Origin of the sequence: Promicromonospora sp. Marseille-Q5078, from assembly GCF_050315395.1 — a bacterium.
Lineage (GTDB): Bacteria > Actinomycetota > Actinomycetes > Actinomycetales > Cellulomonadaceae > Isoptericola.
The window spans coordinates 54533-107791 of the sequence record NZ_JBNPQG010000002.1 but is presented as its reverse complement, the minus strand read 5'-3'; the positions used below and the strand labels follow the sequence as shown (position 1 = coordinate 107791).

The following is a 53259-nucleotide window of genomic DNA, read 5'->3' as shown; positions in this document are numbered from 1 at the left end:
GGGTGCCCGGGCCAGGGGGTGTCGCCGTCCGTGAGGACGATGACGACGTGCGGGGCGGGGGTGGCGTCTTCGGCGGCGGTGATGCCCACGCGCATGTCGGTGCCGCCGCCGCCGCTGAGGCGGACGCTGGTGGCGGACCGCACGCGCTGGGCGGTGCCGGTGGCGGCGTCGCAGGACAGCAGGCGCAGGTGCTCGCGCGCGACGCCGGAGGATCGCAGCACGCCGGTCACCTCGCTCATGGCGGCGTCGAGGTCGGACTGGCTCATGGAGCCGGAGGTGTCCACGACGATGGACACGATGACCGAGGGGGCGCGCATGGCGGGCTTGATGATGCCGGGCACGGTGCGGCGCGAGGGGCGGGCGTAGGTGTAGTCGGCCCGGCCCGCACGGTCGGCCACGGCGCGGCGCACGGCGGCGCGCAGCAGGCGGTCCCATGCGACGGTGGGCGGGGCGAGGACGTCGGCAGCCCACCGGGTGAGTCCGGCAGGGACAGAGCCGCGTCCCTTGGCGTGCTGGGCTTCCTGCACGGCTTGGGCGACGCGGCGGCGCACGAGGTCGCCTTCGGCGGGGGTCAGGGGCGTGCCGGTGTCGTCGTCCAGTGCGACGTTCGCGGGCAGTTCGCCGGGCGCGGCCGGGCTCCCGGAGCCGGAGCCGCACCCGGGCGAGCCGTCGTCGGGCAGGTCGGGCGCGTTGCCGTCCGGGGGCACGAGGTGGGCGTAGTACGTCTCCGCGAGGTCGCCGTCCTGGCAGCCCAGCGCGCTCGGGGTGACGACCCCTTCGGGCAGCGGGACACCAGCGGCGAGCAGGTCGTCGTTGATTTCGGCGTCCCCGGCGAGGTTCCACGCGAGGTGGTTGCGGGGCGTGGCCAGGGTCTCGGCGCGCCCGGCGTGGTCGCGCAGCAGGTGGCCCGCTTCGTGCAGCAGCACCGCGCCCACCGTGGTGGAGTCCCACCGGTTCGGGCCGGTCAGCAGGTCGGGGTCCATGTACAGCCGCCAGGTTCCGTCCACGGCGAACGTGCCCAGCCCTGGTGCGGCGACCGGAGCGACGGCGAACAGCGCGTGCATGAAGTACGGGGCGTTCTCGGCGGCGACGAGGCGTCCGAGCCGGAAGGCTTCGAACTCGTCGCCGTCCAGGGGGCGGACCGGGGTGCTCATGCCGCCGCGCTCCCGGTCAGGCCTGCCGCCGCGAGCACGGGGGCGAACTTGTCCCGCACGGCGGCTGGGACGCGCGCGCTGGCCGGGCGGCAGGCGGCGAGCGGGCGGGCGGCGGCAGCGGAGACGTCGGGTGCGCCCGCCTCGGCTGCGGCGAGCAGCGGCCCCCATGCCTTGCGCCAGGCGTCCACGGACCCGGCGCTGGCAGCCCACCCGACGACGGCGGACAGCACGGCCCACACGCGGTCCGGGCGTCCGGTCCAGTCCACGATCGCCGGGTCCTCGATGACGGCGGCGGGGTCGGGCAAGTCGGCCTGGTCTACCCAGGTCAGGAACTCGACCCCGACGCCCTCCCCCACGAGACCGAACGCGAGCGCCTGCCGGGCGGCGGCGTCGTCGTCGCGCACGTTCGCCAGCGCCGTGGCCAGCATCGCCCACACGCGCCGCGAGGGCCACGGGCCGCCCGTGCTCGCGGCCGAGCGGGGGAAGGTGTGCAGGTGCTCAGGCTTGTGCCGGATGAAGCCGGTCACGAGCGCCTTGACGGTCTCCACACGGGTCGGGTCGGCGGTGATCGCCCGGGACGCCGGGGGCGCGGCCCAGCCGGTCGTCATGCCGTCGAGCCAGTCGTCCACCGAGGGGCGGAACTCGACGTGGCAGAACCGGTTGGCCAGCGGCGGGCTCATCTCCCACCCGTCAGCGGCCCGGTCGGGCGGGTTCGCCCCGGCGACCACCCGCACCCCGGTAGGCAGGGTCAGGTCCCCCACGGTCCGGTCGAGCGCGACGGCCAGCATCGCGGCCTGCACGGCGGGCGGGCACGTCGTCAGCTCGTCCAGGAACAGGTACCCGGCACCGGCAGCGGCCAGGTGCTGAGCCCACGCGGGCGGGGACAGCACCACGCCGCCATCCGACACAACCGGCAGCCCGGCGACGTCGGCGGGCTCGCGGATCGAACCGAGCACCGTCTCGCACGGCACACCTTCGGCGGCGGCCAGGCCCCGCACGAGGCTGGACTTACCCATGCCCGGGTCCGACAACAGCAGCACGGGCACAGCGGCACGCCCGCAGGCGTCGATCACGGTCACGGTCGTCGCGAGGTCGCTCATGGGTCTTGCTCCGCATCATCGAAAGGCGGCTGGTCAGGCCACCGGGTGGTTGGTACTGCCCACCGTTTCGCGTCAGATGGCTCGTAGCAAGGCCGCTCGACCCTCCCGAGGCACCCCATGCCGACCGTCCCGGCGTCGTGCTAGGCGCGTGAGGTTGGGCGGGGAGATCTGGAGGATCGCCTCGAAGAGGCGTTGGCCGGCAGCGGACATAGCCGAGGCCGTGGCCTGAGCGTGCCGGACGGCTTGCGCGCCCCTGGGTGCGGGAACGCCCCGCCCCCGGTGGTCGGGGTGGCGGGGCGCTCGACCGCCTTGGGGCATCGTGCGTGCCCGCCCGGGCGTCTCAGAGTTGCCGCTTGAGTACCTCGATCTTCTTCTCGATCAGCTCCACCTCTTCCAGGCTGGTCGCTATGGTCAGCTGCTTGAGCTGGTGCGCGATGTGGGATTCGACCTGCTCGTTGATCGCCATGCGTTTCTCCTGTCTCGTGGTCGACCAGGTGTCGACCGCAACCCCCCGACGCGGGGCCTACATGTACGGGTCCCAGCCTGTGTACGTGTCTCCGAGTGCGGACCACGCGTTCTCGAGGTCCGTCGCCTGCCAGCAGTCGCTGCCCTGGAAGCACGCCGTGTCCACCTCGCCACCGATGCCAGACACCTCGTCCGCGGCGGCCGCGGTCTCCTGCACGAGGTCGGCGATCTCCGCAGGGGGCTCCCCCATGTACGAGTCTGCTTCGGGCAGGGTCGCGTCCCAGAACGTCACCGACGCCACGTTCCCCAGGATGCCCATGCTGAACAGCAGGGTCTGGCAGGCGACGTCGCCACCGGTCGCGGTGTCGGCCGTGCAGTCGCCGTCATCCCACAGGGCCTGCATCTCGTCGTAGGCGTCGCTCTGCTTCTTGACGAGGGCCGCCCACGCTTCGGTCGTCGCCGCCGGGGTCGCGGTGACGGTCACGGTCGGGGCCGGTGCGGCGGCCTCCCCCGCACCAGAGCATGCGGTCAGAGCCAGGGCCAGGGGGGCGACTACCAGGGCCGCGCGTGTCCGACGGTTCACCTGCGCATCCTCGCGGCTCACGACCTCTCACCTCCACGCTCACGCGGGTGAAGTCCGGCGGCCGGGCCCGGAGTGCGTCCGTTCGTCGTTGGTCGTAGTGCACGAGGATCGGTGGTCCTATGCGTGCCGCACGAACCGCTTGAAGGTCCAGCGGCCGAGCATGCCTCCGACGAGCAGAGACCAGAAGCCGCGCCACACGACGTGGCCCCAGTCGGTGCGCTCTGGTGCTCGGATGCCTTCCACGGCGGGGATCTGCTGCGTCTGGTAGATCGGTTCGCCGCCCACGACGCCGCCGTGGTGGGAGCACGCCCCACGCTTGCCGATCGACGGAGACGGCCAGCCGTCCGCGCAGTGCCGCGGTTCGAAACCGACGAACGTCCGGACCAAGGTCGCAGCCTGAGGCTCCACGGTCCACTCGTTGTCGATCGTCGAACCATGCGCGGAAAAGAACAACGAGAAGGCGACGACGACCGTCGCGATGATGACTGCCCACACCCTTTCGCGGATCCTGCGCGCCTTCGGTGGGATGACAGGTGCGGCGTCCTCGGAGAACCAGATTGGCTCTGGTGGCGGCTTGAAGGGCCTCCTTCGTGCTGGCCGCGTATCGCTTGCCGGTGACGAGGAAGGCCGGGTGGGCAGTCGTTGCGACGGGCCGCTCGCCGTTGTCGGGGCGCAGGAGGTACATCGCACGCGGTGCAGGCCGGGGTCCCACATGGCCAGCGTGCCGATGGGCAGGATGCGCCCACACACGCGGCACGAGCCTGCGTACCGGAGCCGGATTCGCCGCTCCGTGGTCATCCGCTCGCGCATTGCTGGCCCGGAGTCGTGGTCGTTCATCTCCGGGCCGAGCGTAGTGAGTACGGGCGGCAGCGTTTGCACTGGTGAGGGGGTGAAATTCGCGCGATAGGCGGGCGCACAAAGGCCCCAGGGCGGTGATCTCCCCCGAGCCTTGGAGCGTGTGCTGGAGATCAGTCCTCGCCGCCGGCCATCTCCGTGCCGAGGGGCCCATCGGCGCTGACGCGGAGGCTGTCGGCGATGGTGGCGATGGCGGCCGGGACAATGCTGCGCGGCAGAGCGATGCTCAGCGCGTTCCACTCAACGTCGGTGAGCTCGCGCCGGGCCCAGGTGTCGGCCTGCTCGCGCGAGACGAGGCCGGCGCCGACATCGCGGCCGGGGTCGCCGTCGTAGACCGGTGCGTCGTTGAGGTTGATCCGCACGCGGCTTCCGTTGGGCGCGTCGACCTGCACGACGGGGACGCGGTCGCTCTCGCCGTGGAAGGCCATGACCTCGACCTGGTCGATCGCAATGGTCACGGAGATCTCGTGCACCTCGAGCTGCACGGTCAAGCCCTGGGCCTGGGCGGCGCTGACGACGTCGGGCTCTTCAGGGTCGATGTCGTATGCCTCGCGCAACGCGACCAGCGCGGCCTCGTGTGAGTCGTGGAGGGTGGTCGCGAGGTCGTTGTCGGGGTCACGGGTGGTCAGGGTCGTCAGCTGCATGGGTCGTCTCCGCGTCGTCTCGTGTTCGGTGGCCGGCCAGGCGCCGGAGGGCGCCGCGAGCGCCGTGGTGGGCTCGCGGCGCCGGCGGGTCAGGCGGCCTCGCGGACGGGGACGATGAGGGCGCGGAAACGGTCGCCGATGTGGGCGCGCACGGGGAGCGTGGGGTCCTGGAACTCGAACCGCACGGTGGCATCGTGGCGCTGGAGAACGGTGGCGCGCTTGCCGAGCTCGCCGTCCTTGTACGGGACCACCTTCGCCAGGCGGGCCAGAAGTGCGGGGTTGAACAGGACGTGGTCGACCTCGCCGGAAGCCTCGGCCCGGTCCCACAGGCGCGAGACCGCGGGGTACTCCCCCGCCACGCTCACGAACGTCCAGCTGCCGCCGTCGGGGTAGGTGAGCGTGACCTTCTCGTCCTCGACGCGCACTGCGGTGGGGTCACCGTTTTTGACGAGGGTCGCGACGTCGTCTCGACCCACCAGGAAGACGCTCCAGCCCTCGGGGTCGGGCGGCGTATCGCCTCCGAACGTCTGCTCCCCGATCATGAAGCGGTCCGTCGCGGTCGCGATGTTCACGTTCCGCTCCGAGTCCCACCGCACCTGCACTGCCTTGATCACGTCCCCGTCCAGCTTGGCGCGGGACATGAACAGCGCCGCCGACTGCACCGCGTGCGCGAAACCCTGCCACTGCGAGCTCATAAGTCCTCCCGGACCGGACTCTCGAGGCGGATGGTCAGTCCGCCGGTTGGTTGGTGCCTTCGACACTACCCACGGCCACCGACTTCCGGCAGAGGTCCAGGCCCCGTGACGGGCGGCATGGGGTGCCCGTCACGGGGCGGTGACGGGCTCTGTGCGGCGCGGGGGGTGCCCGCTAATCTCGGGCGATGAGGTACGAGACGAACGTCCCCGAGGGGCTCCACCTCGGGGACTCGGACACGGACCCTGGCGCGAAGTCGGGGCTGTTGTTCGACGCGAGCAACCGGCTGGTCGGGCAGGCGACGTGGCGACCCGTCGAGGACCCACCGCCGGTCGATGAGCCGTGGGCAGACTCGTTCGGGAACGCCCACGACACCCGCACACAGGAGCAGCGCGAAGCCGATGCGGAGCTAGCCGGCTGGATCGCCGAAATGGTGGTCACGCTGGCCATCACGGGAGCGATCGTTGCGGCTCCGCGCGTGAAGCGGTTCTGGAGCACGACCCTTGGTCCGAGGCTCAAGGCGCTGCGGGAGCGGTTGTCGTCGATCCGGCTGCCGCGGTTCACGGCCGAGGCGACGAGCACGAGCATCGCCCGGCAGTTGGAGGCTGTAGGCAAGGTCGTGAGCGACCAGCTCGCGGTCGTGGAGCCCGAACCTGCCCTGGCGATGACGAAGGCCGAGTGGGACGCGCGGGTGACGGCGATGCTCGCGGCGGAGGCGTTCCGCGACGAGCAGTTCGACATCCTGCGACGGGCCACCGTCGTCGACCCGAGGCTGATCGTCGTCGGCGATGACCCCAACGAGAGGCTGACACCTCGCGAATTCGCTGCCCACATGCAGCGCGCGCTGGACGCCACCCCCGCGGCTCTGCACGACAGCCTGTACATGGCCTTGCTCGACGCGGTCCACCAGGACGAGCCGACCAGCGAGCCGGCGAAGCGGATCGGTCCCGCAGAGCGCTAGTCGACGATGTGCCCGCCACGAGCCCCCGGGTCTTTGACGACCGGGGGCTCGTGGCGGGCACGGTTCACGCCCCTTGGCCGGGCTCGTAGGCGGCGCTCCAGAGGTGGTCGCTGCGCTCGCGCTGCGGGTCCCATTCGTTGACGTCGATCAGCAGGCGGCGTGGTCTGCAGTTGCCGTCTGCTGGTGTCGACAGGTCGTCCCTCAGCATGTCGGTGGCGTGGATGAACCGCGCCAGGAAGTCCGGGCTGTCGGTGTCGATGGTGATCTCGTAGGTTCGCAGCTCGCGGGCGGGCTCGTCGGCCCCATCCTTGCGGCGGGTAGCGATGACGCGTTCGAGCACGACGGCGCGGGCCCGGTCCAGCAGCGCAAGCAGCTCGGTGTTCGATCCTTCGATCACGACGTGCTGGCAGTTGCCCGGGTGCGTCAGGGTCAACGAAGCATCGTGGTCGACTGGGTCGACCCCGATCTCCTCATCAGTGCGGAACGCGACGGCGGTCTCCGCGGCTCCGATGCCGCAAACGCTGAAGGTCATCAGGGGTCACTCCCCTGCCCGCTGCGCGCCGACAGCACGGGCGATGTGCGGGTACTTGATCCGTTCGTCGACGGTCGAGTCCCAGGGCAGGTTGCCCCCGGCGGCACGGGCGTCCGTGCGGGCGATGACCGCACCGGCGATCGCTCGGGTGAGCGCGCCCTCCGCGGCGCGGTGGTCGGCCACTGCGCGATCGAGGTCTGCCCCGTCCTTGATCGCGCGACGACGGGCTGATCGCGCCTCCCGTGCGGCACCAACCGCGTCCCACATGGCTCGGGTGGCCTCGTCCGCGGCGGCGATGAGCTCCGCGATGGCGGGCGGCTCCCACGACTGGCCTGGTCTCAGGGCCGGGACGAGGCGAGTGCTGGTACGCGTCATGACGGAACGCTCCGCTCGGGTGATACCGAGAATCCGCTGGCCTGCACCTACGGGCGGAACCTGGGGGGCGCCGGGCACAGCTCGGGAGATCCACCAAGCACACCCTCCCGAGGGCCTTCTCCGGTCGTGTCGAACAAGGTCAGCCGCCTTCGGGTGAATGACGGTGTCCGCCTGACCCCACACAGGCAGAGCGGTCGTCGTCACGTCCGTGCGCTGTGGTTCGATCAGAACGTGACCGACATCGACCTCAGCCACCTGCCTACCGGCGCCCGCGGCTGGGCGGCGCTCGTCGCCTGGGTCACCACATCCGATGACCGCCTCGAGCGGTACTTCCTCGAGCTGAAGTCCGACGTCGACCTCACCACGAAGCGCGGTCGGCACAAGGTCGCGAAGTTCATCCTCGGCGCAGCGAACCGCGACCCAGCGAAGGCCGACTTCGGCGGCCACGCTGTCCTCTTGCTCGGCGTCGGTAACGGAACCGCGACCGGCATCGGACCGTTCGAGGCCCAGGACCTCGAACGCGAGGTGCAGAAGTTCACCGGCGCCAACGGCCCCGGCTGGGACTACGAGCACATCCCCGTCAACTCGGGCCGCGACGTCATCGCGATCGTCGTCGATCCTCCCACCGGACGGATCTGGCCGTGCCTGGCGGACGGCGAGGGCATGACGAACGGCGACATCTACCTCCGCGGCGATGGGAAGACCGAGAAGGCCACCGGCGCCGAAGTCCAGGCCATGTTCACACGCGCCGGCACGACCACCACCGCCAGCCTGCCGGACATCGCCGTCGAGTTCCTCGGCGAAGCGCTTGCTATCCGGGTGGACCGTGACCGGATCACCCGATGGGTGGAGGACACCGCCCAGGACTACCTCGACGACATGGACCCGCCCGCCCCGTCCTCCGGTTTCCCACTCGCGGGGCTTGCGGCTCCTGCCATCGTGGAGCGCCGCTCAAAGGGCGAGTTCCGCCGGGAGGTGCAACGCTGGCGCGAGTCCGCGCTCAGCGACCCAACGACCGGCGTCTATCAGATCGCCGCGCGCCAGGCTGTCGGACTCCGCCTGCGCGTCAAAAACCCGGTCAAGAGGCCGCTGCGCGACGTGCGCATCGACGTCGAGCTCGACGACCCCGCCCGCGCCCTCGACTGGGAGGCCCCCGACGAGGACAAGCCCTTGACTTTGTTCCCCGGTCGACCCGTCGACTGGGGACGTGACAGCTTCGCCTCCATCATCAGCGCGGGTATCGGCGACCGTTTCCTGCCCGTGCGCGACCGCCACGGCATCCTCCGCGTCACCCAGACCTCGCCCGCAAAGCTGTCGCTCTCGCTGGACCTTCTCCACGCGGAGGAGACCTTCCTGAGCGACGAGGATGAAGTCGTCCTCGTCGCCTACGTCGACGCCGAGACCGATCAGCCGATCACCGGTCGGTGGCGCCTGACCGCCGGTGACGTCCACGACGTGCTCAACGGCACTCTCAGCATCCCGGTCGACTACCGCGACTGGACCAAGGCGATTGCTCACCTCGCCGGCGACGCACCGCCTGACAGCTAGCGTCTACTCGTGAGTTCCCAAGGGAAGGCGTCGCGCATGTCCACCGTCGCGCGGAAGCCTCTGGCTCGATCCAGCAAGCCCGTGTTCTACGGTTCGCTGCGTCTCTCTCGATGGCCCTCGGGGCACGATCGAGCCCCGCGATCGCGCTGACTACGACCGGGATGTCAAAGATCTCATCGGGCCTGTCTGCCGAATCGGTACTCGCGCCTGGGTTCACTACGTCGTGTGCTTTAGGTCCATGCCGGCCCTTCCTTCGTCGTCAGCACCACGCGCGCGACGCGGACGACGTCGAGCGCCGCGACGGTGATGCCGTCGGGCACGGCGCGCACGGACGGGTCCACCCAGACGCCGGTGTCACGGCGCCAGGGCAGCAACTCGAGGGTCACGCCGTCGCGGGCGGCGTCGTCGCGCCAGGGCGTGAGGTCGACGTCCCAGTCGCGGCCGTGCCAGAAGTGGTCGCTGACGACCTCGTGGCGCCCGGCGTGGTTCACGAGGGCGCGGCCGACGTCGCCGGTCCAGGTGACGCGCAGGAGGGCGCGGTCGATGCCGGCGAGGGCGTCGGCGGGCACGTCGAGGTGCACGCGCGCGGCGCCGGAGAAGTCCGTCGGCGCGCTGAGCCGGCCCATCGGGCCGCCCGTGGTGGGCTCCGGCGGGGCTGGGGCCGTCGGGTGCAGGTCGGTCGCGACGCGGCGGGCCCCGGCGCCCGGGACGGACAACGTCCACGAGGCCCAGAGCGCGCCCTCGGCCAGGCCGGGCACGACGTCAGCGCCGTCGCCCGACGCTGTCAGGGCCGCCGGCGCGGGCAGCAGCGACACCGTGGCCGTCGGGTGCTCCGTGTGCACGACGATCGCGCCGCCCGCCGCGTGGACCGGGACGTCCGAGAGCACCAGACGCTCGCGCCCGAAGACGTCGAGCCGGTACAGGCGGTTCGCGGACGCCTCGTCGAGCACGAGGACGTCGACCTCCCCGGACGACCCGCGCAGGCCCACGACCGTGCCGGGCCCGGGCTGCGCGGTCAGGTCGAGGACGGTCGCGCTGTCCTCGGCGCGCGCCTCCACCGGGCCGATCGCGGCGACGTCGCCCTCCAGCACGAGCTCGACTGGCACGCCGTCGGTCGCAACGAGCACGACGACCTCGCGGCCGGTCCCGCCGTCGATCCGCGTGAGCAGGTGCGCCGTCGCGCTGCGCAGCACCAGCCCGTCGGTGAGCGGGTACCGCACCGGCCACGCGACCGACACGCCGGCCGGCAGGTCCACCGGGCGTGAGGGCACGACGACGGTCGCGTCGTCCAGCTCGACCACCAGCTGCACGCCCGGCTGCGCCGGCAGGGGGCGGCGCGCGGGCTGATACGTGGTGGCGAAGACGTAGCCGCGCTCCCCGTCCGAGCGCACCGCCCAGCGCAGCTCCGTGGTGTCGTCGCTGCCGCCGCCCACCGTCGATGTCATCGCCGCCAGCGCTGCGCCGTCGGCCTGGAGCCACAGGTGCTGACGGCGCAGCAGGTGGTGGTGCCCACGGACCTGGCCGTGCTCGCCCACCGGCGCGCCGAAGTCGTAGGTGCGGGCGGGCACGTCGTTCGGGTACCCGGTGGCGTGCGACTCCTGCTCGGTGCCATGCGGGCCCGTGCGCTGGGTGCCGCCCGCGTACATGTAGTACCCCTGCCAGACCGAGCCGCTGCCGATCTTCGCCAGCGCCAGCGCGGCCACGTCCTGCGGCGTCACCAGGGGGCGCCGGTGGTAGGCCACGTGCATCCCGCCCCCGAGCTCGCACGTCGCATACGGCAGGGTGTCGTCGTCCGACGCCACGCCCGGCTCCGGGCCGTCGTCGAGCACGATCCCGTCGAGCGCCTCGCGCAGGTCCGCGCCCACCGACAGGTCGTCGCGCACCGTGCTGTACCGGAAGTGCACCGGCGAGAACGCCGGCCACTCGACGTCGGTGCCCTCCCAGAACCCGTCCGCGTACGCGCTGTACACCGGCAGCAGCGTGGCGGGCACCTCCGCGCCGCCCCAGCCCGTCGCGGTCCAGACCGGCACCCGTAGCCCCGCCTCCTCGGCGATCGTGCGCAGCGTGGCCAGGTGCTCGGGCTGGTCGTACAGCTCGTTCTCGATCTGCGCACCGATTACCGGCCCGCCCTCGGCGAGCGTCAGCCCGGCCAGCTGCGCCACCGTCTGCCCGTAGAACCCCCGCACCAGCTCCAGGTAGGCCGGGTCGTTCGTCCGGGTGGCGACCCCGCGCTCGATCAGCCAGTCCGGGAACCCGCCGTACCGCGCCTCCCCGTGCGCCCACGGGCCCATCCGCACCACCACGCCGAGCCCGTGGCGCCCCGCGAGCTCGACGAACGCCCGCAGGTCGAGGTTTCCGTCCCAGCGGAACTCTCCCGGCGCCGGCTCGTGCGCCTGCCAGAACACGTACGTCGCCACCGAGTCCAGCCCGCCCGCTTTCGCGTGCCCCAGCACCTCCGACCACCGCTCGCGCGGGATCCGCGAGTAGTGCACCTCCCCCGTCACCGGGAACCAGGGGCTCCCCGCTCGCTCGAGGCACCGGTTCGTCACCTCTACACGACCGGCGGCACCGACTGGGTCACCCAGCTCCAGGTGGTCGCGGCGCGGCGGGGACAGGCGGGCGACGCGAATGCGACGCGTGACAGCGCGAGAGCTCGCCAGTGCGTCAGACATCCTTCTCTCCTCCGAGTGTCGTAGGGCGGGGACTATGAAACGCGGGCGCTGCGGCATGGGGGCTTCGCGGCCAGTGCTCGTCGGCGGGAGGAGACTCCCCACTGAGGGTGAGGTAGAGACGATCGATGCGCAGCCGTGCCTTGCGGGCAAGGACCGACAGGGTGTGCCCGCCTGCCGTCATGGCCAGGTCGCTGATCTCCACCCAGACCCATGCCTGCACCGTCCCGAAGCTGAACATGTTGCCGCCGCTGAACTGCTCATCGAGGGGTTGCGGGGTCCCGTCGAGGGCGAGGACGAACGAGTCGTCGTCGGCGCCGTCGAACTTGACGAGCGCCCAGACGCGGTAGGTGCCAGGCCTCTGGACGTGGACCGCGACGTGGAGCCCGGGTGCGGTCGCCGGGTCCTCCCACCTTCGGCCTACCGCGTCGACGTGCAGCGCGAGGCCGGTGCCTCCGCCGGTCTCGGCCTGGGTGTGCGTCCACAAGGCGGCGGGTTCGTCGGTGCTCGGGGTGAGCCACCCGTCGGCGGTGCCGAGCAGCGCCCGCTCGGCGTCGATCGCCAGCACGCCGTCACGTTCGCGGACTGGGCCGGAAGGCATTCCTTTCAGGACGTCCTTGGTCCCGTCGGGGCGGATGCCGGGTCGCGCCGGGCCGAGGCGGTCCTGCGCGGTAGTGGGATTGAGACCGAACACAGTGTCGCCATCCCAGTAGGTGCGGGGCACGTGGATGACCCGCGGCAGGGGTAGGGCGTCGGGGTCGACCCGGTAGAGCTCGCGGCAGACCCGCTCGGGCGTCGCGGTGTCGTGCGCATCCGGCGCGGGGTCGGTCACCTCGAGGCCAGGAGCCGCGGACGTCCGGCTCGACGGCGGCCCGAGCGCCGTACGCTTCGGCGATGTCGTGTAGACGACCAGGCGGGTGAGCGCGACGTCCTCGTCGATCGCCTGCAGGCGCAGCGTGTGATGACCGGGCTCAGCCCAGGGCAAGCGCACGGTCAGCCGCTCCACACCCTCGACCACGGCGTCTGTCCAGGTGCCGAGGTACTCGTCCGTGATCGGGGACTCGACGACAACCGCGGGCCGATCGTCCATCCCGACGGCGAGCCGGAGGCGGCCGGTCGAGTTGAGGGTCGGGACGCGGTGCAGCTCGAGCAGGTGTGCGCCGCCGGTGTACAGGTGGACGTCGTACTCCACCACGGCGCCCTCGCCCTCGGGCCGGTCCGTGTCCTCCTGCGGCGAGGTCCGGCAGGTCTCGAGGAGGCTGCCCCCTCCGCGCCCGAGCCGGGCGACCTCGACCCAGGTCGCGCCCCCGGCGTCCTGACGCGCCGAGGTCGCGACGGTAGGGATGGAGATGTAGCCGTCGGCCTCGAGGTGACGGACGCGCGTGGGGTCGACCTCGAGCACGACGGGAGCCTCGACCCTCACATCGACCTCCACGGTGGTGCCGTCGGTGGGGCTGTGAACCGTGAGCCGGCCACGACGTCCCGCCCCGTCGTGCTTCTCGTCGGGGAGCCGGATCTCGATGCGCCGCTCGGTCGTGACCCGGCCGGCCGCCGAGGAAACTTCAATCCACGGATCGGCGGTGATGGTGTAGTCGATCGCGCCGGAGCCGGTGTTGAACACCTCGATCCACTTGGTGCGGGTGCCGTGCGCCGCGAACGTCAGCTCCGGATGCTCCGCAGGGGTCTCTTCGCCCCACGTGACGACGCCGAGGCCGGGCTGCCCGAGGGTGAGCGCCGGGCGGGCGGCCGGGTACTGGGCCGTGGCCGGTGGCGGGAAGTCGTCGGGGGTCATGATCGACTCCCAGCGCCCGTCGGCCATGACCGTGTTGTAGTGGGCGATGAGTGCGCGGCGCAGCGCGTCGAAGCGCCGCGACACGGCCAGCCAGTGGTCGGCCGCTGGGAGCTTGCCCTGCTCGTGGGCGAGGGTGCTGCGGTCGGCGAAGTTGAACTGGGCGTTGGTCAGGTAGGCGGCGTGGACCTTGAACGCGACGAGCTGCATAAAGGCGTCACGTTCGGCCTCCGGCAGTGTGGTCATGACGTCGTTGACGTCGTCGTACAGGCGGCGCAGGTGTGCGAGCCGTCGTGCGCCCTCGTCGCCGTAGGCGGTCTGGGAGAACACCCGGGAGGTGAGCTGCTCGACCTTGCGCACGTCGTTGAGCTGGGCGAAGTCCTGCAGGATCTCTGCGACGCGTGGGCCGTGGCCGCCGCTGAAGTTCCGGTCGACCCAGTCGGCGAGGAACGCTGTGGGGTCGCTGGTGGTGGTCTCCTTGCCGGCCTCCCAGGCCAGGCGGAGGAACAGCTCGATGTCCTGCTCGAGGGGCTTGAGTGGTCCGACGTTGTCCACCCACAGCGTGCGGATCCCGCGGTCCCACGCCTTGCGCAGCTCGTTGCGCATCTGTGCCGGCGGGGTGGAGGAGATCCACAGGTAGCTGCGCGACGGCGGCGACCAGTAGGACGAGTGGTAGTACAGGCCGTGCCCGCCGGGGCGGCGCAGCTCGTCCTCGTCGGGGAACCGGCGCACGTGCCCGTAGCTGTCGTCGGACCACACGAGGGTGATGTCCTCGGGCAGGTCCAGGCCGTCCGCGTACAGCGGTAGGACCTCCTTGTAGGGCACGAAGATCTGCGGCGCCTGGTCGGCGCGCTCCTGGCCGAGCTCCTGGGCCAGGAGGCGGCGCTGGTCGGCGATCACCTGGCCGAGCAGCTCCACCCGGGCGCGGTGCTTCTGCTCCGCGCTGAGGGTGTCGTCCTCGTCGATGGCGCGGGTGTGGAACCCGGAGTCGTGGATGCCTCGCATCCCGAGTGTCCAGGTGACCTCGTAGTCGTGGTTCTGCTTGATGCTGTCGCGCCAGTACTCGTGCAGCGCGTCGCGGTTGGCCCCTGGGATGGAGTAGTCGTACTCGACGTGCTGGCCGCCGCGCGCTTCGAGCCACGGCTGCCACTCGTGCTGGTTGCTGCGCAGCAGCATGTCGCAGTGGCTGGTGCCGATGATGATGCCCATCTCGTGCGCGAGGCGCCCGTTGCCGGGGTCGGCGTTGAACGCGTTGACGTGCATGGCCGGCCACAGATAGTTGCCCTTGAGGCGCAGCAGCAGCTCGCAGACTCGCTCGTAGGTCTGCGGACCGATGGTGCCGTCGGTGGTGTGCCGACGGGCCCAGGCGTCCAGCTCCTCCTCGTCGTTCAGGAACACCCCGCGGTACCGCACCGAGGGGTGGTCGGCAACGCTCGTCCCCGGCCGCACCGTGACGTGCGTGCGCTGCTTGACGGGAACGTCGGCCCACCACGACCAGGGCGAGACCCCCATGCGCTCGCACAGGTCGTAGACCCCGAAGATCGCCCCGCGCATGTCCGCCCCGACGATCCACAACCGGCCCTCGGCCTCCTGCAGCAGGTAGCCCTCCCAGAGCGGGCGGCCGTCCTGGCCGTGCAGGGCGGACACGTCGAGCACGCCGTTCTGGACGGCCTGCCGGACGAGCTCGCTGCCCTCGAGGGTCCCGACGACGATCTGAGCCTCGCCCGATCCCGTCGTGATCGCGGCCGCGGCGCCGCACACCCTCGTCAGGTCCTGCGCGAGGTCACGGACCGCTCGGCGCAGCGCGAACGGCTCCGCGCCCGAGACGGCGATCCGCGTCGTGGCTCCGGCGCTGGCGAGGACCACCCCGGTGGTGGGGTCGTCGCAGAGATAGGGCATGGGTGGAGGAACCTCACTGCTGGGTCGTGCGGTCGTGGACGTGGGTTCGGCGCGCCGGACCGGTGCTCGGCCGGAGCGGGTCAGCCGACGCTCAGGTGGTGGCTGCCGCCGGCGCTGATCGGGACGACCTGCGCCGCGGCGTCCGGGGCGGCCGGCGGGAGGGTCACGGTTCCGGTGGTGCCCTCGGGGACGGTGATCTCGAGGTCGAGGCGTCCGTCGACCACGGTCCAGGAGACGTCGATCGGTCCGCGCGGCGTGGGCACGCGGCCGCGGGCCCAGGCGAGGTCGCCGGGCTGGGGAGCGATGCTCCACGTCGCATATCCCGGGGAGGTGGGCGTGACCCCGAGCACGGAGGCGGACAGGGCTGTGGTGGCTCCGGCGGCCCAGCCGTGGGCCAGGCTGGTCTTGGCGCCGAAGCCGGGCGCGCCGTCGGTGCCCACGAGCTCCCAGGCCGTACCGACCGCGTGTTGCTCGTCGGTGGCCATGTGACCCCACAGGCGGCGCATCAGGTTGAGGGCGCGGGCGGTCTCCCCTGCGCTGAACAGGGCCCGCAGGTGCATGTCGCCGACGTACGGGCTCACCTGCGGCCAGAACCCGGTGTCCACGCTGAAGGGCGACGGGCCGAACGGCGTCTGCGGGAGAGCCTCCTCGAGTGCGTCGAGCACCGCGGTGGCCTCACCCTCGGGCGGCAGTCCGGCGAGCACTGCCAGGCAGTTGCCGTCCAGGGCGATGGCGTCCGGTCGGGCGTCGGACAGCCGGTAGAGGTGCCGCCGCGGGTCGTACAGGTGGGTGTTGATGGCCGATCGCAGGGCATCGGCCTGGCGGCGCAGGTCGATGGCCTCCGCCGGCTGGTCGACTGCGTCGGCCAGAGTCGCGGCGGCGTGCAGCATCTGGTGGTAGGCCGCGTTGTAGGCCGTCACCGCCCCGGTCTTCGGCCCGTCGTACCAGTCCCAGTCCAGCCCGTTCACGTCATCGGTGACGACCAGGCCGCGCTCGTCGAGCAGGGTCCGGCACCAGGCGAGCATCCGATGGGTCCAGTCCGACTGCTCGGCCGCGAGGGTGGTCTCGCCGGTGTAGAGGTGGTGCAGGGCGAGGTTGACCAGCTGGTGCATGGAGTAGACGGCCGAGTAGGTCTGCCCGTGCTGGGGCCAGGTGGCCGGCGGCAGGACGGGAGGGACCCGGGCGGCGGACTGGCCGGTGGGCTCCTGGTAACCGTTGAGCAGCTCGATGGAGCCGCGCACGTACTCCTCGGCGGCGGTCGTGTAGAAGACGTTGGGGATCTGCACCAGCAGGTCGCCGCTCCACACGGTGCGGTCGCGCTTGCCGCCGTCGAGGATGACCGGCAGCGGGTCGGGGTGGCGGACGGCGTCCCCGCTGAACGCGTCGAGGGCGGCGGCCTCGTCGAGCGTGTCCTCGAACAAGGTGGTGCCGTCGGACGCGGTGACGACGAGGTTGCGGAACCCGGCCTGCTCGACGGGGGTCTTGAAGCCCCACGCCTGGTGGAACCCGACGGACCCGGAGGCCCGTTGCGGAACCCCGGCCGGGAGGTGGGTCGCGTCGAGGGTGCTCACCACGGCGCCGTCGATCTCGACGGTGATGCGGTGGCCCTGCGCCGTGGTGCGTACGGTGTGCCAGTCCCCGTCGGTCGGGTCGAGGAGGGCCTCGGTGAGCCGGACGCTGCCGAGCGGCGTGTAGCGGCGGGTGTTGTCCTGCGGGCGATCTTCGTGCCCGTCGTCGACGGCGAACTGGTCGAGGCGGGCGGGCCGGTCGGGTCCGTCGGCGGCGTGCAGGACGAACAGGTACCCGGTTCGTCCCTCGTCGGAGGCCCGCACGATCCATCCGGCCCTCTGGTCGATCAGCTGAGTCTGGAACGTCACGTCGACGTCGGCCCAGTCCTGCCCGTCGGTGAGCACCGCGACGTTGCCGCCGCGGGCGAGCAGCGAGCCCTCGCGGACCGACCACGGCACGGGCAGGGTGCACGCAGGCAACTGGTTGATCTGCACGGTATAGGCACCGTCGAACCAGATCCGGTTGAGCAGGTCGTCACTGCAGACGAACCACCCCTGGTAATCCTCGGCAGTGGCGCGGTAGGCGGCAAAACGCATGCCGACGTCGCCGATGACGAGCGTGCCGGGGGTGGTCAGGGTGATGCGCTGGTAGCGCTGGCCGCCCTGGACCAGCCCGGAGCTGAGGGTCCCGGGCGCCTCGACCTCGAAGGTCTCGGTGCGGTCGTGGTTGCCGGTGTCGTTGTGGCTGCCCTCGAGGTCGCCGTCGACGCCGGTCCATGCGGCGCTCTCGCTGTAGGAGAGGAGCAGGTTCGGCGCGCCGTCGACGTCGGACACGTTCAGCCAGGGGATGCCGGCGATGTTGCGCCCGTAGTCGAGGACGACGCTCGGTGCGGTGTCGCCCTCGCGGTAGGTGAGCGTGAGCGGTCCGGCACCGCCCACGAGGTCAGCGATCCCGGCGACCTCGCCGTCGTGGGCGTGCACGGCAACCGGCCGGACGTCCGGTGCGGTGAGGCTGGGGACGTAGTGCCGCCAGTCGACGTCTGCGGGGACTCGGCCCGGCGCCAGGTCGGCCGGGTGGGGTGAAGAAAGCACAGCGTCCTCTCGGATCGAGCCGTGGTCCCGCCTGTGGCGGGACCACGGCCAGGGGTCAGCCCGCGTTGAACGCGGCGTCCATCTTCGACAGCAGCTCGTCGACGGTGATCGAGTCGTTCATCAGGCCCTGCACGCCGTCGGTCACCTCGGGCTGGATCGTCGTGCTGGTCCACAGGCGGTCGGGCCAGGTGCTGACCGTCCCCGCCTCGACGTTCTTCTGCACGAGGGCGCTGACCTGGTCGTCCTGCTGCTGGTCACCCGGCATCGCGGCCGCGTCGCCGAAGCCCTCGGCGAATGCGATCTGCCCCTCCGGGGTCGCCATGAAGTCGAGGAACTGCAGGGCAAGCTCGGAGTCCGCGGACTTGGCGTTCAGCGCAAGGCCGTCGCCCGAGGTCGACAGGTAGGTCTCCGCGGGGTCGTCGGTAGCGGGGAACGGCGCGTAGGTCAGCTCGAGGTCGGATGCGCCGCCGGTAGCGATGGTGTTCACCTCGCTGGAGACGTTGACGGTCCCGAGCGTCTCGCCGGAGCGGATCGCGTCCTGGACCTGCGCGTAGGGGGTGCCGTTGGGGCTCTTGTTGAAGCAGCCGGCGTCGCGCATGTCGACCATCTGCTGGTAGGCCTGCTTCCAGCCCGAGTCGCTGAACGTGGTCTTGCCGGCGATCTGGTCGTCGACAAAGTTCGGGTCGGAGTACACCAGCGAGGCCGTGAGGGCGTAGGGGTACATCGAGGTGGTCCACGTGTCCGCGAGGCCGAGGCCGTAGGCGACGTGTCCGGCGTCGGACGCGTCGGCGCAGAACTGCAGCACCTCGTCCCAGGTGGTGGGGATGCTGAGCCCGAGCTCGTCGATCGCGCCCTGGTTGTAGATGCCGGCGATCGAGGAGATCACCGTCGGGACGGCCATGAGCTTGCCGTCGTCCAACGAGAGCTGGTCGCGAGACGAGTCCGGGACGTCTGCGGCCCAGTCCCGGTCGGAGAGGTCCGCGTAGAAGCCACGCTCCCCGCCGACCTTGGCGCTGATCGGGTTGCCGCCACCGCCGGAGATCTCGAGGATGTCCGGCGCGTTGCCCCCGGCCAGCTGCGCGCCGACCACGCCCCGGTAGTCCTGGGCGTACACCTTCACCTCGATGTCGGCGTCGGGGTTCTCCTTCTTGAAGGCGTCGACGGCGGCCTGGACGGCCGGTTCGTGGCTGGTGGCGATCGTGAGGGTGTCCGACGAGCCGGCCGGGCTTCCCGTCGAGCAGGCGGCGAGGGTGCCGCCAAGGAGGGCCGTGGCGGCTGACGCCGCCACGAGGCGGAGCAGTGTCTTCGATGACATCGTCATGCCTTTCGTGAATGAGGTGGGGTGTGGCACGGCGACTGACCGGGCGGTCAGCCCTTGAGGCCGGACGCGAAGCCCCGCAGGATGAACCGCTGCATCAGGACGTACGCGACGAGGATGGGGATCACCGAGGTGATCAGGGCCGAGAACACCAGAGGCCAGTTGGCGCTGTACTCGCCGACGAAGGTGTAGACCGACAGCGGTGCCGTGCGGCTGCCGCCGCCCGTCAGGTACAGCAGGGGGTTGAGGAAGTCGTTCCACACGCCCAGGGCGGTGAGGATCCCGACCGTGCCGGTGACCGGACGCACCAGCGGGAACACGACCGACCAGAAGGACCGCAGGGGTCGTGCGCCGTCGAGCGACGCCGCCTCCTCGTAGTCGCGGGGCAGGTCACGCAGGAAGGCCGAGTACAGGAAGATCGTGAACGGCATGTGCCCGCCGACCGAGATCAGGATCACCGTGATCGGGTTCCCGACCAGTCCCAGCTGGGAGAACATGATGTACAGGGGGATCATCGCGAGCTGGCCCGGGAACAGGAACCCGATGAGGAACAGGTAGAACACCCCGCGGCTCCACCTCTGGGTGCGGCGCGTGATCGTGTAGGCCGCCATCGAGGCGATCACGATGACCAGCGCCACCGACACCGAGGTGATCACGAGGCTGTTGATGATGCTCGCGCCCATCGCGGACTCGGTCCACGCGGTGGCGATGTTCTCGAACTTCAGAGGCCAGGTGAATCCCAGGAGCTCTGTGGAGGCGTTGGGGTCACGAAGCGCCACGGAGATCAGGACGACCATCGGGATCATGAAGATCACCGCGGCGATGATCAGCGCGACCTCGATCAGCAAGGTGCTGCGCGTGTAGCGGTTCACGTGAGGGCCTTTCGCGTCGTCATCCGGTACTGCGCGAATCCGAGGACGCCGACGACAATCGTCAGAAGGACGCCCTGGGCGAGCGCGTTCGGATACTGCAGGTAGAGGAAGGCCGTCTTGTAGACGATGGTCGCCATGGTTTCGCTCGCCCCGGCGGGTCCGCCGCCGGTCATCGCGAACACGGTGTCGAACTGCTTGAGGTTGCCCAGCACGCACAGCAACAGGTTCACCACGATCGCGCCGTTGATGAGCGGCATGGTGACCGACCACGTGCGGCGCACGGCGCCGGCGCCGTCGAGCGCGGCTGCCTCGAGCATCTCCGCCGGGACGGCCTGCAGGCCGGCGAGGTAGATCACCATCGAGTACCCGGCGCCCTGCCAGATGATCGTGGCGCAGATCGAGTAGAGGACCAGGTCGGGATTGCCGAGCCAGTCCTGCTGCAGCCCTTCGAGACCCATCGCGCCCAGGAGCTGGTTGAGGGTGCCGTTCGGGGTGAGCAGGTACTTCCAGAGGTAGCCGGTCACGATCGGGGTGAGCACGACCGGCAGGAAGAACACCAGGCGAAGGATGTACTTGCTCTTCACCTGGGTGTTCAGCCCCAGGGCGAGCAGCAGTCCGACCAGGTTCTGCCCGATCGCGACCACGACCGTGAGGATGAACGTGTTGGTGATCGCGCGCAGCGCGTTGTCGTCCGCGAACACGGACTTGTAGTTCTCGAGCCCGACGAAGGAGGGCGACGAGGTGAAGCCGTCCCAGTCGGTGAAGGAGAAGGCGATCCCCTGCACGTTGGGCACCAGAACGACGAGGGCGTAGAGCAGCACCGCCGGGATGACGAACCACATCGGCGCGCGCACGCCGGCGACGGGCTTGGCCCGTGGCGCGCGGCGCTGGGGGGCGGCCGGCGGCACCGTAGCGGTGGCGCCCGGGTCGAGGGTGGCGGTCATCGCGCACCTCCGTCCGCTGCGGTCAGGGTGATGTCGTCGGCGTACAGGGCCTGGTCGGCCTCTCCGGCGACGCTGATGCCGACGGTGACCGAGCCCTTCTTGACCTTCACCGGGACGCTGACCTCGACCCACTCGGAGCCGGTGGCCGGCAGGCGGGAGATGTTCGTGGCGTAGGTCGTGCCACCGGATGCCGCCCAGAGCGTGGCGTCCTTGAGCTCTCCGGGCTTCCTGACCTGGGCGGTCAGCGTGTACTTGCCGGTGGGCAGCGGGAAGTTGGCCGGGTCGATGGTCTGCTGGATCTTCGCGGAGTACGGCGACGCGGAACGGAACGTGAGGTTGAAGTTGCCGACACGTCCGCTCTGGTCGGCCTCGTTCCACACGGCTTCGGGGTTGGTCCGGGTCCAGCCGGCGATCTCAGGGATGGGCTTGCCCTCCTTGTCGTTGTACGGGGCGGTGACGCGGTCGGCCTCGAACGCGCCGTTGAGGACGTAGTCGTTGCCGTCGGCCACGGACCACTTGCCGGAGGTGGCGTCGAGGTTCCACTGGCTCAGGGAGTTGAAGTGGGGCGTGCCGTCCTCGGAGAAGCTCAGCGGCGTCCACTGGTTGTAGCCCAGGCCGTTGCCGGCGAAGTCGGCCCACCGGTCGCCGGCGTAGATGACCGTCTCCTGCTTCGTCCCCCGCACCGTGTAGTAGAAACCGGTCTGGGTGACGTGCCCGAAGTCGGCCTCACCGCCGGGAATCTTCTGCATGTCGTTGGTCGGCGTGTACGGGCCGGAGATGTCGTCGGCGACGAGGTAGTACGGGCGTGAAGCGTTCCAGCCGAACAGGTCCGAGGCGGTCAGGTAGTACCGGCCGGCGTACTTGAACATGCTGTTGCCCTCGCGGCCGACGCCGTCGTAGACCTTGACGGTGTCGAACAGGTCGACGTGGCCGTCGCGCACCCCGATCCTCGAGATGAAGATCTTGCTGCGGCCGTCGCTCTTGGAGTACACGAGGTAGGACGTTCCGTCGGTGTCCGTGAACACGGTCTGGTCACCCGTGCTGGGCGTCATCTCGGCGCTGTAGTCGGTCATCTTCAGGCGGCGGTCGGCGACGAAGGGTCCGGTCGGCGAGTCGGACAGGGCGACGAACTCGGCGCCGTCGGACTTCGTCTGCCCCTCCACGCGGATGCCGTGCTGGCTGAGCAGCGCGTACTTGTCGAGCTCCTCGAGGTAGGCCACTCCCATGCGACCGACCCAGGTCGCCTTGCCGGTCCCGATGTCGGTGAAGCTGTCGACCTGGTCGCGCGTGAGCACGTCGCCTTCGAACGTCCAGTTCACGAGGTCGGTCGAGCTGTAGGCGCTGACTGCGACGAAGGTGTCGCCACCGCTGGTGATCGGGTGGGTCGGGTCGGCGTAGTAGTCCTCGGCGCCGGTGTAGCGCGGCCCGTACCAGTAGTGCTTCACCTCGCCGGTCTTCGGGTCCTCGAAGTCGAAGATCCCGCCGCCCTGCGAAAAGATCGGGTTGCCGTCTGTGTCGTGCCAGAACGTGTCGTTGGTGATCGTCGTCCCGCCCGGCGCGCCCGCGTCGGGCGTGGAGCCACGCTCGGCACTGGCAGGAAATGCGGGCAGCGTGGCGGCCACGATCGCGCTCACGGCGATCAGGGCGGTGGACCGAATACTCCTTCGAGCGCGCGTCTTCATGTGGTGACCCCTCGTTGCGTCGGTGGGATGTGGTCGTGCGTGCGCGGTGTGCGCTAGACGGTGGCGGGCTCGCGGGTGAGCTCGACTCCGAGCTCGAGCTCGGCGACCGTGATCGGGCGTGCTTCGGTCAGTGACCTGTTGCCGGCGATGCCGACGGCGACCGACCGGACGCCGTCGACCCAGGTCGAGGGGCGGCCGAGCGGGTCCTCCCCCCGCTCGACGAAGACGTCGGACAGGAGCAGCGCGTCGCCGCCGCCGTGGCCGAGACGTCCGCGGTCTTCGATGGGGATCTCGCGTGCCTGTTCCCAGTGCCGCTGCAGCAGCAGCCGCTCCCCGATCTGGCGAAGTCCGTCCGAGCCTCGGGTGTCCTCGGCCACGCTGGGGTCGAGCACCTGTTCGCCCTCGAGCAGGACGGCGGCGTTCTCGACGACCTCCAGCTCGGCGCGGCCCTCGGTGCCGTTGATGGCCACCCGGTAGCCCTCCCAAGGGCTGTAGGCCGTCAGCGAGTAGGACATGCTGACGCCGCTGTCGTAGTCGACGAGGAGCGAGACGGTGTCCTCGATCGTGATCCCGTCGCTGAAGGGGTCCCGGTCGCGCAGGTAGCCGTCCACGTCTTCGGTGTCCAGGTACAGGCTCTTGAGTCGCGGATCCTGGCGCAGGTCCAGTTCGAACGGGTCCGAGTCGCCGTCGTGGGTGCCGCGGTCGGGGCGGGGCCCCAGGCCGCGCGCGACGGCGTTGTCGTTCCCGTAGAACTTCAGGCCCCCGCTGGCCGTCACCCGTCGCGGGGAGTCGCCGAGCCACCAGTTGACCAGGTCGAAGTGGTGGGACGCCTTGTGCACGAGGAGGCCGCCAGAGTTGGCCTTCTCCCGGTGCCACCGGCGGAAGTAGTCGGCGCCGTGCGCCGTGTTCAGCAGCCACTCGAAGTGCACGCTCGTGACCGTGCCGACGGCGCCGGTCTGCACCAGCTCCTTCAGGGCGGAGTTGCGTGGCGAGTAGCGGTAGTTGAACGCGACCACCACCTCGCGTCCGGTCTCCTCGACCGCGCCGGCGATGCGGCGCACGCCCTCGGCGTCGATGGTCAGCGGCTTCTCGACGACGACGTCGGCCCCCGCCCGCAGCGCGATCTCGATGTACTCCGCGTGGAGGAAGTCGGGGGTCGCCACGATCACCCTGTCGATGTCGAGGCGCGCCACGGCCTCGGCAAGCTCGTCCGGCTCGACGAACTCGACCGTGGCCCCGGCCGACGCGGCACGCTGCAGGTGGTAGTCCGCCCGCTTCCGGTTGTTGTCCGCAACGGCCACGAGCTGCGCGACGTCCGCGACGGTGAAGAGGATCGCGTCGATGTACATCTGGGCCCGGTGGCCCGCGCCGACGACGGCATACCTCCGAGGTGAGCTTCCTCGACCCACGGGACTGGTCACTGCGTTTCATCTCCCTCGATGACCGGCGGAGCGGTTCGGCCAACGGCGGCCGGCTCCGGCGAACTTCGGCGGACCAGCGCTGTTATCGATAACTAGCCTGATCCACCGGTCACGATAGTTATCGGTAACGAGCGCCGTCAACCCCTGCCATTGGACCGCCCGGCGACCGCGGCTGGCGGCGCAGGACGGCGAGCGAGCTCGCCGTCGTTATCGATCACAAATCTGCCCGACTGATGTCATCATCGGAGCATGCCGACGACCGCCCCCTCACCCCGCCGCACGACGATCTACGACATCGCCCAAGCGGCCGGCGTCTCACACATGACGGTCTCGCGCTACCTGCGGTTCGACGGCCAGGGCGTCAGCGCCAAGAGTCGCGAGCGGATCAGCGCAGCCATCGAGAAGCTCGGCTACCGCCCGAACATGGCGGCCCGGGCGATGCGGACGCGTCACACCGGCCGCCTGGCGATCCTGCTGCCGGCAGGTGAGGCCGTCGGCGCGATCCGCATGCTCAACGGCGCGACCGAGAAGGCACACTCCTACGGCTACCAGGTGGAGGGCGTCACTCTCGACGGCACGGCGTCCGCCCTCGCCACCCGCGTCCTCGAGCTCGCCGAGTCAGGCCTGTTCGAAGGCGTCCTGTCCCTCACGCCGATGCTGTCCGACCCGCCCGAGCCCGGACCCACCACCGCCCCCGTCGTCGTCGCGGCCGAGTACGACGAGGACCTCCGAGCTATCGGCGACCTCGCCGATGCGCGACCCATCGCCGAGATCATCGAACGGCTGGCAGATGCAGGGCACCGGAACTTCCTGCACATCGCCGGCGACCGCAGCTACCCCACCGCCCAGGCACGCGAACAGGCATACCTCGACACCATCGAACGCCTGAGCCTTCGCTCAGCAGGTGTCGCCGGCGGCGACTGGCTCCCGCAGACCAGCCGACAGGCCATCCTCGATCTCCCCGCCGACGAGGGTGTGACCGCGGTCATCGCCGCCAACGACCTGTTGGCCTCCGCTGCGATCCACGGTGCCATCGAACGTGGTTGGGCGGTGCCCGACGACCTCGTCGTCACCGGCTGGGACAACAACCCGCTCGGAGAGTGGCTCTCCCCCACCCTCACCACCGTCGAAGTCGACTACGCCGAACTCGGCCGCCGATCCCTCGAACATCTCGTCGCGCTGATGCGAGACGATGAACCCGCCGAGCACACCACCAGCATCGCCTCAGTCGTCTGGCGGCAGTCCACAGGCGATGCATACCTGGCCGCCCAAGATCGACACTAAGGGGCTTGCTCCGTCACGATCCAGGCCGACACATTGAGCCCGCCAGGTAGAACGAGCGAGCGTCGACACCGATCCTCGACGCGCAATGCGACGCGCTCCTCGCTGCCGGAGTCGACACGCGGCACCTGCGGGTCGAGACCGCGGCCGGCCGCCGTGATGACCTGCCGGTCCTCGCTCCGAACTCGAGGAGGGCGATTCCGTCGTCGTGACGAAGCTCGACCGCCTCGGGGCGAAGCGTGTCCACCTGGTGCGCGTCGACGACGAGCTGGAGCGCCGCGACGTCGCCATACGAGCAGATCGACACGAGCAGCTCAGCCGGCCGCCGTCAGACCTGGAACGACGAAAGTCCCGGCCGAGTAAGAACTCGACCGGGACTTCCCGTCATCTGGGTCCCCGACTACCCGGGAACCCCCCGCTCATTCTGGGCGGCTGGTCAGGCCACCGGGTGGTTGGTGCTCACGACACTATCCGCGTCCCACGACATTCGGCGGCGCCGGGGGCCCCGAGTCAGTGGGCATGGGGTGCCGTGCGGTGCCGGCGGTCCACGTCTCCCGTGGGCCGCCGGCACCAGGTCAGTCGTCGACCGCGGCTGCGTTCGCTGCGGTGAGCGCGTCGACGTCGATCTGCCCGGCCGACGTGACGCCGAGGATGGCGCGCGGCTCGGTGCCGTCCCGGTCACCCTGGGCGGCAGGGTCCGGCGCAGTCCAGTACAGGCCGCACTCGGCGCACAGCAGGTGGGTCGGCGCGGGCGTGTCCTGGCGGCGCGACATGTACCGGCCGTCCGCGTCGACGGGGAGGAAGCCGCTGCTCTCGACGTCGTTGCCGCACGGGCACACGGGGCTGTCGGGCCACCCGCCGGTGAAGGACACCGATCGGGTGTGGTGCGGGTCGTCCAGGTTCACCAGGACGACGTCGGTGTCCTCGGGCGGGGGTCCGGGCTCATACAGCGCGATGATGTCGGTGGCGTCCTCCTCGGCGAAGCCGTCGATGAGCAGGCTGTCCAGTGCGACGACGGCGGCGTCGGCGGTGGGGTACGGGCCGACGGCCAGGTCGGCGGAGTGCTCCCGCTCGACGATGATCCAGTGGCCGGTCTGCGGAGCGCGGGCGTTCATGGCGGAGTCCTCTCGGTGAAGCTTGGGTGGCCGGGGCGCCGGCGAGGGGTCCCCCCCGGGTCCCCCCGGTCCCCCCGGTCCCCCCGTGTCCGGGCGGCAGGGTGGTCAGCCGCGGGGCGCGGTGCTCAGCCCGAGGTGCCGGGCGTCCAGGCCGATGACCTGGGCGAGGGACTCCTTGGCGGCCCATCCGACAGCGACGGAGAAGTTCAGGGACGAGTGGTCGCGGGTGACGGTGCCGTAGGTGGGGCGGAAGCCGCGCGGGTCGCGGACGATCTTGCCGACGGCCACGCCCATCGTGTGCAGGGTCCAGGTGCGGGCGCCGTCGTGCGTGATGTGCAGGTCCAGGTTGATGGAGAGGCCGACGTAGCGAACGGTCACGGTGACGGTCTGGTCCTCGGTGACGGGGAGCAGGTCGGTGTAGTGCTCGCGGGCGATGGGGGCGCGCTCGGCGTCGATGGCGGCGTACCCGGCGGCCAGGGTGGCGGCGCTCTGCTCGGCGACGCCGGTCGCGCAGTAGCAGGACACGGTGCCGTCGGCCAGGTAGTCGTCACCGTGCTCGATGGGGTCGGTGCTGTGCGCGGCTCGGGTCTCGGCGTCCCACTCGGCGATGTTCTCGACGGCGCAGCCGATGGCGTGGGCGTAGCAGGTCGCCGTGTGCCGAGCGCGGATGGAGGGGGTGGGGGTGCTCGTGGTGTGCGTCATCGCGGGTGCTCCGCTCATCAAGACGGCTGGTCAGGCCATCGGGTGGTTTGGTGCTCACGACACTACCGGCCTCCACCCACAGCGCGAGCGGTCTGGACCCCGTGGCGGGCGGCATGGGGTGCCCGCCACGGGTGGGGCACCCGGACCGGTGCCCCACCCGCTCGAGCTCAACAGATTTCGAACCCACCGCTGGAGGCCACGAACTCCGTGAACGCCTGAACGTTCTCGACGTCGAACGGGTAGTTCGCCGCCCAGTGCTCGACCTTCCCCTGCCCCCGGCAGCCGTTGCAGCCGCCCCGGCCGGTGACCGGATCGTGCGGCTGGTCGTACCCGTACTGCTTGCCGATCGCATCGGTGCGCACCCCTGTCCCCGCGCACAGGTCGCACTCGCTCATCGGCAGGCCGGCGAGCGTTTCGTTGTACTGCTCCGCGTACCGGGCGACGTTCCCGTTCTCCAGGTCCACGCGCAGGGCCGCCGCGAGCGCCGTGGCGGCGTCGGCGTCGAGACCGTCGCCGTCGTTGGAATGCCAGTAGGTGCAACCGGCGGTGAGGTCGGGGTAGGTGGTGGTGACGTAGTCCGCAAGGGGCCGCCACCACCAGATGTTGTTGCGGAAGTAGCCGCCGGCTTCGGTGCTGGGGTTCTTGCCGTAGACGTCCATGCCCATGATCGGTATCCGTCCGTTCCGTCTGTGTACGTGCAAGCGTTGCGTTGCGTGTGTCGGGGCGGCTGGTCGGGCCACCGGTGGCGGTCAGCGCTCGGAGGCGGACCAGTCGAGGTCGCTTGCGTTGAGGTGGTCCCAGACGTCATCGCGCTCGAGGTCGTTGATCGCGTCATCGACGCTCTCGGCGTTGCGGGTGATGTAGAGCGTCGCGGTGACTTCGACACGCAGCTCGTGATCGCGGCTGCGCCGGCGCATCCCGTGCTCCTCCATGAACTCGTCGAACCGCTCGCACAGGGCGTTGGCGTTGGCGTACTCGTGCGCCTCGTCGGTGAGCCGCTCGATCCACTCCACGCGGTCTACTGCAGCGGCCTGCTGAGCTCGGCGCTCGTTGAGGATGGCCATCATCGCCGCGCGCATGCCCGGCTCGGGCGGGCCGGTGACGATCTTGCGGGCGTCGAGCTCTGCGATGTCATGCACCCCGGAGTAGACGTCCCCAATCGGGGAGACCCACAGAGTCCAGAGGTTCTCCCCGTGCAGCGCGGGCCCCCCGGTCCGGGCGTTCTCGACGCCCACCCAGCTGCGTGGGTCGCCGTTCACGGTCACCGGCTCGCCCGGCAGAGGCAGGACCACCACCGCTCCGGCCGCGAGCGCCCTGCCCGCCTCGTGCAGGACGTACAGGGTGTCGCCGTCCACGCGGGTCACGGTCGTCAACTGCCCGTCCACTATGGCCTGCCGGCCCTCCAGGGCCAGTGCGGTGGTGGGCGCTTCGATGGTGCTGGTCTCGGACATGACGGTTCTCCGTCCTTCGGGGTGGCTGGTCAGGCCACCGATTCGGTTGGTGCTTCGACGCTATCGGCGCTCGCCGGCGGGCGACAGCTCTGCTCCTGCTGTCACGGGGACCCCATGCCCGCTGTCCCCGTGACAGCGCGCCGGCCCTGTCGGTGTACGGGGCCGGCGCGGTGTCGGTGGTGAGGTGGATCAGGTGGTCGAGGTGCGCCCCTGGCTCGTGGCTGCACTGCGGGCTCGTTGCAGGTCGATGATGATGTCGGCGGTGGTCGCCGCCGTGCCGACGTCGTGGCCGAACAGCGCGGTGTAGACCCGCAGGAGCCGCGCGGCGCGCTGCTGGGGTGTGCTCGGCGCGGGAACCCAGGCCAGCGCGCCGTCGACGTCGATGGTGACCAGGCGGTAGTCGCTCGGATCGTCTGTCCACCACGGCATGTCCCTGGGGGCGCCGTAGGCCGGGAAGTCGTAGGGGTCGAGGTCCGAGACGAAGGTGTCGACGTCGTCCTCCAGCCCCGCCGCGATGTGCTCACAGACCTGGGTGCCGTCGATCTCCGACAGGTTCATGTACGACCGGTCAGGGTCCCGCACGCGCTCGAGTTCGTAGGTGCTCGCGTGCGGGCTGTGCACGCGGATCGCGGCGGCGATGCCACGCAGTGCCAGGGCGGCGTCGTCGTCTCCGACGATGCCCTGGCGTCGCCGGCGGTCGAGGGTGGCGCGCACCTCGTCGACGATGTCCTGGCACTGCTGGGCTGTGCGCTGGCGACGGCGCATCAGGGTCCTGGGGTGGTGCTCGTGCTCGTGCTCGTGCTCGTCCACGCCGGTCGCCTACCGCTCGTCCTGGTCGGTGGTGGCCGGTTGTTCGACCAGGTGCATGGCGTCTCGGTCGTTGCCGTCGATGTGCTTGTGCTCGGCCTGGGGCAGCCACCAGGCCTCGATCCCCCGCTCGGGGAACTCCCCCGTCGGCAGAGCGTCGCGCAGGTGCGCCGCGAGGTAGTCAACGAGGATCTGCGCCGCCTCCTCCTCGGTGGGCGCGTTGACGTCGAACACCACCGGGATCATGTGCTCGCGGACCATCGCTCACACCTCCCGCACGAGGAGCACGTGGGTGCCGATGCGGTATCGCGTGGGACCGTCCGGCTCGAGCATCTCGGCCAGGTAGCCGCAGAAGGCGACCGGCACGTTGGCGCGGACCAGGTCCTCACGCCCGGCTGTCGGGGTCAGGAAGTACGAGGAGTGCCAGACGAACTCCTCGCCGCCCCAGGTGCGGAGGTCGATCCGTACCTCGCCAGCGTGGTCGGCTCGCCGCACCTCGACCTCGGTGTCGCCCCAGTCCTCGAGCGCGATGTCCCGGTCGCCGAACCCGCCGCCGTAGACGAACAGCATCTCGCGCGTCGCATTGCCCACGCGGCCCCACGCAGCAGCCCCGGGAACCCGGAATTCGTCCCCTGTCCTCAGGGTGTCGAGCCGCGCCCACTCGGTCGTCATCGCCGCAGCAGTCATGGTGAATCACTCCCCGTGGCCAGCACACGCGCCGGCCCATTCGAGGTGGCTGGTCGGGCCACCGGTTGGTTGGTGCTCACGACGCTACCCGCCACCACCCACGCCCGGCGGCTCCGCACCCACTACCCACGGCACCCCATGCCTACTGCCCCTGGGGCTGCCTGAGCTCGTCGCGCGAGGGGGCCTCAGATCGTGAGTTAGCCGAGCCTGCGTCGGGCTACACGAGGGTCCAAGGTCCGCCATCCCGGTAGCCGGAGTGCTTGTAGTCGTAGAGCCGGGCGTTTTCTTCATGGGGCAGGCCGAAGATGTGTTCCTTGGTGAACGGCTGCCACCAGGATGGGGCCTCGATGGCCTTCCACCTCCGCTCGGAGGCAGCCCAGCGCATCCAGTCGTCCTCTCGGGTGCTCTCCCGGTAGCGGTTCCCGAGCGGGCGGGACTTCCAGCGATCGGCCAGTCGGATGGGTGTCGTGTTGCGGTCCTTCTCCTTCGCCCAGTGCCCTCGACGGTAGGCGTCGGCCAGAAGGACCCGGGCCCGGTCGCTGACGGTCTCGTCGCGGCCGCGCTGTTCGCTGGCATACAGGCGGGCGAAGGGTTCGTGAGTACGGTGCCGCCAGACCGCGAGCGCGTAGATCCACTCCTGCCAGGTCCGTTCGTGGCCGACACTCGCGAGGATTTCGTTCCTCAGCGCCGGTACCTGTTCATCGTGAGGTCTCTTCACTCTGAGTTCCTCGAGCAGGGCAACGACAGCCACCAGCTCGATCACGATGAAGCGTTCGATGTCTTCGACCTCGTCGGCATCTAGCGTGCGAGAGAAGGCGAACTGCTCGCTGAATCTCGCCGCGGCTGCGAGCTCCCTGTCGAAGACCTCGGTGGCTGCTGCGGCGTCGCGCCGGAGCTGTTCTGTCGCGGCGTCTCGCGGCGTCTGCGGGCCGGTGTCCGTGCCGCTGGCCTGGAGCTGTCGCGCGGGCCCGTTTGCGGCATGGACGTCGCCGTAGATGTCGTAGGTGAACAGGCTCAGCCCCGCCGTGTTCGCGTACTCGAGAGCGGCGGCGGTGTACCCGGTCAGGGCGTAGAACAGCGCCAGCTTCGCGCGGTGAGCTGCGCCAGCGTGCTGCTGGACCTCGGGGCTGCCGACCGGCGCCGCGTAGTGCTTCACCTGTGCCAGCGCGTGGGCAGAGACGACGTCGATGCCGCCGTCCGCGCCGGGCGGCGTGAGCTCGGCGTCGCGGAACCCGAGCACCTCACGCATGTGCCACCGCGCAAGCTCCTCGGCGTCACGCCAGTCGGCGACGACGATCGCACGGGTGTGGCGGGAGGACCGAAAGGGCACAGGGTCAGGCATGACTTCATGGTGGTGACTCGGTCACACGTCCGCGACCGGGCGGTCGGGTGTGTCACGCCTGCCCCGCGAGTGCATTCCATCCGGGTGATTTCTCGTCGCTCCCGGCACTCACTCGGCCCCGGCCACTTACCTTGGCCGCGTGAGGACCCCATGAACATCGCCCGCGCTGTGAGCGCAATCGCGGCCGTCTGTATCGCCGCCCTAGTGACCGCGTGCGCCCCCTCCGGGGTCGACGCGCCGATCGACGTCGCCGCATCGTCGACGCCGTCGGTCAGCGCCGAGCCGTCCGAGGAACCCAGCCACCTATGGACCCCTGAGGTCACCGAGGCCCTCGATCCCGTCGTGCTCGACTGCTACGACGACGAGCGTGGTGACCGGTACATCACCCGCGACGACGGCACCCGCATGCGGACCGACTTCAAGGCGCTCTGGCCCAGCGAGTACGACCTGTGCGACACGTGGGACGCCGTCCTACCCACCACCGACCTCGAGGCCGCCGCCTACGAAGCCTCCGGGTACGACGACGACGACATCGGCACCCTGTACGCGATCTGCGTGCAGAACGACCCCGAGGACGACTACGCCACCGCGGACATGCTCACCAAGCCGCAGAAGAAGGAGATCCGGGCGGCGATGATGCTGTGCCCGGACCACCCCCTCGCCGGCGACTGGAAGGCCACCATCAAGCGGTCCAGCAAGACCGAGAAGAAGGTGAAGGCAGAGGCAGCGGACGCCGACCGCGCAGTCACCGTTGCGGAACGGTACGGGCATGTGTCGCAGTACGTGATCGACGCGTTCGAGGATCCCGAGTACCTGTCCGCGTTCGAGCCGCTGGTGTGCGCCGGCGTGCGCGACAAGAGCTCCCTGGACGAGCGCGGCGGCCTGCGTGGCCTCGTCATGGACTCCACCTCCGACCAAGCAGAGCCCGCAGCGCCGGGCGTCTGGCAGGCCATGCGCGTCATCCAGACCGGCTGCCCCGAGTACGAGGACAAGTTCGTTGGCATGCTCGACGCCTGGGACGAGGCGCACTGACCATGGCCATGAGGCGCGGGGTGAAGATCACGCTCTGGGTCGTCGGAGGCGCCATCGCGCTGATCGTCGGCGCCGCGATGGTGGTCCGCGGGATGCAGGCGACCGTGTTCGCACCGGAGACGACCGAGGCGCTGGCGAAAGCTTGCCAGGACGAAGTACCCGGTTGGGCAGAGCATGCGACCGTCACGGTGGAAACGATCGTCGTTGACGAGCCCGCCGAGGTATTCGAGAACGCCGACAAGCGCGACGACTCCAGCGCATGCCTGGTCCCGGCGATCGGCGCATACGAGTCTGATATTGAGGAAGCGCTGCGGGCCCACGACTTCGACGCCGAGCCGCGGTTCACCTACGAGACAAACGGCTGGCGCATCACCACGGAGTTCCTGCCGCCGAGCGGTCTGCGCTCGACCTACACGCCCGTGGGCGACTGACCACCCCCGCCACGCCCGTCCTCTCCCCAGACCGGGCCGGCCATTGCCCGCCAGGCGGCGCCGTTGTCGATCAGGCCGTCGGCAGCCGCGGCCCATGACGCGAAGCTCGCACGGCCGGGGACGACGACATCGTCCTCGGGTCGGGGAGGAGCGCGCGCAGATCGTGCGACCCGAGCACCTCCCTCTCCAGGAGCGCAGATGCGATGGCATCGACGACGCACTGATGGGCGAGAAGGATGCGGCGGGCCTCGGCGCTCGCGGCGGCGAGGAGTGCGTCGGTGGTCAGCGGCCCGGTGTAGCCGGTGGGGCGCAGGCCGGTGGAGACGATGATCGCGGCGTCCTTGACGGCCGACTCGACGTCGTTGGTCGATCCGTGGTCGTGCTGGCCGCTGAGGACGTCGATGGCGCGGCCGGCGAGCCCGGACCGCATACGGATCCAGGCTGCGTCGTGCTCGGCGGGGAACGGGACCGGGAGGATGGAGTGGGTCTGGCCGCCCCTCATCTCGGTCATGTGGACGTCGGCCCGGAGCACGGTGCAGCCGATCATGTGCCCGACGACCGCGTGCGCGGCCTCGTGTCGCGCGCACGACTCAGGCCCCCGCGCACGGCGGGTGCCCTCCGCCCACTGGGGGTGACGGTCCTCGGCGTAGGCGAGCACCTTCTCGAGGGTCGCGCCGCTGTCGACGTTGGCGATCACCCAGGTCGCGTACGACTCCCCGTACAGGCCGGACAGGCGAAGCCACGCAATGCGCAGCGGCGCCGGGATCCCCTCGAGCTCGGCGTGGTGGGCGGTTCGGGCCGAGACGAGCTGCGCCGGCCGCCGCGCCGCGAGCGCCGGCCCCGCGGCCTGACGTCTCGTGATGCGGCGGATCATCTTGAATCGGGTGAGCGCGATGAGCACGATGCCGGCGACGGCCACCAGTGCGGCCTGGTCTGCGGGTGCGGCGTCGGCGTAGAGCTGGATGAGGGAGGGGATTGCCGGGGCGATGCCGAGCCAGATCGCGCACAGCAGGACCGAGGTCACGACGGCCACCAGATAGGCGTCGCACCACCCGGCGGCGGAGCGCCAGCCGCGGCGCAGCGCGTGGGTGGTTCGGGCGATCAGGCGGGGCATCGGGCGCTCCTTGGTGCTCGTCGCGATCGTGGCCGGGATCATCGAGTACCTGTTGCGGTCAGGACCTCGGCGATGGGGCGGCCGCACGCGGTGCATCGCTGCCTCGGACCCTGGTTGGCTGTGTCGATGCAGTCCTGGCACCAGTTCGCCGTCTCGATCTGGGTGCAGTGGCTGCAGGCCACCTGGACCCGCATGTCGGCTGGCCCTTCACACTCCCTGTCCTCCAGCCACCCGACGTCGGGATAGAACCGGTGGGCGACCCGCTGGCACAGCCAGGACACTCGGCGCTCGAGCGGGGGGCGCGAGCGCCACCATGCCGTGGCGAGGTGTCGTCCAATGAGTGCAGTGAGGTAGCTCATGACGAACCCGACGACGGTGCTGAGCCATAGCTCGGCGTCGGTCCAGCGGGCGAGGAGGACGCCGCCGGCAACACCTGAGGCGGTCACGGCCAGGAGGTGGAACATGGCCCAGGTGGGGCCCATCGGAGCGGGCAGGCGGATGCGGAAGCGCTGGACGTAGACCGTGTCGACGGGCAGCGCCCGGGGGCGGCGCGTGGTGGGCATGGGTGCTCCTGGTCAGTGGGTGGTCGACTTCGCGCGGCAGGCGTCCAGAACTTGCTTGGTCGCGTCGTGCTCGGCGGGGGTGACCCACAGGCCGTATTCGGCCTTCACGCGGACCTGGGTGGCGACGTACTCGCAGCGGAACGCCTTGTGGGGTGGGAGCCAGGTCGCGGCGTCGCCGTCGCTCTTGGCGGCGTTGGTGGGGCCGTCGACGGCGATCAGGTTCGCCGGGTCGTTCGCGAACCGCAGACGCTTGTCGGCGCTCCACTGCTGGGCGCCCTTCTGCCATGCATCGGACAGGGCGACGACGTGGTCGATCTGCACCGCGGTGGAGGTGGCCTGGCCGCGAGTGAAGTCGATGCGGGTGCCGGTGTAGGGGTCCTCGAGCTGACCGGAGTCCACGACACAGTCCGAACCGTCCTCGAGCGTGACCTCTGTCAGGTCGCGGTGCAGGATCTCGTCGCGGGTGTGGCAGCCGTCGTCGTCGAGGTCGGCCCATCCGTCGCCGAAGAGCGCGCGGGCGTATCCGGTCTTGGGGGCGCGTCCCTTGACGTCGAGCTGCTCGAGCTCGGCGCGTGCGTGGGTCACGCTGGCCGATGCCCGGATGGCGTCCGCCGGCCCCGTGACAGCGTCTCGCCCGATCTCGGTGAGATCGAGCGACGTGACCGCGGTGCGCAGCGCCGGGGAGAGCATGACAAGCAGCCCGATCGTCGCTGCGACGAGCGTGAGGACGGCGCGGAAGCGGGTCGTATGGCGGCGCGTCATCGTCCGTCCTCCGCTCGGCCGGTAGCGGTCCGCTGGGCGCGTGCTGCCATCTGCCGGTGGACGATCTGCGCGATCCCGTAGGCGATGCAGATCGTGGCCGCGGTCATCAGGAAGCCGAACGGCATCGAGTAGCCCATGCCGCGCGTGAGGACTGAGACCGCGGCAGCGGGAATGAGCACCGCCGGGGTGAAGATGCTGACGGTCGTGTCGTTGCGCTTCACAGGGTTCGGCTCCTCTTGATGGTGGGTTCGTCCGCTGCCTCGTGGCGCACCAGAGCCGCGAGCGCCGCTGTGGCGAGGGCGGTCTCGATGGCGAGGCAGAGCCAGTTCGTGGCGGTGGTGGGGATGCCGTCGCGTACCCAGATCACGGCCCAGGCAGGGGCTGCGGAGGCCGCGAGGGCGGCGGTGAGGCAGAGGGTGTCGCGCAGGGTGCCGGCGTCGTCCTTGAGTGCGCTGATGAGCGCGTAGGTGGCGACGGCGACGGTGGCGAGGGTGGTGCTGGCAGCCCACAGCAGGAGGGCAGCGTCAAGGGCCGCGCTCGCGATGCTGAGTGCTGTTGCTTCCATGCCTAGAGAAGGTGCAGGCGTGGGTGTCGTTGTTACCCGCCCGGTGGCGACGTGGGGCGTACACCGCAGGGGGAGGCGGTCAGATGTCAGCTGCGGCGCCGGCTCCGGGCGGTGAAGTGCTCGGACCAGCGAATTCTGCGGTCCCGGAGCCGTGGGTGGAACTCGACGAACCAGATGTCGTCGTCGGGCACGGCCTGGACGAGACGGACGTCGGCGTCGAGGCCGGAAGCGGCTGCGAGTCGGTGGAGCGTCGTGCCGCGCGTCGTGCTGGTCGGGCGTTCCGAGGTGGGCGGTGTAGCCGTCGCGCCGGTCGCACATCCAGGTGGCGAAGGCGTCCTCGAGCTGCGCGTCACCTTGGCAGGAGCGGAGCGCGGTGCAGGGAGAACGGGCTCATGCGGTTCCCGTCTCGCCGCGGGGACCGGGGGCGTCCGTTCCGGGCGTCCCCTGCTTAGCGAGCTTGTCGATCTGGTCGGGGCGGAAGCCGGACCAGTGGGTGTCGCCGGCGACGACGACTGGGGCCTGCAGGTACCCCAGGGCGCGCACCATCGCCAGAGCGTCCTCGTCATGGGTGATGTCGACGACGCGGTACTTCACGCCCTTGCGGTCCAGGGCACGGTAGGTGGCGTCGCACTGCACGCAGCTCGGCTTGGAGTAGACAACTGGGAAGTCTGTTGCATCAGATGCAACACGCCGCGGCTCGCGGGACGGCTCGTCGGGGTGGGTGGGCGCGGTGTGCACGGACACGGGGTCCTCCAAACGTGATCGTTCTGGTGGGCGGTGTGAGCTGGTCGGGCGTTGCAGGGCAACGTCGGAGCCGAGCGGGCAGGGTCAGGCAGATGGTCCAGGGGTTGCCAGCTCTGGGCCGACCTCGGGGCCGGTGCCAGCGCTGGCGGCGGCGGGACTGTCGTGGGTGTCGGGCTCGGTCGCTTGATGTGCGAGAGCACGCAGCCGACGCGCCGCTGCACAGTGCCCCTCGCGCTCGAGGACGACGGCCGAGGCCGTGCACGCGACCGCAAACCGTGCGGGGTCGCGGTACGCCGGCGGGCGACCGGGCGCCACGTCATGGATGAGGCTCATGCTGACCTCCGGGTCAGGGGCACCAGCTGCGCGAGGTTGTCGTCATCGAGGCCGGCAGGCGGCTTCCACCCGGCAGCCGCTGCACGTGCACGGGACCTCGCGGCCGCGGCGCGCTCGCCCGCGGTCGCCTCGGGTGGGGCCTGGTCCCAGAGGCGCTCGTACGCGTCAGCGACCGCGGCGGCCGTGGACGCCTTGACGGTCCACGGGCGGCGGGTGTGCCGCCGAGCGGTGTGCAGCAGCGGGTCGAGGGCCTGACGGTCGACGCCGGCGGCCGCAGCGATCCTGGGCACGGACCATCCGGTGGCGACCAGTGCACGAACGCGCAGCGCGGTGGTGCGCGCGTGGACCCGTGACCCGCGGGCAACGACGTCGAGCGTCGGAGCGACCTTGAGGATGGCGGCCGCGGTGTCGCGGCGCACCCGCCGCGACGGGACACGGGTGCCGTCGGGTCGCGTCACGCCGTACATCAACTTCCACAGCGACCCCCGCGCGACGCCGGAACGCTGCGCGAGGGTCTTGAGCCCGATGCCCGCCGCGGCGAGACGGCGCACATGCTCGCGGACGGGTTCCGCGTCGACGAGGTCGGTGCGGCCGTACGCCAGCCGGCGTGCGCGGTCGGACTCGTACACGCTGTTCGCGTCTGCGCAGGGCCTGCAGCGGCACCGGTCGAGGACGTAGCAGGCGTGGGAGCCGTGCTCGTGGTGGGCGACCTTGTGCAGGCAGGGCTTCGGGGTCCGGTCGACGACGCGCTCGCGTTCGGCGCGTCGGCGGGCAGCCTCCCGCTTCGCCCGCCACCTGTCGCACGAGTGCTGGCGGCCCGCGAAGTCGGCCACCGCGGTGGACCGGTACTCCCCGTGCCAGCCGCAGTCGCACCAGGCACGCACGATGGTGCTCATGCTGCAGCCCGCTTCCGGGCGAGTTCGGTCGTCGCGCGCTCGGCTCCGAACCGGACGGGGCCCCGCTGCGGCCCGTCGAAGTTCACGGTGGGGTGATCCATGCCGCGCTCCTGTCCGATCGAAGGGAATTCCCTGTCGTGATCGGAAGGTGCATGCGGGCGGTCGTCTGTGACCGCACTGGGCCTAGAAACCCGAACGTCCGCGGCCGGTGATGCTCGGGGACCAACCCGAACACCAGAACTCCGGCTCGCGGACGACGGACCAGGGCGGGTACCACCCCGATTCCTGGTCCGGGGAGTCGGACGAATCCGACCCCCCCGATTATAGGGGCGCGTGCTCAGCTGCCTGCGGCGGCCGCCACGCCCAGCCGCTCAGTTGCCGCTCGGGCGGTGGCGGACCATGACGTGCTCGGTGGCGGGGTCCACGAGTCGCCGCACGGTGAGAATCCCCAGGTGGCGCTCGCAGGCGAGGGTGGTCCAGTTCCCGGCGCCGCCCAGGATGTTGTAGGTCGCGTGGTTGGTGCATCGGTTCGCGCCGCAGTGGATGCTGCGGTCCTTCTTGCTCGCGGTCATGGTGCTCCTCTGGCTGGCGGAGGCGGTGTGTCACGCGCTCCGAGGTCGGGTGTACGCGGGAGCGGAGCGGTCGATCTGGTCGCGCAGCCAGGGCTGGCAGGTGGGCCAGTGCAGGACGAGCGAGGGCAGGTTCAGCCTGTTCACGGCGTCCCAGATGGTCTCGGGGTCTTCGTCGGTGGTCAGGACGAAGACGTCGGGGCGTGCAGCCCGGTCGGCGGTGATGAGGTGGGCGGTGGCGGGCACGACGAGGACGAACGGGGCCTCGCGCCACTGGTCGCCGGCGTCTTCGGGGTTGAGCCAGGTGACGCCGTCGATGTGGGGGTGGTCGTCGCCGAGTGCGACGCCGAGGGGTGTGCCGTCTCGTCGGGCGGCGCGGGTCCAGTTCCAGGGGGCGTCGGCGTAGCCGGCGAGGCGGTGGGTCGCTGCGGTGGCGACCGCGGCAAGCAGGGTGCGTGCCTTGCTGGTCGACCAGGTGGGGCTGGCTGCGCAGGCGTGCTGTGCGGCGTGCACGGCCTTGATCACCTCGACCGGGTCGATGGCGTCAGCGGGGTCGATGGGCTCGTGCTGGTATCGACCGGGCACGACGCGGTCGGCGAGATTGGTGCGCCCCTGCGTGGCCAGTCGGTCCAGGGCCCTGGCGTTCTCCTGTCGCAGGAGGTCTCCCGCCTGGGTGGGGGTGGCGGCGATGTGGTTGCCGCTGAACGCCGCGGTGGTGGCGTCGGTCAGGACGCCCCAGCGCGCGGCCGCGGTGGTGATGAGGTCCAGGTGGTCGTCACCCAGGACGAGGACGGAGCTGGTGGTCGCCATCGCGGTCACTCCCGGTGGTGCGGCGGGGGTGGTCAGCCTCCGCGGGTGGTTGGTAGGCACCACTATGGCCGACTGCTCCGATTCGCTCACCGGGTGTGGGGTCATGCTGCCTTGCGCATCTTCTTCGGTGGGTGGCCAGGCACCCAGTGCGCAGGCTGGCGATCCCCTTCCTGCCAGGCGGCGCCGGCCGCGATCCCCGTGTAGAAGTCGGCGCGGGCCCAGGCGTTGCAGGCCGCGAGCGCCGGGCAGTCCGCGCACACCCGTAGCAGCGGCTTGGCTGCTTCGATGGCTTGGGCCTGGGTGGTGGCGGTGGCGTGGGCGGCTTCCTGGGCGTTCCACAGGTCGCGTTCGTACTTGCACGCGGGCTCGTGGATCTCGGCGGCCGCGGCGCTGGCGAGGATGGTTCGGCTGCGGCTCACAGTGCCTCCTGTCGACGGCGCTTGATCTTGTGGATGGCGGTGGATGCGGTGACGGCGATCAGGGCGGCGACGACGCACGCAGCGATGACGAGTCGGGCGAGGTCGAGGCCGGCGCCGTCGGTGTGCGGGATGGGCACGAGAGGGTTGGCCTCGGCAGGCACGAGGATGTTGTGCTCGACGAGCCAGGCGACGCCCTTGAGCCAGATCAGGCCTGCGGAGGCCGTGATCGCACCGAAGACGGTGATGGCCACGCCGATGAGGGCCCACTCGTCGTCGGGGCTGATGCCGTTGGTGGTCTGGTTGTTGCTCATGCGTCTTCCTCGGGTCGGCGGGTGGGCACGGGGGTGTCTGCGGGGGCGGGCGTGTTGCCGGCGGTGAGGACCGTGCGGGGGCGGGTCTGGTAGTTCATGCGTGGTCGCCCTCGGGTGAGGTGGATGCCCGCCGGGCGAGGACTGGTGTGTCGTCGGGCAGCGAGACGGCGCCGAACTCGTCGCCCTCGGCGCGGTAGTAGATGGCGAGTGAACCGGGGGCGAGAGGGTCGTCCTCCGGGGCCTCGTTGACGAACACCCACTGGTCGTCGACCTCGATGAGGTCACCGATCTCGAGGTGGGCGGGCGGGGTGGGCGTGGCCTCGTCGTAGTCGGCGTAGGGGTCGTCGCTGCCCCAGTTGTTGGCCTCGTCGGTGTCCCAGGGCAGCTCGTCGTCGAGGCCGTAGTTGCCGGAGTCCGCGGCGCGCTGGCCGGCGCGGGCGGCGGCATGGTCGTCACCGTCGTCGCCGTGCGCGCTCTGCAGTCCGAGCATGACCAGTGCGGAGGACGCGCGGCGGCCGTCGATCTTGCCCTTGCGGTTGGCGGCTCGGGCCACAGGGTCGAGGTCGGGGCGGGCTTCGGCCAGGACCCACTCGGTCTCGGCGTAGTCGCGGAAGCGCAGCGGCTCGCCGTCGCCGCGCTCCTCGGGGGCAGGATGAGCAGTCGCGGGTGGCGGGCCTCCTTGGGCATGAGCGCCGCGCGCAGCTGGCCCTGCTCGCTGTCGTCGGGGGCGGTCATCGACGGGAAGCGGTAGCACTGTGCTTCGACGGGGCGGCCCGCGCTGTTGGTGGTGACGGCGCGCTGACGGGCAGAGTTCGGGATCGTGACGCCCAGCGCTCGGGAGTTCCACATCATCTCGGCGCCGTGCGGGTCGAGGCGTCCGACGGAGATCCGCTCGCCCATGTTGGAGCGGGCCTCGCCACCGCCGTCGCCGAAGAGCGCGACGTCGGGACCTGCATGGTGACGATCAGGTGCACGCGGGCGGTGCGGGCCAGGCGCAGCAGTGAGGTGTACCAGCGCATCAGCGGCGGGCGCGGCTTGTCGCCCTTCTGCTTGATCTCCTCGTACCAGCCGGTGAGCTCCTGGATCGTCTCCGACCATTCGTCGAGCACGACCATCAGCGGCTCGAAGTCCTCGATTCGGGCGTCGCCGGACTTCACCAGGTCGTACCGGTGCTTGGCGAGCTTGTAGGCGCGGTAGACGACGGCGACCTGCTGCTCGATCGAGGTGGCCACGACCTGCACGTTGGGCCAGGTGATGTGGTTGAGGAACTCGATGCCCTTGCCATCCGCGATCCACACGGGCCACCCGTACTGGGTGATCTTGCCGACGATCGCGTGGGTGGTGGAGGTCTTGCCCGAGCCCGTGCCACCGCTCATGAGCATCTGCGGCACACGAGCCGGGTACCAGTACAGCTTGTTGCCGTCCTCGTCGATCGCCTTGAGGATCGCGACGTCGTCGTAGTTCGCAAGCAGGTCGTCGACGTTCTCGGGCATGTCCGTGGGCAGCCAGATGCTGCCGGGCAGGGACGGGCGCTGCTCGAAGCGGGCCAGGTCGTGCTCCAGGTCCCACTGGGTGCGCCAGCGCCCGGGCATCATCGTCGAGATCGTTCCCTCGATGCGGTTGCGGTACCCGCCCGTGGCCATCTTCACCGCGGCCCCGTGCGACACGGTGATGGAGCGCAGCTGCTCGCCTGTGGCTGCAGCCGGCTCGGGCGAGGGACTCGCACCCTCCACCGGCTTCTCGACCCGCTCGCCGGCGAGCATCCCGTTCTTGTAGGTCGTGACCTTCGTGCCCTGCTCGGTCTTCTCCGCCAGCTCGTACTCCACGACCTGCGCGGTGGGCCCGATCAGATTCGTCAGCGCCTCCTCTGCCCGCTCGACCGCGGCAGGCTTCGCGGCCGCCTCCACCACCGGCGCGCTGGTGTCGAGCACGACCACCAGGAAGCACTGCTTGAGCTTGTGCTTGGCGACCGTGTACCGGCCGCCGAGGCGGATCGCGAGCGTGCCCAGGATCTTGGGCACCAGCTCGATGCCGCCATCGAGGATCCCTGGGGCGTAGTGGATGCGGATCTTGCGCGGCACGCCGGGCCAGCCCGCGCTCCAGTGGCTCATGATCACCGTTCGCCGGTCCAGGCGGTGCGCGCCGATCGTCGGGGCGAGCGCCTCGAGCGTGCGGTCCTCGAGCTCGCGGCGCGTCTTCTGCCGAGCCCCCAGAGTCGTGACGGTCGCGCCGACGGCCAGTCCCCGCCGGCGCACGGCGCGACCAGGTCGCTGTACCCGGCGATGGACGCGGCAGCTCCGGTCGCGACGCCTGCGGCCGACCACAGCACCCCGTTGCGCCAGTGGGTCTGCCTACGCGCGGGAACGCGAGCCGCAGGCGCCTCCACTCGCTCCGCCCCGGTGGCCGGCTTGCCCGTGGTGCGCGTCTTCGTCTGAACCGGCATCCCTCATCCTTCATGCCGCTGGTTGCGTCTATCCACGGAAGGTGCGCGCGCGGGCCTCGCTGTTACCGGCCTGCGGGAACGAACCCGCCGCGATCACCACGGACCGAGGCATCCCGGACCGGTGTCGAAGTGGTGTGGCCGGTGCTGAGGGTCAGTGGCCTCGGCGGTGCGAACCAGCACGGCGGCCACCCGCCGCCAGACCACGGCGGGCAACCCCCAACAGGCACGGCAACAGAGGTAATAGAGGCAATCGGCGGTTGGTCGCTTGACGTGCTTCCTAAACTCGGAGCCGAGGCATGGTTCTCCGCGAGGTTCTGACTCGGCACCGAGTTCAGTCGCCCGCCCACGAGTAGTTCCCAGCACGTCGCAGCAGCAGCAAGCGGGCCAACCAGCCACCAGGCATCCGCGAGTACGCCCCCCCCCCCCCCCCCCCGCGCGGCCACCCTCCCCGCGCGGCCACCGCGCAGACGCAGCACCGTCGCCACCGTGCCCCCCCCTGTTCCCCACCAGCATTCCGACCGCCACACACCGGTGTGCCTCTGGTGACACCAGTGGTGCGCCCTCCCCGGCCCGGTCCGGCCGGTCCGGGCCGGTCTGCCCCGACGGCCCACGCAGGCCGACGACCCGAGCACTCTCACGACGTCGTGGGGTCGCGCGCTTCGCAGCGGGGCCAGGCGTGTGCACGCGCGGCCAGACCGCCCCCACCGGTCCGGACCAGCCCCCACCGGTCCGGACTGCCCCGGCGACTCCACTGGCCGCAGACTTCGAGAGCCCGTGCCAGACCGAACCCCGGGCTGGCCTGGCCCGGGCAAGACTTCTCCGCCCACCGGGCAAGACACCCGGCCCAGGCCGAACACCAGTCCGCCCCCCTTGCCCGACTGGTCTGGGCAAGAGGGGCGGAACACGCCCGGTCCGACGATCGGACCTGACCGGGCCAGGCGCGGTCAGGCGGCCCGGCGCTCCCGGGCGTCCTCATCTGCGCCGTCCACGCCAGCGAGGCCCGCCGCCTGACGGGCGAGCTTGCTCAGCCGATCAGCTCGGGACGCCCCACACCCCAGCGCATCCTGGATTACCCGACGCGACACCGGCCCGCCGCCGTTCTCCGCGTCGAGCCTCCGGATCTGCTCGATCGCTGCCTGGTCGTCGGCGGTCGCAGGCCTGCTCGCACTGGCGCCGACCCTCGGCGTGCTCCCGCGCTCGCCTCCGGCCTGGACCGGCGAGCGGTCCGACACCGTGCCCATGGTCCGCGGCCTGCCCACCGTGGCGGCCTGAACCGGCGCAGCGATCGCCTGCACGACAGTCTGCGTCCCACCCCGAGCGACGGCCTGGCCCGCCGGCGCGGTCTGGCCGTCACCGGCGCTCGCGGCCTGCGGCCCGACGGCCTGAGCGGCTGCCTGGTGGGTCGGAGCTGCGGTCGGGCCGGCGGCCTGGGCTGGCCCGGTGGCCTGCTGGTCGGTGTGCGCGTTGGCCCGGCCCGTGGCCCGCTCGGCTGCCTGGACCTCCGCCTGCCCGGTCCGGCCTGCGGTCTGGTCAGCTGCCTGGTCCGTGTCCGGTCCGCCGGTCTGGACCTCCGCCTGCCCGGTCCGGCCTGCGGTCTGGTCAGCTACCTGGTCCGTGTCCGGTCCGCCGGTCTGGTCCGCCGCCTGGTCCGCGTCCGGTTTGCCGGCCTCACTGGCCAGGTGGTGGCCCGGGCGGTCCGGGACGACGTCGTGCCCGGTCGCGTGATCGGGGGTGGCCCGTTCGGCGGGCTGGGGCTTGCTCGGCGCAGGCGTGGTGGTCTGGCCGGTGGTGTCGCCACGCTCGCGGCGGCCCATGCCGGCGAGCACCTCGACTCCGAGGGCGAGGGCGATGGGCGGCCAGACCGCGACGGCGCGGGCCACGAGCGTCGGTTCGGCGGCGGCGATGTTCGCGGCGAGGCTCGCGGTCAGGCCCAGCAGCAGCATCACCCATGCGAGTCGGGGCGGGCGGCGTCCGGCCTTCGTCTCGGCGAGGATCACCGCCGCCGGTGCGGCGATGGCGCCGTCGATGCTCAGCGGCAGCAGGATCGCCGACAGCTCGCTCTCGCCGGCTTCGCGTGCGACGTGCTGGACGTGGGTGAACGAGATGACCGCGGCGGTGACGGCCACGATCGCGATCCCGAGCCGGGCGGTGAAGCGGCCTGGGGTGCGGTTCACGGGGTGCCTCCTGTATCGGACGGGGCGGTGCTGGCTGGGGTTGGGTGTCGCGCACGGTCCGTCACCGGTGGTGGGCCGCGCAGGGGGGTGCTGGCTTGCCGTCACAGGTCCGGCAGGGTCGGCGCGATGCACGCGTCGTAGTGCCGTGCGGACAGCTGCTCGCCGTCGCAGGCGGGGCACAGCGCGTCGTCGGGCGGGTCGATCGCACGCACGATGCGCAGGAGGTCGGTGGCGGGCACGCGTCGGGCAGCGAGGTGCTGGATCTGCGGGTCCAGCTCCTCGGCGAACGTGACGTGCAGGGACCACTCCCCCGGATGCAGCCAGTCGTCCCACACGACGCGCTCCACGGTGCACTCGAGGGACATGCCAGTGGCCTGCCGGGTGCTGCCGGCCGCGGTGTGGTTCCAGGCGTACAGCTCGAGCTCGATCCGGTCACCCGCGTGGCACGGGGCCTGGGGCCGGAGCAGAACCAGGGCCGGCGGCGCCTGGGCGTGGCGCTGGTGGGGTCGGGTCGTGGTGTGCATGGTGACCTTCCGGGGTGGGTGAACGTCTCTGTTCACGGAAGGTGCATGTCGGACGCTGGCTGTTACCGCACGGGCGTAGATCGCCAGGTCACGAGGCACCGCCGGGCGGTCGTGGGCCCTCGGACACAGGTCGGGCCCAGGAGGTGCTCCTCCTGGGCCCGAGCGTCAGTGCCTGGCTTCGTCGCGGTGGTTGTAGACCGTCATGACGAGGTTGGTGATTCGCACACCGGACTTGTCGAGGTCGGGGTAGCGGTGCTGCACCTGGGTCTTGAGCCACCCGAGCGCGTCGCCCTCGAAGCCGCGGGAGCGTCCGAGGACGCTGCTGACCTGGTAGCCGTGCTTGGACCCGACGGTCATCGAGTGCCCGTTCGACAGCTGGATGTCGAACTTGACCTTCTTGCGGTCCCACCGCTGTCCCTTGGCGGCGGAGCGCAGCCGGGAGACGATCGTGGCGTTGGCCTGCTGACGCCCCTTGGCATCACGCGTCTTGGGGGCGGTGAACTCGTACTGGCGGGTGCCGCCGGCCATGGGCGTCATGGACTCCGAGAACCGGCCCGGGCGCGGTCTGCGCGGAGGCTCCGCAGGGACCCGGGTGCCGCCGCCGGCGGACGACTTGGCGCGCACGGCGACCACGTGCCCGTCCTTGCCGCGACGACGAGCCGGCGGGGCGGCGATACGCCCCCGTTCGTGTAGCTGCGTCACCGCGCCGCGGTAGGCCTCGCCGGAGGTCTCCCCCGACAGAATCTTGCGGATCATCCGGGGAGAGCGGTCGAGCATCCGCGCGAGCTCGGCGACGCTCACGCCGCGGCCGCGCTGGCGGCGCAACATGTCCGCGACGCTCATCGCCTCATCGCTCGGTGGTGCCACGGTCGCTCACCTCCTGGTTCAGGTGCCGAACCTCATCAGCGGGGTACGGCGCGGCCTGGCCGTCGTCGAACACGATCAGGACGCGGTCGCCGGCGACTCTCTCGATGGTCCCGTGATGGTTGGGCTCGGTCCCCGTGGTGGCGCGCATGTACTCGCGCATCTGGGCCAGGTAGGGGCCGGTGGCGTAGACGCGATCACCGGGCTGAAGGTCAGACATCACTCTCCCACCCGGGCACGCCGGCGGCTTCGGCCTTGGCGCGCAGCTCGTTGCGGGCATGGAGGTCTAGGGGCGTTGGCACGTCGTGCAGGACACCCTTGAGACGCAGTCGTCCGACGCGCCCGTCGTCGCCGCCGTCGGGCTGGTCGACGGGCTGGGCCCAATTCGGCACGACGCTGGAGTAGATCGCGTCGCCGTTGATGCCGATCAGGGTGGCGGGGTCCATGGCCAGGACTCCGCCGGGGTAGGTCGGAGTCGCCAGCGGGGACAGCAGTACCCGACTGCGGGCGCGGGCCCAGACCTGGGCAGCGAGCTCCGGCCGGTAGAAGGCAAGCTCGCGCGCGTTGTGCTCTCGTCCGGGCATCTCGTAGGTGAACGCATCGCCGTAGCGCTGCACGGTCTTCTCGTAGGCCTGCGGCACGTCGTCGATAGACCAGACCGTCACGGTGCGACCTCGCAGGCGGGACGCGAAGTTCCCGATGGTCTGGATCAGCATGGACCGCAGGGCCGCGGCGACCGCGCGACGCACCTGCGGCTCGATGTCGGGGCGGGCGTTGACGCGCTCGCGGGCGCGGGTCATTCGGTCGGCGAAGGTGTCCAGGACACGGCTCTTCCTGAAGGTGACGCCCTCGAGCGGCTGGACGAACCATCCGGCGTCGAGCGCGGTCTTGACCTCGACGGCGTCCGCCCAGGTCTCAAACGTCGTGCCAGGGCGGTTCGGGTAGTGCCAGCCGTCGTCCCGCCTGGCGCGCTTTACGCCGAGCAGGCCGACGTGCTGCCAGCCGTCCGGGATAGTGAAGCGCACGTAGTACCGCGCGCGAGCGTACGGGTCACGGTCCAGGAGATCGGCGGCCGCGGCGCCGTTGAGTCGGTGCGCCGGCATGGTGCCCAGCTCACGGCAGCACGCGGCGTACATGAACCGGCCGTCGACGTAGGAGAACGTCTCCAGCTGGGGCGTGGCCTTGGCGTCAAACAAGGCAAGGCAGTCCCCGCAGTCGCACCGGTCAGGGCCGGTGGTCAGGTGCTCGACGCGGTGCTGCCCGGCGGTGAAGTGCAGCTCCTCGGCGATGTCCTTGGGCAGGGGCTCGAGCTCGAACGGCTCTCCGCCCACGACCGGGCCCTTGCCGCCAGGCCGCCGGCCGCCGATCGTCTTCGGCAGGGACAGCGCCCACGCGTTCGCGCCAGTGCTGGCCGGCGTCAGCGCCATCACGGCGTGTGGGATCGCGTCGGCCAGCACGCGCGCGGTGACGTCCCACGCGTCGCGTGCCTGCATCGGGCTGAGGTCGCTGGTGGAGAACCACTCCTCCACCGTGCGCACCTCGAGCGGCTCCCCGGAGACCTCGTTGACGAACCTGCCGGTCACCGGCTTGTTCAGCCAGTGCCCGCTGGCCTTCCACCCCGGGGTCTTGACGATCAGCCAGTGCCCCTTGTCGCCCGGCTCCACCTCGGGCACGGCACCGGTGAGCATGATCCGCTCAGCGCCCATGGCGTGCGCGGTGTCCAGCAAGTCAGCCAGGTTCGGGAACTTGCGGCGCTCGCCGACCTTGGGCCTGATGCTCGCGCCGCTGTCGGTGACGCCGCGGCCGGTCTTGTAGTCCAGCCACGCAGTGCGCTTGGGCCTGTAGTCAAAACTGATGGGCCGCATGGTGTGCCGACCTCCTGCTCGGTCCGGATGCTGCAGTCACGGTAGACGAGGCCTCCGCCAATCCGGTGCCGCTGTGGGGGCATCGCGGGGCGGTGTCGTCAGGACCCGAGCGCACGGCGCTGACGACGCTCCACGTGCGGCGCGGAGGGGAACAGCAGCAGCCCGGGGTCCTCGACGCTGAACCGTGCGGCGGGGTACAACTCGGCGACCGTGATGAGGTTCTTGACGAAGGTCTCTTTGAACTTACGCGGCCGCGAGAACTGCCCTCCGAACTGCACGGCGAGGGACGGCCAGGGCACGAGTGTGGACCCGCTCATGTAACCCAGGCGGTGGGTGAGCCAGGTGTAGATGTCCAGCCGCATGGGGGCCCCGCGCAGTGCTCGCAGCGCTCGCAGGTCCACCGGCACGGGGGCCTCGATGATCGACGAGAAGAACGCCTCGGAGAGGGTGACGGTGTTGTTCCAGAGCACGCCCTGGTCCTCCCCCACGTCGTCGTGGGCGGGCAGCCACAGGTCGAACGAGGAGGCCACGGTGAAGTGCTCGCCGTGCACGTGCGTGTTCTCGCCTGCCTTGCGCACCTGCTGGACCTGCATGGTGGCGCCCACGAGTCGGTAGATCTGGTCCTTGAGGCGCTTGGCGTCGCGTCCGTTGTGGCCCAGTCCCAGCCGCTTCATGAAGTCGTTGAAGGACCGACCGACGTCCAGACACGGGCTCTGGGTGCGTACGGCCTCGGTCGCCATCCACGACAGCACGTAGCGCGGCAGGGCGCCGAAGGGGTACCCGTCGCTGGTCGTGCCGTCGGTGGCGACCAGGGTGGCGGGCCGCACGACGAGGGCGAGGTCGCCGTTGCGGCGTTCCCACCGCGATACCGGGCCCGGGTCGGTGTAGGGCAGCGCCAGCTGGGTCCAGATTCGTGCGGCGTACCCGATCTCGCCGGCGTCAGCCGCGCGCTGGTTCTCGATCGCGAACTTCGCGTCCACGACGTTGCGCTGACGCGAGGTGATACGCAGCTGGGTTCGCTTGGCCTCGGGCAGTTGAGGCGGCAGGACTCCCGGCAAGGGGACGACCTCCCGGTCCCCCGCCTCACCCGTGTCGGCGGCATGTTCTCGCGCGAGGGACACCAGGCCCGCGGGGAGGTCGTCATGGGTGTCCCGCTGCTGCACGGTCTCGGTGGGCGTCGTCATGACGACTTCCGCTCGCTGGCGGCCATGGTGCGCACTCCAAACCTCGGGTTCTCCGTCGTGTTCGGAAGGTGCACCCCGGGGGCCCGTTGTTACCCGCCGCCCGCTACGAGTTCAGAGCAAGCCCACGACGGGCTAGCCCAGCGGCGGGCGGGCGCGCTGTCGCGGCACCACGAAGTGGGTGCCGATGCGATCTCACGCGGACAGGACAGGTGTGGGCTCGTGCGGTGTTCGCCGTGCTCGGGTTGAGGGTTGTCCCCAGATTCACAGGCATCCCGGCCACGACTACAGGAAGTTTTCTACAGGAGAGAACTACAGGGGCACCGTCGAAAACAGGGCCTGACCTGCAGAAATACCTAGGGGGGCGCCCCCAGATACACACGCGGCGCGCCCCCGGATACACACGGGCAACCGAGCAACTGCGCCCCCATCAGGACCACTCCGCGAGCCATGCGCCCCCAGATACACACACGCTGACCTGCGCAAACATGACGCGCGCCCCCGGATACACACACCCTTGCAGCACCCAGGCGAGCGCGCCCCCAGATACACACGGACAAGCGGCAACCTGAGTTGACACCTGTGGATTACTGCTGCCCGCGGCACGCCTGCCCCGAGGACGGTAGAGCTCGGCGAACATTTCGATGCCCGACACGCCGGGACCGGTACCGGCCCCACTCCCCCGCTGCTGGCATGCTCACCGTCATGACCAGCACCAATGACCGCGCGGGCAAGGCCCGAGGCGACTTCACGGTGCCCCAGCCAAAGCTCGACGGCAACCGTGTGGCTCTGCGAGGGCGCGTGACGCCTGACCAGCACCAGAGGGCTCATCGCGCTGCGGCGCGGCGCGGCCTCTCTCTCAGTGACTACCTGGGGTCTCTGATCGACGCCGACACGGCGACCGCGACCCCCCGCCGAACCGCACAGGAGACTCTCGACATCCCTGCATAACCGCATAAAAGCAAGCGGCCCGGCCCCCGAAGGGGCCGGGCCAGAATCCGAAGTCCACCACCCTCATGCTTGCCGGCCGAGGTGATGGGCCCCGATCGACGCACCCTTTGGGGTCCGTCGCACTATCTAGGAGCGATCATACCCACCCCCACTGCCAGTGTCGGCGACACGCCGACATTCGCACGCTCAGCCGCACCCACCCCCCGGGAGCAGTGGACAGCGACCGCAGCGGCCATCGCCGGCCGCGCTCGCGTCCGCATCGGCACCCGCGGGCGCCGCAACGGGCAGTGGACCGTGTCGTACCACACCAAGCACGAACAGCCCCTGACCAGCCGACTCCCCCTCAACGGGCCCGCCGCCCCCCTCATCTACGGCGACGACGGCTGCTGCCAGACCCTCTGCCTCGACCTCGACACCACCAACGCCACCGCCGACGACGTCACCAGCGAAGCCGCCCGCCTCACCGCCTGGCTCACCGAGTGCGGCGCGCGCACCTTCGCCGACATCTCCCCCAACGGCGGCCGCCACATCTACATCCCCTTGCGCGACCGACTCCCCTACACAGCCGCGCGAGAGCTCGTCGAGGCACTCCAGCTCATCTTCCCCACGCTCGACCCCAGCCCTCACCGCTCCATCCAGTCCGGATGCATCCGCACCCCCGGATCCCTGCACAAGAGCGGCCAGGCCTACCAAGAGCTCACCACCCTGCTCCCCGACGTCGTCGACCTCCTCGAGCACCACCGCAACTCCCCCGACGTCGTCCAGACCATCCAGACCCGCCTGCGCCCCCAGATCCACCACCTGCACGTCCAGCGCGCCCCTGAGACGCACACGGGCCTCGCGGACACCCACATCAGCACCGCCCGCGACGGCCGCATCAGCCAGCGCATCCTCGACATCGCCCGCAACGCGACCTACGACCCCACTCGCTACCCCTCCCCCTCCGAAGCTCGCGCCGCCGTCATGACCGCCGCCGTCGCCGCCGGCTGGAGCCTCACCGACGTCGTCACCCGCCTCGAGGACGGGCGCTGGCGCGGACTCGCATCCCTCTACGCCCACCACCAGGACACCCGACGCCGCATCCTTCGCGACTGGCGCACCGCGACCACCCACGTCAGCGCCCACCCACCCGCAGGCCCGCAGGTCAGACCCGCAGCAAGCCCACGGCCAGCCCATGTCCGCAGATCCAACACAAGCGAGCCTTCTTCACAGGGGGGGTACCCACACCTCGAAACCACAGGCCTCCAACCGGGCACCCACCAAGCCATCCGCACTTGGCGGGCAGCCCTCCGCGCCACCGAACACCACCGCTTCCCCGGGCGCGCGGGCCGAAGCAGCCGCATACTCCTGCGCACCATCGCCGAGTTCGCCCACAAGAAGTCGACCACTCGCATCAACGTCGGCACCCGGGCGCTCGCTGTTGGCGCAGGGATGGACCACTCCACGGTCTCTGCGCTCCTCCACGCCTTGGCAGGTGCGGGCTGGGTGGCGAAGGTGAGCTCGGCCCTGGGAGAGAGCGCTGACGTGTGGGAGCTCGCGCTCCCGGCTGACCTGCGGGAACGCGCGGCATCTCTCCGCTGGGACAAGGGAAAGGCGCATGGGCTCCGGCCTGCTTTCCGGGTGCTGGGGCACGTTGCGGCCTTCGTGTTCGAGGCGATCGAGAGCGGTGCGGGCACCTCGGTGGCCGGGGTAGCTCGGGCCACCGGGATGAGTCGCAGTGCGGCGCACGAAGCCGTGGAGATGCTCTGCGCATGGGGCCTGGTGGAGCGCGGTGTCGTGGGGCGCCTGACCGCAAGGCCTGAGAACCTCGTGGCCGTCGCTGAGCAACTGGGCGCGGTAGAGGCCGTAGCGGCGCAGCTCGCGGCCTACCGGCGCCAGCGGCGTCTGTGGCGGATGTACCTGCAGCGACACGAGATCGCCCGCGAGGACGCGACGGATGAGCCAGAGGAGGCGTGGCGCTGGCCGTTGCTCCCCCACGGCTTGGACGAGTGGACAGTGCTGGCCGCCACAGGTCTGGCACGCACCGGTTAGAAGTGCGTCTGTAGTCCATCAGGTGACTGTCCGTTATCGGAGCTTGTGTGCGAGACGTGACTATTTGTAGGTGGCCTGGTGGTGGCTCATATACGTAGCGAGGTGGCACACCTGTTGCACACCACTCCAACAGTGGAGGGACAACAGTCTTGAGAGCAGGCGACGAACTGTGCGTCTGCGGGCCGCCACATGTGTAGCCATACCCGAACAGGTGAGCGAACGTGGTTGCCATGCAGTCGTACCAGCGGTGGAACTGCGGGCCCCAAACCAACAGAGCAGAGCCCGGGCCGCACGGAAACCACGGGCCATCAGGTGACGTAGCACCAGGCAGGCCACGGGCAGACCAGCGATGCCAAACCGTTGTCCAACCTGCGGGGCCAAATGCCCGCAAAGGGGTACACGGTGCGCGAAGGTAGCCCTACTGCTGACGCTCAGAGGTTCGGCAGAAGACGCCGAGGCACGCAGGGGCCACGAGGAAGTTGACCGCCAGCGGTCACAACGCGGCCCCGCACGGCACCTTCTAGGACCAGACGAGCACAACCAAGGAAGGCTCCGGAATGACACCAAGGCTCAGCACCGAAGAGCGCTCACGGCTGCTCGCGAGCGTGAACGAAGCGCCGGCGTGCCTGATGCTCGCCAACTTCAAGGGCGGTGTCGGCAAGTCGCTCACCACCATCCAGCTGGCCGCCGCTCTGGCACGTCTCGGCCTGCGAGTCCTCGTCATCGACTTCGACCCTCAGGCCAACGCCACGCGACGTCTCGGGATCGAGATGGACCCTGCCAACCCGATCCCCACAGCGTCCGAGGTCATCGCCGCGAACGAGACAGGCGTCGCCGAGGACGCCGTCGTCGCGTGTGGGTGGGCGGACGACGACGGGAACCCGACGGCGGAGGCGCAGCTGATCGACGTCGTGCCGGCGCGCTACGACCTGATCAACCGTGAGGGCGAAGCCGGCAACGTCGGCGCGATCCGGCGGCTCCAGAAGGCCCTCACCGGGGAGTGGCTCAAGAAGTACGACGTGGTGCTCATCGATACCAGGCCCGACCTCGGACACCTGGTGCAGATGGCCATGGCTGCCTCGAACTACGTCCTGCTGATCACTGACGCTGCGTACGACGGCATCGACGGGGCGATGAAGGTCGCGGCGTTCGTCGAGGACCACGCCGACGACCTCTACAACTCCAGCC

Annotated in this window: 51 protein-coding genes (1 of these 51 running past the window's edge); 7 read left to right on the top strand and 44 right to left on the bottom strand. The window is 70.6% G+C overall.

Annotated features, from left to right (window positions below):
- The 7 genes from ACQFYA_RS21320 to ACQFYA_RS21290 form a co-directional block, all read right to left on the bottom strand.
- A partial coding sequence (locus ACQFYA_RS21320) for a vWA domain-containing protein (RefSeq protein WP_499127887.1) occupies positions 1-1154 on the bottom strand: 1154 nt, incomplete at its 3' end.
- Positions 1151-2254, bottom strand: coding sequence for an AAA family ATPase (locus ACQFYA_RS21315; RefSeq protein WP_499127885.1), 1104 nt, complete (start codon positions 2252-2254; stop codon positions 1151-1153). The genes ACQFYA_RS21320 and ACQFYA_RS21315, both read right to left, overlap by 4 nt.
- Before the next feature lie 340 nt (positions 2255-2594).
- Positions 2595-2720, bottom strand: a complete 126-nt coding sequence (locus ACQFYA_RS21310) for a hypothetical protein (RefSeq protein WP_499127883.1) — start codon at positions 2718-2720, stop codon at positions 2595-2597.
- A 57-nt stretch (positions 2721-2777) separates the two neighbouring features.
- Entirely contained in the window at positions 2778-3203 is a 426-nt protein-coding gene (locus ACQFYA_RS21305) for a hypothetical protein (protein ID WP_499127880.1), read from the bottom strand.
- A gap of 216 nt (positions 3204-3419) precedes the next feature.
- Positions 3420-4139, bottom strand: a complete 720-nt coding sequence (locus ACQFYA_RS21300; RefSeq protein ID WP_499127878.1) for a DUF3761 domain-containing protein — start codon at positions 4137-4139, stop codon at positions 3420-3422.
- Positions 4140-4270: 131 nt separating this feature from the next.
- On the bottom strand, positions 4271-4801 hold the full coding sequence (locus ACQFYA_RS21295; RefSeq protein ID WP_499127876.1) for a hypothetical protein: 531 nt from the start codon (positions 4799-4801) through the stop codon (positions 4271-4273).
- Between the two features lie 89 nt (positions 4802-4890).
- Positions 4891-5496, bottom strand: a complete 606-nt coding sequence (locus ACQFYA_RS21290) for a hypothetical protein (protein WP_499127874.1) — start codon at positions 5494-5496, stop codon at positions 4891-4893.
- Between the two features lie 185 nt (positions 5497-5681).
- On the opposite strand from ACQFYA_RS21290, the gene ACQFYA_RS21285 reads away from it, so the two are divergent.
- Complete coding sequence (locus ACQFYA_RS21285) at positions 5682-6455, top strand: hypothetical protein (protein WP_499127872.1); 774 nt, start codon at positions 5682-5684, stop codon at positions 6453-6455.
- A 64-nt stretch (positions 6456-6519) separates the two neighbouring features.
- Here ACQFYA_RS21285 and ACQFYA_RS21280 read toward each other — a convergent pair whose 3' ends face one another.
- Both ACQFYA_RS21280 and ACQFYA_RS21275 read right to left on the bottom strand, forming a co-directional pair.
- Positions 6520-6987, bottom strand: a complete 468-nt coding sequence (locus tag ACQFYA_RS21280; RefSeq protein ID WP_499127870.1) for a hypothetical protein — start codon at positions 6985-6987, stop codon at positions 6520-6522.
- 6 nt (positions 6988-6993) lie between these two features.
- The gene (locus ACQFYA_RS21275; protein WP_499127869.1) at positions 6994-7362 is read right to left on the bottom strand and encodes a hypothetical protein; all 369 of its coding nucleotides are present in this window, start codon (positions 7360-7362) and stop codon (positions 6994-6996) included.
- Between the two features lie 231 nt (positions 7363-7593).
- Here ACQFYA_RS21275 and ACQFYA_RS21270 point away from each other — a divergent pair, with 231 nt between their 5' ends.
- Positions 7594-8910 (top strand): hypothetical protein, encoded by a 1317-nt coding sequence (locus ACQFYA_RS21270; RefSeq protein WP_499127868.1) that lies wholly within the window; start codon positions 7594-7596, stop codon positions 8908-8910.
- 230 nt (positions 8911-9140) lie between these two features.
- Here ACQFYA_RS21270 and ACQFYA_RS21265 read toward each other — a convergent pair whose 3' ends face one another.
- From ACQFYA_RS21265 to ACQFYA_RS21230, 8 genes are all read right to left on the bottom strand, one after another.
- On the bottom strand, positions 9141-11459 hold the full coding sequence (locus tag ACQFYA_RS21265) for a beta-galactosidase (RefSeq protein ID WP_499127866.1): 2319 nt from the start codon (positions 11457-11459) through the stop codon (positions 9141-9143).
- A gap of 115 nt (positions 11460-11574) precedes the next feature.
- Complete coding sequence (locus ACQFYA_RS21260) at positions 11575-15267, bottom strand: glycosyl hydrolase 115 family protein (protein WP_499127865.1); 3693 nt, start codon at positions 15265-15267, stop codon at positions 11575-11577.
- Between the two features lie 80 nt (positions 15268-15347).
- On the bottom strand, positions 15348-17867 hold the full coding sequence (locus tag ACQFYA_RS21255) for an alpha-L-rhamnosidase C-terminal domain-containing protein (protein ID WP_499127864.1): 2520 nt from the start codon (positions 17865-17867) through the stop codon (positions 15348-15350).
- 55 nt (positions 17868-17922) lie between these two features.
- Entirely contained in the window at positions 17923-19182 is a 1260-nt protein-coding gene (locus tag ACQFYA_RS21250) for an ABC transporter substrate-binding protein (RefSeq protein ID WP_499127862.1), read from the bottom strand.
- Between the two features lie 53 nt (positions 19183-19235).
- The gene (locus ACQFYA_RS21245) at positions 19236-20057 is read right to left on the bottom strand and encodes a carbohydrate ABC transporter permease (RefSeq protein ID WP_499127860.1); all 822 of its coding nucleotides are present in this window, start codon (positions 20055-20057) and stop codon (positions 19236-19238) included.
- Positions 20054-21001, bottom strand: a complete 948-nt coding sequence (locus ACQFYA_RS21240; RefSeq protein ID WP_499127859.1) for a carbohydrate ABC transporter permease — start codon at positions 20999-21001, stop codon at positions 20054-20056. Before ACQFYA_RS21240 ends, ACQFYA_RS21245 begins: the two co-directional genes overlap by 4 nt.
- Positions 20998-22683, bottom strand: a complete 1686-nt coding sequence (locus tag ACQFYA_RS21235) for a family 43 glycosylhydrolase (protein WP_499127857.1) — start codon at positions 22681-22683, stop codon at positions 20998-21000. The genes ACQFYA_RS21240 and ACQFYA_RS21235 overlap by 4 nt, the downstream gene beginning before the upstream one ends.
- Before the next feature lie 53 nt (positions 22684-22736).
- On the bottom strand, positions 22737-24092 hold the full coding sequence (locus ACQFYA_RS21230; protein ID WP_499127893.1) for a Gfo/Idh/MocA family protein: 1356 nt from the start codon (positions 24090-24092) through the stop codon (positions 22737-22739).
- Between the two features lie 261 nt (positions 24093-24353).
- Here ACQFYA_RS21230 and ACQFYA_RS21225 point away from each other — a divergent pair, with 261 nt between their 5' ends.
- On the top strand, positions 24354-25388 hold the full coding sequence (locus ACQFYA_RS21225) for a LacI family DNA-binding transcriptional regulator (RefSeq protein ID WP_499127855.1): 1035 nt from the start codon (positions 24354-24356) through the stop codon (positions 25386-25388).
- 572 nt (positions 25389-25960) lie between these two features.
- Here the strand turns inward: ACQFYA_RS21225 and ACQFYA_RS21220 are convergent.
- The 8 genes from ACQFYA_RS21220 to ACQFYA_RS21185 form a co-directional block, all read right to left on the bottom strand.
- Entirely contained in the window at positions 25961-26500 is a 540-nt protein-coding gene (locus tag ACQFYA_RS21220) for a hypothetical protein (RefSeq protein ID WP_499127854.1), read from the bottom strand.
- 105 nt (positions 26501-26605) lie between these two features.
- A complete protein-coding gene (locus tag ACQFYA_RS21215) occupies positions 26606-27202 on the bottom strand; it encodes a hypothetical protein (protein WP_499127852.1) in 597 nt (198 codons plus the stop codon).
- 167 nt (positions 27203-27369) lie between these two features.
- Positions 27370-27867: a hypothetical protein gene (locus tag ACQFYA_RS21210; protein WP_499127851.1), complete on the bottom strand. Its 498-nt coding sequence runs from the start codon at positions 27865-27867 to the stop codon at positions 27370-27372.
- 84 nt (positions 27868-27951) lie between these two features.
- Positions 27952-28653, bottom strand: a complete 702-nt coding sequence (locus ACQFYA_RS21205) for a hypothetical protein (RefSeq protein ID WP_499127849.1) — start codon at positions 28651-28653, stop codon at positions 27952-27954.
- Between the two features lie 189 nt (positions 28654-28842).
- Positions 28843-29463 carry a hypothetical protein gene (locus tag ACQFYA_RS21200; RefSeq protein ID WP_499127847.1) on the bottom strand — a complete coding sequence of 207 codons (621 nt, stop codon included), beginning with the start codon at positions 29461-29463 and terminating at the stop codon, positions 28843-28845.
- Positions 29464-29472: 9 nt separating this feature from the next.
- On the bottom strand, positions 29473-29721 hold the full coding sequence (locus ACQFYA_RS21195) for a hypothetical protein (protein ID WP_499127845.1): 249 nt from the start codon (positions 29719-29721) through the stop codon (positions 29473-29475).
- 3 nt (positions 29722-29724) lie between these two features.
- Positions 29725-30051, bottom strand: coding sequence for a hypothetical protein (locus tag ACQFYA_RS21190; protein WP_499127843.1), 327 nt, complete (start codon positions 30049-30051; stop codon positions 29725-29727).
- A 313-nt stretch (positions 30052-30364) separates the two neighbouring features.
- On the bottom strand, positions 30365-31489 hold the full coding sequence (locus ACQFYA_RS21185) for a restriction endonuclease (protein WP_499127841.1): 1125 nt from the start codon (positions 31487-31489) through the stop codon (positions 30365-30367).
- Positions 31490-31657: 168 nt separating this feature from the next.
- Between ACQFYA_RS21185 and ACQFYA_RS21180 the strand changes: the two genes are divergently transcribed.
- Positions 31658-32521, top strand: a complete 864-nt coding sequence (locus ACQFYA_RS21180) for a hypothetical protein (protein ID WP_499127839.1) — start codon at positions 31658-31660, stop codon at positions 32519-32521.
- Between the two features lie 20 nt (positions 32522-32541).
- Entirely contained in the window at positions 32542-32952 is a 411-nt protein-coding gene (locus tag ACQFYA_RS21175; RefSeq protein ID WP_499127837.1) for a hypothetical protein, read from the top strand.
- Between the two features lie 70 nt (positions 32953-33022).
- Here ACQFYA_RS21175 and ACQFYA_RS21170 read toward each other — a convergent pair whose 3' ends face one another.
- The 19 genes from ACQFYA_RS21170 to ACQFYA_RS21080 form a co-directional block, all read right to left on the bottom strand.
- A complete protein-coding gene (locus ACQFYA_RS21170) occupies positions 33023-34066 on the bottom strand; it encodes a hypothetical protein (protein ID WP_499127835.1) in 1044 nt (347 codons plus the stop codon).
- A gap of 38 nt (positions 34067-34104) precedes the next feature.
- On the bottom strand, positions 34105-34629 hold the full coding sequence (locus ACQFYA_RS21165; protein ID WP_499127833.1) for a hypothetical protein: 525 nt from the start codon (positions 34627-34629) through the stop codon (positions 34105-34107).
- 12 nt (positions 34630-34641) lie between these two features.
- Positions 34642-35391: an HNH endonuclease family protein gene (locus tag ACQFYA_RS21160; protein WP_499127831.1), complete on the bottom strand. Its 750-nt coding sequence runs from the start codon at positions 35389-35391 to the stop codon at positions 34642-34644.
- Positions 35388-35612, bottom strand: coding sequence for a hypothetical protein (locus ACQFYA_RS21155; protein ID WP_499127829.1), 225 nt, complete (start codon positions 35610-35612; stop codon positions 35388-35390). Before ACQFYA_RS21155 ends, ACQFYA_RS21160 begins: the two co-directional genes overlap by 4 nt.
- Positions 35609-35956 (bottom strand): hypothetical protein, encoded by a 348-nt coding sequence (locus ACQFYA_RS21150; protein WP_499127827.1) that lies wholly within the window; start codon positions 35954-35956, stop codon positions 35609-35611. Before ACQFYA_RS21150 ends, ACQFYA_RS21155 begins: the two co-directional genes overlap by 4 nt.
- A gap of 390 nt (positions 35957-36346) precedes the next feature.
- Positions 36347-36694 (bottom strand): glutaredoxin-like protein NrdH, encoded by a 348-nt coding sequence (nrdH, locus tag ACQFYA_RS21145; RefSeq protein WP_499127891.1) that lies wholly within the window; start codon positions 36692-36694, stop codon positions 36347-36349.
- Positions 36695-37029: 335 nt separating this feature from the next.
- Positions 37030-37929, bottom strand: a complete 900-nt coding sequence (locus ACQFYA_RS21140) for a hypothetical protein (protein ID WP_499127826.1) — start codon at positions 37927-37929, stop codon at positions 37030-37032.
- A 371-nt stretch (positions 37930-38300) separates the two neighbouring features.
- Positions 38301-38501 (bottom strand): hypothetical protein, encoded by a 201-nt coding sequence (locus ACQFYA_RS21135; protein WP_499127825.1) that lies wholly within the window; start codon positions 38499-38501, stop codon positions 38301-38303.
- A gap of 30 nt (positions 38502-38531) precedes the next feature.
- The gene (locus ACQFYA_RS21130) at positions 38532-39308 is read right to left on the bottom strand and encodes a hypothetical protein (protein ID WP_499127823.1); all 777 of its coding nucleotides are present in this window, start codon (positions 39306-39308) and stop codon (positions 38532-38534) included.
- A gap of 101 nt (positions 39309-39409) precedes the next feature.
- Complete coding sequence (locus ACQFYA_RS21125) at positions 39410-39727, bottom strand: hypothetical protein (RefSeq protein WP_499127822.1); 318 nt, start codon at positions 39725-39727, stop codon at positions 39410-39412.
- On the bottom strand, positions 39724-40038 hold the full coding sequence (locus tag ACQFYA_RS21120; protein ID WP_499127819.1) for a hypothetical protein: 315 nt from the start codon (positions 40036-40038) through the stop codon (positions 39724-39726). Before ACQFYA_RS21120 ends, ACQFYA_RS21125 begins: the two co-directional genes overlap by 4 nt.
- 94 nt (positions 40039-40132) lie before the next feature.
- Positions 40133-40591, bottom strand: a complete 459-nt coding sequence (locus ACQFYA_RS21115; protein WP_499127818.1) for a hypothetical protein — start codon at positions 40589-40591, stop codon at positions 40133-40135.
- 295 nt (positions 40592-40886) lie between these two features.
- Complete coding sequence (locus tag ACQFYA_RS21110) at positions 40887-42293, bottom strand: P-loop NTPase family protein (protein ID WP_499127816.1); 1407 nt, start codon at positions 42291-42293, stop codon at positions 40887-40889.
- A gap of 1132 nt (positions 42294-43425) precedes the next feature.
- Positions 43426-44787 (bottom strand): DUF2637 domain-containing protein, encoded by a 1362-nt coding sequence (locus ACQFYA_RS21105; protein WP_499127813.1) that lies wholly within the window; start codon positions 44785-44787, stop codon positions 43426-43428.
- A complete protein-coding gene (locus ACQFYA_RS21100; protein WP_499127811.1) occupies positions 44757-45179 on the bottom strand; it encodes a hypothetical protein in 423 nt (140 codons plus the stop codon). Before ACQFYA_RS21100 ends, ACQFYA_RS21105 begins: the two co-directional genes overlap by 31 nt.
- A 165-nt stretch (positions 45180-45344) precedes the next feature.
- Positions 45345-46022 (bottom strand): hypothetical protein, encoded by a 678-nt coding sequence (locus ACQFYA_RS21095; protein ID WP_499127809.1) that lies wholly within the window; start codon positions 46020-46022, stop codon positions 45345-45347.
- Between the two features lie 4 nt (positions 46023-46026).
- Complete coding sequence (locus ACQFYA_RS21090; RefSeq protein ID WP_499127807.1) at positions 46027-46263, bottom strand: hypothetical protein; 237 nt, start codon at positions 46261-46263, stop codon at positions 46027-46029.
- The gene (locus ACQFYA_RS21085) at positions 46256-47908 is read right to left on the bottom strand and encodes a hypothetical protein (RefSeq protein WP_499127806.1); all 1653 of its coding nucleotides are present in this window, start codon (positions 47906-47908) and stop codon (positions 46256-46258) included. Before ACQFYA_RS21085 ends, ACQFYA_RS21090 begins: the two co-directional genes overlap by 8 nt.
- Positions 47909-48006: 98 nt before the next feature.
- Positions 48007-49092, bottom strand: a complete 1086-nt coding sequence (locus ACQFYA_RS21080; RefSeq protein ID WP_499127804.1) for a replication protein RepA — start codon at positions 49090-49092, stop codon at positions 48007-48009.
- A 1242-nt stretch (positions 49093-50334) separates the two neighbouring features.
- On the opposite strand from ACQFYA_RS21080, the gene ACQFYA_RS21075 reads away from it, so the two are divergent.
- Together ACQFYA_RS21075 and ACQFYA_RS21070 are read left to right on the top strand one after the other, a co-directional pair.
- Complete coding sequence (locus tag ACQFYA_RS21075; protein ID WP_499127802.1) at positions 50335-52071, top strand: MarR family transcriptional regulator; 1737 nt, start codon at positions 50335-50337, stop codon at positions 52069-52071.
- Positions 52072-52628: 557 nt separating this feature from the next.
- Positions 52629-53259: the 5' portion of a ParA family protein gene (locus ACQFYA_RS21070; protein ID WP_499127801.1), read on the top strand. 314 nt of this gene lie beyond the right edge of the window; only the first 631 of its 945 coding nucleotides appear in the window; the start codon lies at positions 52629-52631; the stop codon falls past the right edge of the window.

What these genes read in the sequence shown, in the direction of transcription:
- ACQFYA_RS21315 (WP_499127885.1), bottom strand. Translation starts at nt 2,254, where the DNA reads ATGAGCGACCTCGCGACGACCGTGACCGTGATCGACGCCTGCGGGCGT.
- ACQFYA_RS21310 (WP_499127883.1), bottom strand. Translation starts at nt 2,720, where the DNA reads ATGGCGATCAACGAGCAGGTCGAATCCCACATCGCGCACCAGCTCAAG.
- ACQFYA_RS21300 (WP_499127878.1), bottom strand. Translation starts at nt 4,139, where the DNA reads ATGAACGACCACGACTCCGGGCCAGCAATGCGCGAGCGGATGACCACG.
- ACQFYA_RS21295 (WP_499127876.1), bottom strand. Translation starts at nt 4,801, where the DNA reads ATGCAGCTGACGACCCTGACCACCCGTGACCCCGACAACGACCTCGCG.
- ACQFYA_RS21290 (WP_499127874.1), bottom strand. Translation starts at nt 5,496, where the DNA reads ATGAGCTCGCAGTGGCAGGGTTTCGCGCACGCGGTGCAGTCGGCGGCG.
- ACQFYA_RS21285 (WP_499127872.1), top strand. Translation starts at nt 5,682, where the DNA reads ATGAGGTACGAGACGAACGTCCCCGAGGGGCTCCACCTCGGGGACTCG.
- ACQFYA_RS21280 (WP_499127870.1), bottom strand. Translation starts at nt 6,987, where the DNA reads ATGACCTTCAGCGTTTGCGGCATCGGAGCCGCGGAGACCGCCGTCGCG.
- ACQFYA_RS21275 (WP_499127869.1), bottom strand. Translation starts at nt 7,362, where the DNA reads ATGACGCGTACCAGCACTCGCCTCGTCCCGGCCCTGAGACCAGGCCAG.
- ACQFYA_RS21260 (WP_499127865.1), bottom strand. Translation starts at nt 15,267, where the DNA reads ATGCCCTATCTCTGCGACGACCCCACCACCGGGGTGGTCCTCGCCAGC.
- ACQFYA_RS21250 (WP_499127862.1), bottom strand. Translation starts at nt 19,182, where the DNA reads ATGTCATCGAAGACACTGCTCCGCCTCGTGGCGGCGTCAGCCGCCACG.
- ACQFYA_RS21240 (WP_499127859.1), bottom strand. Translation starts at nt 21,001, where the DNA reads ATGACCGCCACCCTCGACCCGGGCGCCACCGCTACGGTGCCGCCGGCC.
- ACQFYA_RS21235 (WP_499127857.1), bottom strand. Translation starts at nt 22,683, where the DNA reads ATGAAGACGCGCGCTCGAAGGAGTATTCGGTCCACCGCCCTGATCGCC.
- ACQFYA_RS21225 (WP_499127855.1), top strand. Translation starts at nt 24,354, where the DNA reads ATGCCGACGACCGCCCCCTCACCCCGCCGCACGACGATCTACGACATC.
- ACQFYA_RS21220 (WP_499127854.1), bottom strand. Translation starts at nt 26,500, where the DNA reads ATGAACGCCCGCGCTCCGCAGACCGGCCACTGGATCATCGTCGAGCGG.
- ACQFYA_RS21215 (WP_499127852.1), bottom strand. Translation starts at nt 27,202, where the DNA reads ATGACGCACACCACGAGCACCCCCACCCCCTCCATCCGCGCTCGGCAC.
- ACQFYA_RS21210 (WP_499127851.1), bottom strand. Translation starts at nt 27,867, where the DNA reads ATGGGCATGGACGTCTACGGCAAGAACCCCAGCACCGAAGCCGGCGGC.
- ACQFYA_RS21205 (WP_499127849.1), bottom strand. Translation starts at nt 28,653, where the DNA reads ATGTCCGAGACCAGCACCATCGAAGCGCCCACCACCGCACTGGCCCTG.
- ACQFYA_RS21195 (WP_499127845.1), bottom strand. Translation starts at nt 29,721, where the DNA reads ATGGTCCGCGAGCACATGATCCCGGTGGTGTTCGACGTCAACGCGCCC.
- ACQFYA_RS21185 (WP_499127841.1), bottom strand. Translation starts at nt 31,489, where the DNA reads ATGCCTGACCCTGTGCCCTTTCGGTCCTCCCGCCACACCCGTGCGATC.
- ACQFYA_RS21170 (WP_499127835.1), bottom strand. Translation starts at nt 34,066, where the DNA reads ATGCCCCGCCTGATCGCCCGAACCACCCACGCGCTGCGCCGCGGCTGG.
- ACQFYA_RS21165 (WP_499127833.1), bottom strand. Translation starts at nt 34,629, where the DNA reads ATGCCCACCACGCGCCGCCCCCGGGCGCTGCCCGTCGACACGGTCTAC.
- ACQFYA_RS21160 (WP_499127831.1), bottom strand. Translation starts at nt 35,391, where the DNA reads ATGACGCGCCGCCATACGACCCGCTTCCGCGCCGTCCTCACGCTCGTC.
- ACQFYA_RS21150 (WP_499127827.1), bottom strand. Translation starts at nt 35,956, where the DNA reads ATGGAAGCAACAGCACTCAGCATCGCGAGCGCGGCCCTTGACGCTGCC.
- ACQFYA_RS21140 (WP_499127826.1), bottom strand. Translation starts at nt 37,929, where the DNA reads ATGAGCACCATCGTGCGTGCCTGGTGCGACTGCGGCTGGCACGGGGAG.
- ACQFYA_RS21135 (WP_499127825.1), bottom strand. Translation starts at nt 38,501, where the DNA reads ATGACCGCGAGCAAGAAGGACCGCAGCATCCACTGCGGCGCGAACCGA.
- ACQFYA_RS21130 (WP_499127823.1), bottom strand. Translation starts at nt 39,308, where the DNA reads ATGGCGACCACCAGCTCCGTCCTCGTCCTGGGTGACGACCACCTGGAC.
- ACQFYA_RS21120 (WP_499127819.1), bottom strand. Translation starts at nt 40,038, where the DNA reads ATGAGCAACAACCAGACCACCAACGGCATCAGCCCCGACGACGAGTGG.
- ACQFYA_RS21100 (WP_499127811.1), bottom strand. Translation starts at nt 45,179, where the DNA reads ATGCACACCACGACCCGACCCCACCAGCGCCACGCCCAGGCGCCGCCG.
- ACQFYA_RS21095 (WP_499127809.1), bottom strand. Translation starts at nt 46,022, where the DNA reads ATGAGCGTCGCGGACATGTTGCGCCGCCAGCGCGGCCGCGGCGTGAGC.
- ACQFYA_RS21090 (WP_499127807.1), bottom strand. Translation starts at nt 46,263, where the DNA reads ATGTCTGACCTTCAGCCCGGTGATCGCGTCTACGCCACCGGCCCCTAC.
- ACQFYA_RS21085 (WP_499127806.1), bottom strand. Translation starts at nt 47,908, where the DNA reads ATGCGGCCCATCAGTTTTGACTACAGGCCCAAGCGCACTGCGTGGCTG.
- ACQFYA_RS21080 (WP_499127804.1), bottom strand. Translation starts at nt 49,092, where the DNA reads ATGACGACGCCCACCGAGACCGTGCAGCAGCGGGACACCCATGACGAC.